This is a genomic window from Curtobacterium sp. PhB172, assembly GCF_003752545.1.
GTDB lineage: Bacteria > Actinomycetota > Actinomycetes > Actinomycetales > Microbacteriaceae > Curtobacterium.
The window spans coordinates 223999-278511 of sequence record NZ_RKIF01000005.1; the positions used below are offsets into that span (position 1 = coordinate 223999).

At 71.4% G+C, this 54513-nt stretch carries 63 protein-coding genes (1 of these 63 only partly in view); 33 read left to right on the forward strand and 30 right to left on the reverse strand.

Annotation, left to right across the window (positions count from 1 at the left end; genetic code table 11):
- Positions 1-578 precede the first annotated feature (578 nt).
- Genes EDF42_RS02040 through EDF42_RS02055 form a run of 4 tightly spaced genes read left to right on the forward strand, consistent with a single transcriptional unit; the run spans position 579 to position 2484 of the window.
- The gene (locus tag EDF42_RS02040) at positions 579-1193 is read left to right on the forward strand and encodes a TetR/AcrR family transcriptional regulator (protein WP_123671311.1); all 615 of its coding nucleotides are present in this window, start codon (positions 579-581) and stop codon (positions 1191-1193) included.
- Complete coding sequence (locus EDF42_RS02045; protein ID WP_123671312.1) at positions 1190-1567, forward strand: multidrug efflux SMR transporter; 378 nt, start codon at positions 1190-1192, stop codon at positions 1565-1567. The genes EDF42_RS02040 and EDF42_RS02045 overlap by 4 nt, the downstream gene beginning before the upstream one ends.
- A complete protein-coding gene (locus EDF42_RS02050) occupies positions 1567-1881 on the forward strand; it encodes a multidrug efflux SMR transporter (RefSeq protein WP_123339337.1) in 315 nt (104 codons plus the stop codon). Before EDF42_RS02045 ends, EDF42_RS02050 begins: the two co-directional genes overlap by 1 nt.
- Positions 1882-1923: 42 nt before the next feature.
- Positions 1924-2484: an MOSC domain-containing protein gene (locus tag EDF42_RS02055; protein ID WP_123671313.1), complete on the forward strand. Its 561-nt coding sequence runs from the start codon at positions 1924-1926 to the stop codon at positions 2482-2484.
- A 7-nt stretch (positions 2485-2491) separates the two neighbouring features.
- Here EDF42_RS02055 and EDF42_RS02060 read toward each other — a convergent pair whose 3' ends face one another.
- Complete coding sequence (locus EDF42_RS02060; RefSeq protein WP_185040719.1) at positions 2492-2941, reverse strand: MarR family winged helix-turn-helix transcriptional regulator; 450 nt, start codon at positions 2939-2941, stop codon at positions 2492-2494.
- A 174-nt stretch (positions 2942-3115) separates the two neighbouring features.
- Here EDF42_RS02060 and EDF42_RS02065 point away from each other — a divergent pair, with 174 nt between their 5' ends.
- From EDF42_RS02065 to EDF42_RS02095, 7 genes are all read left to right on the forward strand, one after another.
- The gene (locus tag EDF42_RS02065) at positions 3116-3769 is read left to right on the forward strand and encodes a hypothetical protein (RefSeq protein ID WP_123293393.1); all 654 of its coding nucleotides are present in this window, start codon (positions 3116-3118) and stop codon (positions 3767-3769) included.
- A gap of 149 nt (positions 3770-3918) precedes the next feature.
- Positions 3919-4803, forward strand: a complete 885-nt coding sequence (locus EDF42_RS02070; RefSeq protein ID WP_123671314.1) for a S26 family signal peptidase — start codon at positions 3919-3921, stop codon at positions 4801-4803.
- On the forward strand, positions 4800-5654 hold the full coding sequence (locus EDF42_RS02075; RefSeq protein ID WP_123671315.1) for a LamG domain-containing protein: 855 nt from the start codon (positions 4800-4802) through the stop codon (positions 5652-5654). Before EDF42_RS02070 ends, EDF42_RS02075 begins: the two co-directional genes overlap by 4 nt.
- Positions 5655-5948: 294 nt before the next feature.
- Positions 5949-6518 carry a manganese efflux pump MntP family protein gene (locus tag EDF42_RS02080; protein WP_123671316.1) on the forward strand — a complete coding sequence of 190 codons (570 nt, stop codon included), beginning with the start codon at positions 5949-5951 and terminating at the stop codon, positions 6516-6518.
- Between the two features lie 53 nt (positions 6519-6571).
- On the forward strand, positions 6572-7294 hold the full coding sequence (locus tag EDF42_RS02085) for an SDR family NAD(P)-dependent oxidoreductase (RefSeq protein WP_123671317.1): 723 nt from the start codon (positions 6572-6574) through the stop codon (positions 7292-7294).
- A 17-nt stretch (positions 7295-7311) separates the two neighbouring features.
- Positions 7312-7962, forward strand: coding sequence for a dihydrofolate reductase family protein (locus EDF42_RS02090; protein WP_123671318.1), 651 nt, complete (start codon positions 7312-7314; stop codon positions 7960-7962).
- Between the two features lie 165 nt (positions 7963-8127).
- Positions 8128-8727 (forward strand): TetR/AcrR family transcriptional regulator, encoded by a 600-nt coding sequence (locus tag EDF42_RS02095; protein WP_260235068.1) that lies wholly within the window; start codon positions 8128-8130, stop codon positions 8725-8727.
- A gap of 12 nt (positions 8728-8739) precedes the next feature.
- Here EDF42_RS02095 and EDF42_RS02100 read toward each other — a convergent pair whose 3' ends face one another.
- Entirely contained in the window at positions 8740-9735 is a 996-nt protein-coding gene (locus EDF42_RS02100) for an NADP-dependent oxidoreductase (protein ID WP_123671320.1), read from the reverse strand.
- 177 nt (positions 9736-9912) lie between these two features.
- On the opposite strand from EDF42_RS02100, the gene EDF42_RS18790 reads away from it, so the two are divergent.
- A complete protein-coding gene (locus tag EDF42_RS18790; RefSeq protein ID WP_185002942.1) occupies positions 9913-10188 on the forward strand; it encodes a hypothetical protein in 276 nt (91 codons plus the stop codon).
- Here the strand turns inward: EDF42_RS18790 and EDF42_RS02110 are convergent, their stop codons facing one another.
- Positions 10189-10728 (reverse strand): MarR family winged helix-turn-helix transcriptional regulator, encoded by a 540-nt coding sequence (locus tag EDF42_RS02110; protein WP_260234988.1) that lies wholly within the window; start codon positions 10726-10728, stop codon positions 10189-10191. It lies immediately after the preceding gene.
- A 59-nt stretch (positions 10729-10787) separates the two neighbouring features.
- On the opposite strand from EDF42_RS02110, the gene EDF42_RS02115 reads away from it, so the two are divergent.
- Complete coding sequence (locus EDF42_RS02115; RefSeq protein WP_123671322.1) at positions 10788-12014, forward strand: FAD-dependent monooxygenase; 1227 nt, start codon at positions 10788-10790, stop codon at positions 12012-12014.
- Between the two features lie 8 nt (positions 12015-12022).
- Here the strand turns inward: EDF42_RS02115 and EDF42_RS02120 are convergent, their stop codons facing one another.
- Positions 12023-12814, reverse strand: a complete 792-nt coding sequence (locus EDF42_RS02120) for an SDR family NAD(P)-dependent oxidoreductase (protein WP_123671323.1) — start codon at positions 12812-12814, stop codon at positions 12023-12025.
- Positions 12815-12921: 107 nt separating this feature from the next.
- Here EDF42_RS02120 and EDF42_RS02125 point away from each other — a divergent pair, with 107 nt between their 5' ends.
- Positions 12922-13416, forward strand: coding sequence for a MarR family winged helix-turn-helix transcriptional regulator (locus EDF42_RS02125; protein WP_123671324.1), 495 nt, complete (start codon positions 12922-12924; stop codon positions 13414-13416).
- A gap of 126 nt (positions 13417-13542) precedes the next feature.
- Here the strand turns inward: EDF42_RS02125 and EDF42_RS02130 are convergent, their stop codons facing one another.
- Positions 13543-13938 (reverse strand): MerR family transcriptional regulator, encoded by a 396-nt coding sequence (locus EDF42_RS02130; RefSeq protein ID WP_123671325.1) that lies wholly within the window; start codon positions 13936-13938, stop codon positions 13543-13545.
- Between the two features lie 96 nt (positions 13939-14034).
- Here EDF42_RS02130 and EDF42_RS02135 point away from each other — a divergent pair, with 96 nt between their 5' ends.
- The 5 genes from EDF42_RS02135 (at position 14035) to EDF42_RS02155 (ending at position 18079) form a co-directional block, all read left to right on the forward strand.
- On the forward strand, positions 14035-14736 hold the full coding sequence (locus EDF42_RS02135; RefSeq protein ID WP_123671326.1) for an SDR family oxidoreductase: 702 nt from the start codon (positions 14035-14037) through the stop codon (positions 14734-14736).
- A 150-nt stretch (positions 14737-14886) separates the two neighbouring features.
- Positions 14887-15345 carry a hypothetical protein gene (locus EDF42_RS02140; protein WP_123339352.1) on the forward strand — a complete coding sequence of 153 codons (459 nt, stop codon included), beginning with the start codon at positions 14887-14889 and terminating at the stop codon, positions 15343-15345.
- Positions 15346-15463: 118 nt separating this feature from the next.
- Complete coding sequence (locus EDF42_RS02145) at positions 15464-16162, forward strand: GAF and ANTAR domain-containing protein (protein ID WP_123671327.1); 699 nt, start codon at positions 15464-15466, stop codon at positions 16160-16162.
- Positions 16163-16174: 12 nt separating this feature from the next.
- A complete protein-coding gene (locus EDF42_RS02150; protein WP_123339354.1) occupies positions 16175-16891 on the forward strand; it encodes a GAF and ANTAR domain-containing protein in 717 nt (238 codons plus the stop codon).
- A 96-nt stretch (positions 16892-16987) separates the two neighbouring features.
- Positions 16988-18079, forward strand: a complete 1092-nt coding sequence (locus EDF42_RS02155) for an acyl-CoA desaturase (RefSeq protein ID WP_123671328.1) — start codon at positions 16988-16990, stop codon at positions 18077-18079.
- Positions 18080-18090: 11 nt separating this feature from the next.
- Here EDF42_RS02155 and EDF42_RS02160 read toward each other — a convergent pair whose 3' ends face one another.
- Entirely contained in the window at positions 18091-18741 is a 651-nt protein-coding gene (locus EDF42_RS02160) for an SDR family oxidoreductase (RefSeq protein ID WP_123671329.1), read from the reverse strand.
- Positions 18742-18848: 107 nt separating this feature from the next.
- Between EDF42_RS02160 and EDF42_RS02165 the strand changes: the two genes are divergently transcribed.
- Together EDF42_RS02165 and EDF42_RS02170 are read left to right on the forward strand one after the other, a co-directional pair.
- Positions 18849-19337, forward strand: coding sequence for a DUF4126 family protein (locus tag EDF42_RS02165; protein ID WP_123671330.1), 489 nt, complete (start codon positions 18849-18851; stop codon positions 19335-19337).
- Positions 19337-20383, forward strand: coding sequence for an NAD(P)-dependent oxidoreductase (locus tag EDF42_RS02170; protein WP_123671331.1), 1047 nt, complete (start codon positions 19337-19339; stop codon positions 20381-20383). Before EDF42_RS02165 ends, EDF42_RS02170 begins: the two co-directional genes overlap by 1 nt.
- Here EDF42_RS02170 and EDF42_RS02175 read toward each other — a convergent pair.
- Positions 20326-21024, reverse strand: coding sequence for a carboxymuconolactone decarboxylase family protein (locus EDF42_RS02175; protein WP_123671332.1), 699 nt, complete (start codon positions 21022-21024; stop codon positions 20326-20328). The genes EDF42_RS02170 and EDF42_RS02175 overlap by 58 nt on opposite strands.
- Before the next feature lie 123 nt (positions 21025-21147).
- On the opposite strand from EDF42_RS02175, the gene EDF42_RS02180 reads away from it, so the two are divergent.
- Positions 21148-22164, forward strand: coding sequence for an aldo/keto reductase (locus EDF42_RS02180; protein ID WP_123292981.1), 1017 nt, complete (start codon positions 21148-21150; stop codon positions 22162-22164).
- 80 nt (positions 22165-22244) lie between these two features.
- Here EDF42_RS02180 and EDF42_RS02185 read toward each other — a convergent pair whose 3' ends face one another.
- From EDF42_RS02185 to EDF42_RS02200, 4 genes are all read right to left on the reverse strand, one after another.
- Positions 22245-22448 carry a hypothetical protein gene (locus EDF42_RS02185; protein WP_123671333.1) on the reverse strand — a complete coding sequence of 68 codons (204 nt, stop codon included), beginning with the start codon at positions 22446-22448 and terminating at the stop codon, positions 22245-22247.
- Positions 22445-23317 (reverse strand): helix-turn-helix transcriptional regulator, encoded by an 873-nt coding sequence (locus tag EDF42_RS02190; RefSeq protein WP_185040720.1) that lies wholly within the window; start codon positions 23315-23317, stop codon positions 22445-22447. Before EDF42_RS02190 ends, EDF42_RS02185 begins: the two co-directional genes overlap by 4 nt.
- A 52-nt stretch (positions 23318-23369) precedes the next feature.
- Positions 23370-24248 (reverse strand): helix-turn-helix transcriptional regulator, encoded by an 879-nt coding sequence (locus EDF42_RS02195; RefSeq protein ID WP_123339361.1) that lies wholly within the window; start codon positions 24246-24248, stop codon positions 23370-23372.
- Between the two features lie 63 nt (positions 24249-24311).
- Positions 24312-25475 carry a sorbosone dehydrogenase family protein gene (locus tag EDF42_RS02200; RefSeq protein WP_260234992.1) on the reverse strand — a complete coding sequence of 388 codons (1164 nt, stop codon included), beginning with the start codon at positions 25473-25475 and terminating at the stop codon, positions 24312-24314.
- 109 nt (positions 25476-25584) lie between these two features.
- Between EDF42_RS02200 and EDF42_RS02205 the strand changes: the two genes are divergently transcribed.
- Positions 25585-25983 (forward strand): cupin domain-containing protein, encoded by a 399-nt coding sequence (locus EDF42_RS02205; RefSeq protein ID WP_123339363.1) that lies wholly within the window; start codon positions 25585-25587, stop codon positions 25981-25983.
- Positions 25980-26651, forward strand: coding sequence for an SDR family oxidoreductase (locus EDF42_RS02210; RefSeq protein ID WP_123671335.1), 672 nt, complete (start codon positions 25980-25982; stop codon positions 26649-26651). Before EDF42_RS02205 ends, EDF42_RS02210 begins: the two co-directional genes overlap by 4 nt.
- Before the next feature lie 141 nt (positions 26652-26792).
- Here the strand turns inward: EDF42_RS02210 and EDF42_RS02215 are convergent, their stop codons facing one another.
- On the reverse strand, positions 26793-27335 hold the full coding sequence (locus tag EDF42_RS02215) for a TetR/AcrR family transcriptional regulator (RefSeq protein WP_123671336.1): 543 nt from the start codon (positions 27333-27335) through the stop codon (positions 26793-26795).
- Positions 27336-27388: 53 nt separating this feature from the next.
- On the opposite strand from EDF42_RS02215, the gene EDF42_RS02220 reads away from it, so the two are divergent.
- Together EDF42_RS02220 and EDF42_RS02225 are read left to right on the forward strand one after the other, a co-directional pair.
- The gene (locus EDF42_RS02220) at positions 27389-27712 is read left to right on the forward strand and encodes a DUF952 domain-containing protein (protein WP_148053815.1); all 324 of its coding nucleotides are present in this window, start codon (positions 27389-27391) and stop codon (positions 27710-27712) included.
- Between the two features lie 106 nt (positions 27713-27818).
- Positions 27819-28256, forward strand: coding sequence for a hypothetical protein (locus EDF42_RS02225; protein ID WP_123671337.1), 438 nt, complete (start codon positions 27819-27821; stop codon positions 28254-28256).
- A gap of 45 nt (positions 28257-28301) precedes the next feature.
- Here the strand turns inward: EDF42_RS02225 and EDF42_RS02230 are convergent, their stop codons facing one another.
- The 7 genes from EDF42_RS02230 to EDF42_RS02260 form a co-directional block, all read right to left on the reverse strand.
- Complete coding sequence (locus EDF42_RS02230; RefSeq protein WP_123671338.1) at positions 28302-31121, reverse strand: FtsX-like permease family protein; 2820 nt, start codon at positions 31119-31121, stop codon at positions 28302-28304.
- A complete protein-coding gene (locus EDF42_RS02235; RefSeq protein WP_123339369.1) occupies positions 31118-31846 on the reverse strand; it encodes an ABC transporter ATP-binding protein in 729 nt (242 codons plus the stop codon). The genes EDF42_RS02230 and EDF42_RS02235 overlap by 4 nt, the downstream gene beginning before the upstream one ends.
- Positions 31843-32427 (reverse strand): PadR family transcriptional regulator, encoded by a 585-nt coding sequence (locus EDF42_RS02240; RefSeq protein ID WP_260234994.1) that lies wholly within the window; start codon positions 32425-32427, stop codon positions 31843-31845. The genes EDF42_RS02235 and EDF42_RS02240 overlap by 4 nt, the downstream gene beginning before the upstream one ends.
- A 165-nt stretch (positions 32428-32592) precedes the next feature.
- Positions 32593-33474 carry an aldo/keto reductase gene (locus EDF42_RS02245; protein ID WP_123671340.1) on the reverse strand — a complete coding sequence of 294 codons (882 nt, stop codon included), beginning with the start codon at positions 33472-33474 and terminating at the stop codon, positions 32593-32595.
- A gap of 9 nt (positions 33475-33483) precedes the next feature.
- Positions 33484-34116: a YdeI family protein gene (locus EDF42_RS02250; protein WP_123671341.1), complete on the reverse strand. Its 633-nt coding sequence runs from the start codon at positions 34114-34116 to the stop codon at positions 33484-33486.
- A gap of 146 nt (positions 34117-34262) precedes the next feature.
- Positions 34263-35555 carry an FAD-binding oxidoreductase gene (locus EDF42_RS02255; RefSeq protein ID WP_185040721.1) on the reverse strand — a complete coding sequence of 431 codons (1293 nt, stop codon included), beginning with the start codon at positions 35553-35555 and terminating at the stop codon, positions 34263-34265.
- Between the two features lie 254 nt (positions 35556-35809).
- Positions 35810-36046 carry a hypothetical protein gene (locus tag EDF42_RS02260; RefSeq protein ID WP_148067594.1) on the reverse strand — a complete coding sequence of 79 codons (237 nt, stop codon included), beginning with the start codon at positions 36044-36046 and terminating at the stop codon, positions 35810-35812.
- Between the two features lie 172 nt (positions 36047-36218).
- Here EDF42_RS02260 and EDF42_RS02265 point away from each other — a divergent pair, with 172 nt between their 5' ends.
- Both EDF42_RS02265 and EDF42_RS02270 read left to right on the forward strand, forming a co-directional pair.
- Positions 36219-37205, forward strand: a complete 987-nt coding sequence (locus EDF42_RS02265; RefSeq protein WP_123671344.1) for an aldo/keto reductase — start codon at positions 36219-36221, stop codon at positions 37203-37205.
- A 177-nt stretch (positions 37206-37382) separates the two neighbouring features.
- Positions 37383-38789, forward strand: a complete 1407-nt coding sequence (locus EDF42_RS02270) for a nucleobase:cation symporter-2 family protein (protein ID WP_260154483.1) — start codon at positions 37383-37385, stop codon at positions 38787-38789.
- On the opposite strand, the gene pucL is transcribed toward EDF42_RS02270, so the two are convergent.
- The 7 genes from pucL to EDF42_RS02310 form a co-directional block, all read right to left on the reverse strand.
- Entirely contained in the window at positions 38786-39703 is a 918-nt protein-coding gene (gene pucL / locus EDF42_RS02275) for a factor-independent urate hydroxylase (protein WP_123671345.1), read from the reverse strand. The genes EDF42_RS02270 and pucL overlap by 4 nt on opposite strands.
- A gap of 5 nt (positions 39704-39708) precedes the next feature.
- Positions 39709-40506, reverse strand: a complete 798-nt coding sequence (gene uraH / locus EDF42_RS19325; protein ID WP_311316776.1) for a hydroxyisourate hydrolase — start codon at positions 40504-40506, stop codon at positions 39709-39711.
- A 239-nt stretch (positions 40507-40745) separates the two neighbouring features.
- Positions 40746-41228: an FBP domain-containing protein gene (locus EDF42_RS02290; RefSeq protein WP_123339376.1), complete on the reverse strand. Its 483-nt coding sequence runs from the start codon at positions 41226-41228 to the stop codon at positions 40746-40748.
- Between the two features lie 182 nt (positions 41229-41410).
- Positions 41411-42193, reverse strand: coding sequence for a class I SAM-dependent methyltransferase (locus EDF42_RS02295; RefSeq protein WP_123671346.1), 783 nt, complete (start codon positions 42191-42193; stop codon positions 41411-41413).
- Between the two features lie 40 nt (positions 42194-42233).
- Positions 42234-43145, reverse strand: a complete 912-nt coding sequence (locus tag EDF42_RS02300; RefSeq protein ID WP_123339378.1) for a helix-turn-helix transcriptional regulator — start codon at positions 43143-43145, stop codon at positions 42234-42236.
- Between the two features lie 114 nt (positions 43146-43259).
- Positions 43260-44519, reverse strand: a complete 1260-nt coding sequence (locus EDF42_RS02305) for a hemolysin family protein (protein ID WP_123339379.1) — start codon at positions 44517-44519, stop codon at positions 43260-43262.
- Positions 44520-44659: 140 nt separating this feature from the next.
- Positions 44660-45748, reverse strand: coding sequence for a M23 family metallopeptidase (locus EDF42_RS02310; protein WP_123671347.1), 1089 nt, complete (start codon positions 45746-45748; stop codon positions 44660-44662).
- 161 nt (positions 45749-45909) lie between these two features.
- Here EDF42_RS02310 and EDF42_RS02315 point away from each other — a divergent pair, with 161 nt between their 5' ends.
- Positions 45910-46404 carry a hypothetical protein gene (locus tag EDF42_RS02315; RefSeq protein ID WP_123671348.1) on the forward strand — a complete coding sequence of 165 codons (495 nt, stop codon included), beginning with the start codon at positions 45910-45912 and terminating at the stop codon, positions 46402-46404.
- A 15-nt stretch (positions 46405-46419) separates the two neighbouring features.
- Here EDF42_RS02315 and EDF42_RS02320 read toward each other — a convergent pair whose 3' ends face one another.
- Both EDF42_RS02320 and EDF42_RS02325 read right to left on the reverse strand, forming a co-directional pair.
- A complete protein-coding gene (locus EDF42_RS02320) occupies positions 46420-48111 on the reverse strand; it encodes a sodium:proton antiporter (RefSeq protein ID WP_123671349.1) in 1692 nt (563 codons plus the stop codon).
- A gap of 129 nt (positions 48112-48240) precedes the next feature.
- On the reverse strand, positions 48241-48606 hold the full coding sequence (locus EDF42_RS02325; RefSeq protein WP_123671350.1) for a hypothetical protein: 366 nt from the start codon (positions 48604-48606) through the stop codon (positions 48241-48243).
- A gap of 193 nt (positions 48607-48799) precedes the next feature.
- Here EDF42_RS02325 and EDF42_RS02330 point away from each other — a divergent pair, with 193 nt between their 5' ends.
- The gene (locus tag EDF42_RS02330) at positions 48800-51010 is read left to right on the forward strand and encodes an NADP-dependent isocitrate dehydrogenase (RefSeq protein ID WP_123671351.1); all 2211 of its coding nucleotides are present in this window, start codon (positions 48800-48802) and stop codon (positions 51008-51010) included.
- A 248-nt stretch (positions 51011-51258) separates the two neighbouring features.
- On the opposite strand, the gene EDF42_RS02335 is transcribed toward EDF42_RS02330, so the two are convergent.
- Positions 51259-51711 (reverse strand): DUF3817 domain-containing protein, encoded by a 453-nt coding sequence (locus tag EDF42_RS02335; protein ID WP_123671352.1) that lies wholly within the window; start codon positions 51709-51711, stop codon positions 51259-51261.
- A gap of 89 nt (positions 51712-51800) precedes the next feature.
- On the opposite strand from EDF42_RS02335, the gene EDF42_RS02340 reads away from it, so the two are divergent.
- Positions 51801-52577: a ThuA domain-containing protein gene (locus EDF42_RS02340; RefSeq protein WP_235035887.1), complete on the forward strand. Its 777-nt coding sequence runs from the start codon at positions 51801-51803 to the stop codon at positions 52575-52577.
- Positions 52574-53728 (forward strand): PP2C family protein-serine/threonine phosphatase, encoded by a 1155-nt coding sequence (locus EDF42_RS02345; RefSeq protein WP_123671353.1) that lies wholly within the window; start codon positions 52574-52576, stop codon positions 53726-53728. Before EDF42_RS02340 ends, EDF42_RS02345 begins: the two co-directional genes overlap by 4 nt.
- A gap of 44 nt (positions 53729-53772) precedes the next feature.
- On the opposite strand, the gene EDF42_RS18795 is transcribed toward EDF42_RS02345, so the two are convergent.
- The gene (locus EDF42_RS18795; protein WP_185040722.1) at positions 53773-54216 is read right to left on the reverse strand and encodes a hypothetical protein; all 444 of its coding nucleotides are present in this window, start codon (positions 54214-54216) and stop codon (positions 53773-53775) included.
- A gap of 74 nt (positions 54217-54290) precedes the next feature.
- Between EDF42_RS18795 and EDF42_RS02355 the strand changes: the two genes are divergently transcribed.
- Positions 54291-54513, forward strand: partial view of a ScbR family autoregulator-binding transcription factor gene (locus EDF42_RS02355; RefSeq protein ID WP_185040723.1) — the start only. 428 nt of this gene lie beyond the right edge of the window; only the first 223 of its 651 coding nucleotides appear in the window; its start codon is at positions 54291-54293; its stop codon lies off the right edge, out of view.

The window sequence follows — 54513 nt, forward strand, 5'->3', positions numbered from 1 at the left end:
ACCGGTACTGTTCCGCCCCGGTTTTCCGCGGAATCTAGGGGCTAGACGCCCAACTCAGGACGTGAGAAAAACTGCTCGAAGCTTGACGTACGGACCCCTCTCGGAGACCCCCGTCCCCGTCCGGGCGGCTTCCCGATCACCCTGAGCTCCGGGAGCAAGGCCACATCGGTCCCGATCGCTGCGAGGAGTTCGCTCGGCTCGTGACGCACTACTGGAGCAACGACGCCTTCATGCAGGGAAACCTTCGACTCAGTTGTGGCCGCCGCCGAAGCCGCTGCTGTCCGACGCGGATCCCGGGTCGTTCACGGGCGCCCATTCGCTGCCCTGCATCGTCGACGCCGGGCCGTCTGGTTCGTACTGGCCGTGCTTGCTCGTGAACCAGCCCGCGAAACGGCCGACCTACGCGATGATCGCGACTGCGAGACCCCCGATCGCGAGCCACACTTCGGTCGTCATGGTCGCACTGTACCGCGGGTGCGGAACTCAGCCACGAGACCGTCCTGTGTACGCTGGCGCCTTCATGCGGATTCCACCAGGAGACTTGGCCAACTGGCCAAGTCGGGCGGTATGGTCGACTTGTGACCCTCCAGCAAGAGCATCGCAGCGTCGAGGAACGACGCGAGCAGCTCGTCGACGCCGCGATCGCCGTCCTGCGAGACGGCGGCATCAGTGCCGTGACCACCCGCGCGGTCACCGCCCGCGCTGGCCTGCCGCACGGCGCCTTCCACTACTGCTTCGCATCGAAGGCACCGCTCTTCCGCGCCGTGCTCGAACGCCAGCTCCGCACGGCCATGGCGGTCGCGTTCGCACCGCCGGTCACGCGGCTCGACCTGGAGGCCCGGATCACCTCCGGCCTGTCGGCCCACCTCGCGCAGACGCGCGACGATCCAGCGACCGCACTCGCCGTCGTCGAGCTGGTCACCCACTCACGGCGCGACCCCGACCTGCAGGACCTGGCCGCCTGGGAGCAGCACGCGTACCTCGACGCCGTCCGCGAGCAGGTCGACGAGTGGACCGCCGAGGACGGCATCCGCTGGGCAGTGCCGGTCGAGCACGTCGTCCGGCTGCTCATCGCGACCGCCGACGGCATCAGCTCGACGTGGCTCGCCGACCGCGACGATGCTTCGGCGGATGCCACCGTCCGGGTCGCGGCACGGGCGATCGCGGCCCTGGCGGACGGGAGCGACGCATGAAGTGGCTGTTCCTCGGGACCGCGATCGTCGCCGAGGTCACCGGAGCGCTCTCGATGCAGGCTGCTGTGGACCAGCCCGGGTGGTACGCGCTCGTCGTCGCGGGCTACGTCGCCGCGTTCGCGATGCTGATCCTGGTGCTCCGCGCGGGGATGGCGGTCGGGGTCGCCTACGGCATCTGGGGAGCCTCCGGTGTCGCCCTCACCGCGGTGCTCGCGGCCGTGCTGTTCGGGCAGGCACTCACGCTCACCATGGTCGCCGGCATTGTGCTCATCGCTGCCGGGGTGCTGCTGGTCGAGATCGGCTCGCAGCGAGCCCTCGCCGCACGGAAGCGCGAGGCGCCACAGGGTGGTACGACGCAGCGCGAGGCGTTCTGATGGCCTGGGTCCTGCTCGCCGTCGCGATCGTCTCCGAGGTCGGTGCCACGATCAGCCTCAAGCTCGCCACCGACGGCAAGAAGGTGTTCTTCGTGCCCGTCGTCCTGGGGTACCTCGTCGCGTTCAGCCTGCTCGCCGTGGCGCTGACGCTCGGCCTGCCGATCGGTGTCGCCTACGGGATCTGGGCCGCGACCGGTGTCGCACTGACGGCGATCCTGGGCCGGGTGCTCTTCCGCGAACCCTTGACGGCGCTCATGCTCGGCGGGATCGCACTGATCATCGCCGGGGTCTTCCTCGTCGAGCTCGGACACTGACCGGGGGCTGCGTCGAAACCGAACCTGCGCCAGAATCGCACCATGACCGACAACCGTGACGACCAGCCGCGCGTGATCGCCGTGAGCCGGGACGACGTCCATCGGTTCAGCAAGCCCGTGGTCGACGAGGTGACCCTGGTCGAGGGCTGGGGCATCGAGGGCGACGCCCATGCCGGGACGACCGTCCAGCACCGGTCTCGAGTCGCGCGTGACCCGTCCCAGCCGAACCTGCGGCAGGTCCACCTGCTCCACGCCGAGGTGTTCGACGAGGTCGCCGACGCCGGGTACCACCTCGAGCCGGGCCAGATGGGCGAGAACGTCACGACCCGCGGTGTCGACCTGCTCGGCTTGCCGACCGGCACCGTGCTGCACCTCGGCGACGAGGCGTGCGTCCTTGTGACGGGCCTGCGGAACCCGTGCCAGCAGATCAACGGATTCGAGCCGGGTCTGTTGCGCGAGGTGCTCGGGCGGGACGAGGACGGTGCGGTGGTGCGGAAGGGCGGCGTGATGAGCGTCGTCGTGACCGGCGGTGTCGTCCGGACGGGTGACCGCATCCGGGTCGAGCTCCCCGCCGGCGAGCAGCAGGCGCTCCAGCCGGTCTGACGAGCCCCTACTCCCCCGCTGCCGCGGCCTGCTGGTACAGACTCGTCGCCAGGTCGTTGAGCACCTCGTGCAGCTCGCCGCCGTGCGCGCCGTCGACCGCCCGGAGCATGGCGGCGTAGCGCTGCCGGTAGTCCGCGACGACGTCGTCGCCACTCGGCAGCAGCCGCAGCAACGACCCACGACGGTCGTTCGGGTTCGGCGCGCGCTCGAGGAGTCCGGCGGTGCTCATCCGGTCGATCATGTTCGTCACCGCGCCCGAGGTCAGGCCGAGGTAGCCGGCGACCTCCGTCGGCGTGGAGTACCCGGTGTCGCTGATGAGCACGAGTGCTCGCAGGGCGTTCTCGTGCACCCCGGCTCGGGCGCTGAGCTGGTTCACCAGGCTCGCGTTCGCGCGCACGACAGCGGTGAACGCGGCCATCAGGTCGGCGGCGTCGTCATCGGGTGCGGCGGGGGTCACGGGGGGAATCCTTCCATGTCGGGAACCCGGGGGACGGGAGCGTCCCCCGCACTGGGGTAGGTGTGCGAGTGGCTAACTTGGTCAAGCGGTGACTATCTTAATGATTGAAGCAAATCCGCCCGAGTGACTTGCTTCCCCCAACCACTGCGAACCACCGAACCGATGAGGTACACCGTGTCCACCAAGCTCCGCACCTCCGCGCTGAAGCGGATCCGTTTCGCCCCCGTGGCGCTCCTCGCCGGCATCTTCGCCGCCGTGCTCCTCTCCCTCTCGCTCACCGGCACCCTGTCCGGGTTCGCGGCGAGCATCACGAACAGCAGCAACACCGCCGCCAGCGGCACGCTGATCATGCAGGAGCAGAACGCCGGCGCGACCGTCACCTGCCTCAGCACCGACGGCGGCTCGGTCTCGACGAACTCCGCGACCTGCTCGACGATCAACAAGTTCGGCGGCAGCACGACGATGACGCCGGGCAACACGGTCAACACGGCGATCTCGATCAAGAACACCGGCACCGCTGCCGCGAGCACCTTCACCCTGACGCCGGGCAGCACGTGCACCCAGTCGAACAACGGCTCCTCGAACGGAACCGCGACCGACCTCTGCGCCAAGATGAACCTCGTCATCACCTCGGGCTCGACCACGGTCTTCAGCGGCACACTCGCCAGCTTCAAGGGCGCCGCAGCGTCGGCCTTCACGATGCCCGCAGCTCCGGCCGCCGGCGCCTCGACGCCGTTCAACTTCGCGGTGACCCTCGACTCCTCGGCGGGCAACACCTACCAGGGCCTCGCAGCCTCGGTCCCCATGACCTGGACGTTCACGGCCTGATCCCGCTCCGGGCCGGCTCCCCCCAGCCGTCCCGGGACGTCCCGTGACCCCAGACCGGCGACGCTCGACCGACCCCCCTCCGGCCGAGCGTCGCCACCCCCGTTCCACCAGCGCAGTAGCCGCACCCCACCGAGCCGCAGGAGCACGACATGAGCCAGACCGCAGCGATCCCGCTCAGCGGCACGCTCGACCGTCCGGTCCTCCGCGGTCGCGCGGTCACCCGGTCCGAGACCGTCCTCGCCTGGTTGCTCGCCCTGGTCGCCGCCCTGCTGCTCACCGCCGCGGTGCTGTTCCTGTCCGCCGGTGGCCGCTGGTTCGTCGTCGAGACGCCCTCGATGGGTGAAGCAGCCCCGGTGGGGACCCTCGTGCTCGACCTGCCGGTCGACGTCACGACCCTGCGCGTCGGCGACGTCGTCTCGTTCGAGACCTCCGCCAACCCCGACGTCGTCTACACGCACCGCATCATCGCGATCGACGCCGACGGCGGCCTGCACACCCGCGGCGACGTGAACGGCGCGGTCGACCCGTGGACGCTGTCGCAGGCCGACGTGATCGGCACCCCGGCGCTCCTGGTCCCCCACCTCGGCTGGCTGTTCCGCGCCGCCCCGATCCTGCTCATCGGCACGCTCCTGATCCTGACCCTGACCAGTGCATTCACCGACCGGGTCACCCGCACGTGCCTCCGGATCGCCGGCTCCGCCCTGACGGTCTCGTACGCCGCGTTCGTGCTCAAGCCGTTCGTCAACGTGACGACCATCACGAACACCTCGAGCCCGACGGGCGTCGAGGCCACCGTCATCTCGTCCGGCATCTTCCCGGTGCGCATCGACGCCCACGGCGGCAACACCGTGCACCTGGTCGACGGTGAGGTCGGCCGCGTGGTCATCCACGAACTCACGAAGAACGGGCACTACCAGCTGACCTCGAACATCGACCTCGACCCGCTCGGGTGGGTGGCGCTGATCGCCGTGTGCCTGGTGCCGCTCGTGGCCTGCCTGGCCGTCGGCCGCGTCGAGGCGGTGCGTCCCTCGTGATCCTCCGTCACCTGCGTGACGGCCGTGTCGTCGCCCTCCTGCTCGTGGTCGCCCTGGCCGTCGTCGTCCTGCTGAACCAGTTCGCCCCGACGCGCTCGGCGTACAGCGCCACCGTCCGGAACGACACGAACACCGCCGCGACCGCGCCGTACTTCACCTGCACGGGAGCCGTCGGAGCGGACACCGCGAACGCCCTGTTCGCGTACCGGCTCACCGAGTCGACGAACGCGAAGACCGCGACTGACTGGTCGGGCCGCGGGGCGAACGGCACGTACCAGGGCGCGATGACCGCGGCCACGGCGACCCCGATCGCCTGCCCGCGGGACAGCGGCAGCGCCTACGTGCTGAACGGGTCGACGAGCTACGTCTCGACCCCGACCTCGTACGCCAACCCGACGACCTTCAGTGAAGAGGTCTGGTTCAAGACGACGGTCGCCGGCGGACAGCTCATCGGCTTCGGCAGCAGCCAGACCGGTGGCTCCGGGCAGCACGACCGCAAGCTCTACCTCAACACGAGCGGACAGCTCGTGTTCGGTACCTACAACGGCACGACCCAGGTCGTCTCGTCGCCGAAGGCCTACACCGACGGCGCATGGCACCACGCCGTGACGACGATGTCACCGGCCAACGGCATGCGCCTGTACGTCGACGGCACGCTGGTCGCGTCGAACGCGACCTACAAGACGCCGGAGAACTACACCGGCTGGTTCCGGATCGGCTACGACACCATCGGCGGGTGGCCGGGTTCGCCCGCCAACGCCTACTTCACCGGGTCCATGCGGTACGCGGCCGTCTACGGGACGGAACTGTCCGCGAGCCAGGTCGCCGCCCACGCAGCAGCCGGTCGCTGACGCGCCCGCGGTCGCGCCCACCCCGCCGCGCGAGGTTCCGAGATCTCGGAACCTCGCGCGCGCGCAGCGCCCCGATCGGAACCTCGGCGGCACGCGGGCGGGGTGTCGTGGAACCTCGCGTAGCCCGACACCGCCGCGAGCCTTCCGTCAGGAACCGGGGCGGGCGCACCAACCCCCGGATTCGGCCTGCCGAATCCCTCTGATCAGGCCTTTTCGTACTCGGAACCGTGCCAGGATCGACAGGTCCTGAGACGTCGGCGTCTCCGTCCGACCGTCTCGAAAGGCGCCGCCCCCATGTCGTTCTGGGCCCTCTTCCTCATCGCGCTCGGCGTCTCCGCAGACGCCTTCGCCGTCGCCCTCGGCAAGGGCCTGCACATGAAGCGCTTCGACGTGCGGCACGCCCTCGTCATCGCGCTGACGTTCGGTGCGTTCCAGGCGCTCATGCCCTTGCTCGGGTGGCTGCTCGGTTCGGCGTTCGCGCAGTACATCGCCGCCTTCGACCACTGGATCGCGTTCGGGCTGCTCGCGCTGATCGGCGGCAAGATGCTGTGGGAGGCGTTCTCGAAGCACGAGGACAACGAGCAGGACACCGACCGCCTGCCGATCCGTGAGCTCCTGGTCCTGGCGATCGCGACGAGCATCGACGCCCTCGCGGTCGGGGTCACGCTGGCGTTCCTGCCGGTGTCGATCGGCGGCGCGGTGCTGCTCATCGGTGTGACGACGGCGGTGTTGTCCTTCGCCGGCGTGGTCGTCGGGCGCCGTGTCGGAGCCCGGTTCGGCAAGCCGGCCGAGATCGCCGGCGGTGTCGTGCTCATCCTGATCGGCGTGAACATCGTGCTCGAGCACACGGGCGTCATCGGCTGAGGTCGGCGGTGTCGCGCCGCACACGCCTCCGCCACCCGGCGCATGATGAACGCATGTCCCGCATCCTCGTCACCGGATCGACCGACGGCCTCGGGCGGGCGACCGCCGACACCCTGCTCCGCGACGGGCACGACGTCGTCGTGCACGCCCGGAGCACGGCACGTGCGGACGCGGTCGCCGACCTGCTCGACCGCGGTGCCACACTCGTCGTCGCCGACCTGTCCGACCGCGACGCCGTGATCGCCGCCGCGCGCGACCTCGACGCCGACGACCCGATCGACGCGGTCGTGCACAACGCCGGCGTGATCTCCGGCCGTGCGCTGATCCCGGTCAACGTCGTCGCGCCGTACCTGTTCACCGCGCTGCTCCACGCGCCGACCCGGCACGTGTACCTGAGCAGTGGGATGCACCGCGGCGGCCGCCCCCGACTGGACGCCGTCGACTGGGACGGCACCGCGGAGACGAACACCTACTCGGACACCAAGCTCTTCGTGACCGCGCTCGCCGCCGAGGTCGCCGAGCGCCGGCCCGGTGTCCTGAGCAACGCCGTCGACCCGGGCTGGGTCCCGACCAAGATGGGCGGCGCGGGGGCGTCGGACGACCTCGAGCTCGGGCACCGTACCCAGGAGGCCCTCGTGACCGACCCCGACGCAACCCTCAGCGGTGGTTACTGGTTCCACGGACAGCGGCAGGAGCCGCACCAGGCGGTCGCTGACCCGCAGTTCCGCCGCCAACTCGTCGACGCCCTGGCGACGGCGACGGGCATCACCCTCTGAAGCAGGACAGGAGCACCATGTCGACGGTCAGGGTCCACAACTTCGCGATCTCACTCGACGGGTACGGCGCCGGAGCCGACCAGTCGGTCGACCGGCCGTTCGGGCACGCCGACAGTCGACTCATGGGGTGGTTCGCCGCCACTGCCACCTTCCGTGCGATGCAGGGAGCGTCCGGCGGGACCACCGATGTCGACGACGAGTTCGCTCGCGCCTGGGGACCGGAGATCGGTGTCGAGATCATGGGGCGGAACAAGTTCGGACCCCAGCGCGGACCGTGGCCGGACGACGGCTGGACCGGGTGGTGGGGCGACGAACCGCCGTTCCACACGCCCGTGTTCGTGCTCACCCACCACCCGCGCGAGCCGATCGAGATGGCGGGCGGGACGACCTTCCATTTCGTCGACGCCACCCCGGCGGAAGCGCTCGAGCTCGCCCGCCAGGCCGCACCGGGCCGGGACGTCCGGATCGGCGGCGGGGTCGAGACCGTCCGCGAGTTCCTGCAGGCCGACCTGGTCGACCACCTGCACCTGGTCGAGGTGCCGATCGTGCTCGGCCGCGGCGAGCGGCTCTGGGACGGACTCGAGGGGATCGAGGAGCGCTTCGCCGTCGAGACGGTCGCGTCGCCGTCGGGCGTCGTGCACCGCACGTTCACGCGGGCGGCGCGCTGACCGCCGGGGGCACTGATCGCACCGACGTGCGAAAGGGAGGCGCGGTGCCAGGCCGCCACGGGCCTCCCGTCCGCACTGCGCGCCACGTCGACGACCGACGGCGGTCCCGGGGTTCTCCTGCGGATGGCAGGATGGGTCGACCCCATCGCCGACCAGATCCGGAGTGTGCACGTGACACAGGTCCCAGGTCGGCGTGAGCGGAACCGGCAGGACAAGCTCGACCGGATCACGGCTGCTGCCGGCGAGTTGTTCGCCGAGCACGGCGTCGACGACGTGACGACCCAGCAGATCGCGGAGCGCGCGGACATCGGAGCCGGCACGCTCTTCCTGTACGCGACGACCAAGGGCGAGTTGCTGCTGCTGGTGCAGAACGCGAAGTACGACGAGGCCCTCGCGCAGGGCTGTCGAGCTGCTGAGGCGACCGACGACGTGCTCGATGCGGTGCTCGCGCTCGTGACGCCGATCGTCGCCTGCAACCGGGTGCAGGTGTCCAACGGGCGGACCTACCTGCGGGAGATGGCCTTCGGGGACCCGGGCGAGCCGCACCATGCGCGAGCGCTCGCGATCGCTGGGATGACCGAGCAGGCGATCGCGGAGATCCTGATCGACCGCGGACGTCTCGACGACGCACGGGCCGCGACGCTCGCGCACGTGGTCTCGGCGGTGGTGTTCGTCACCATGGTGTCGCACGTCGACCCCGAGACCAGCGTGGCGAGCGTCGTCGAGTCGATCCGGGCGCAGCTCGAGGCGGTCCTGCCGCACTGAGGCGGACTCCCGTCAGACGACGGTGACGACGGTCTTGCCGCGCACGCGGCTCGTCCCGATCGACACGAGCGCTTCGGGGGTCTGGTCGAAGGCGAACGTGGCGCCGACCACCGGGCGGATCGCGCCGGCCTGCACGAGGTCGGCGATCTGCTGCAGCTGCCCGCCGTCGGCACGCATGAACAGGAACTCGTAGGTGACCCCGAGGCGTTTCGCCTGCGCGCGGACCTTGCGGCTGATGCCGGCGATGACCAGGCGGATCACCGGGCCCAGCCCGGCTTCCTTCGCGAAGGCGGGGTCGGGGGTGCCGTTGATGCTCACGACCTTGCCGCCGGGGCGCAGCACGCGCATGGACTTCTCGAGGTTCTCGCCGCCCAGGCTGTCGAGGACGAAGTCGTAGTCGGACAGTTCCTGCTCGAAGTCCTGGGTGCGGTAGTCGATCACCACGTCGGCACCGAGCTCGCGGACGAAGTCGGCGTTGGCGGCCGACACCGTGGTGGCGACGTGGGCACCGAGGTGCTTGGCGAGCTGGATCGCGATCGTCCCCACGCCACCGGAGCCCGCGTGGACGAGCACCTTCGTGCCCGGTCCGACCCTGCCCTTCTCGACGAGCGCCTGCCACGCGGTCAGGGCGACGAGCGGCATCGAGGCAGCCTCGGCTGCGCTCACGTTCGACGGCGCGCGGGCGACGTCGGCTTCGTCGACGGCGATGCGCTCGGCGAACGTGCCGATGCGGTGGTCACGGGGGCGGGCGAAGACCTCGTCGCCGGGCTTGATGCGTCGGACGCCTGCGCCGACCGCGATCACGGTGCCGGCGACGTCGTGGCCGAGGACGAGCGGGGTCTTGTACGGCAGGATCAGCTTGAACTCGCCCTGGCGGATCTTCTCGTCGAGCTGGTTCAGGCCGGCGGCGGCGACGGCGACGAGGACGTCGTGGTCACCGACGACCGGTTCGGGGACCTCGGTCTCGCGGAGGGGCTGCTTGTACTGGTCGAACGCGAAAGCGCGCATGGTGGTGCTCCTGGAGTCGATTAAATGAGAAGACTCAAGTCTGAGTGCACTCAGTAAATGGTGTCAACCCGTCGACCCTGAGCCACCCGCACGAGGAAGGACTACCGTCGACCGCAGGTGACCCAGGCCCCCGGCTGCCGGCACGATCTCTTCGTCCGATGCCGACCGGAACAGGCCATGTCCTCCTCGCAGTTGAACGTCCCACCAGCCCCCACTGGTGCGTCCCTGCACGAGTCGACGAGCTGGACGGCCCTCGACGGCGAACTCTGGGAAGCCCACGCCGGCCCGTTCCACATCGGCACCGTCGAGTTCACCGCCCGCTACGAGGTGCGCCTGCGTTCCGGCGAGGTCATCGGCGAGCACACCAGCTTGGAGAGCGCGAAGGCGCAGCTCGAGTCGTGGACGCGGTGGAACCTCGGCGGGCGGCCGTGGTCGCCCGTGCTGGCTGACTGATCAGTCCATCGCGTCGTCGTAGATCCCGATCAGACGGTCCAGGAACGCCTGCACCGTGGCGCGTTCGTTGTCGTCCATGTCGGCGACGACGTCCTCGATGCCCTCGATCAACGGGAGCACCAGGTCGTACGCACGATCGGACGACCGCTCGGCTGCGGTCACAACGAGCTTCCGGCCGTCGCTGGGGTGCCGCTCGCGCGTGACGTGGCCAGCGGACTCGAGTCGGTTGAGCACGAGGGTCATGGCGGCGGTGGAGATCTCCAGTCGCCGCGCGAGCTCGGTCGGGGTGGACCGTCCGTGGGTGATGAGGTGGTCCATCGCCTCGAGCCCGGCCGCGTCGACGTCGAGTACCCGGGCGAGGTGTCGCTCGAACCGCTGCTGCCGCACCCCGACCTGCTGCACCCGTGCGCGGATGTCGTCGTCGGGCAGCGGTCGTCCGTCCCGACGGGCGGCTTCGCGGTCGCGTCGGTCGTCGCGGTCGCTCCGGGCGTCGCGGTCTCGTCGTCCGTCGGTGGGCGCTGTCGGTTCGTCGTGCGGCACGAGGTCGATGGTAGTCGTGTAGATTGCCAATCTCATTGGTAATCAAGATTCGAGGCAACATGTCGACCGACCGCAAGCGCGTCCTCATCTCCGGTGCGAGCATCGCCGGACCCGCCCTGGCCTACTGGCTGCACCGGTACGGGTACGACACGACGATCGTCGAGCGCGCGCCGGAACTCCGGACCGGCGGCCAGAACGTCGACGTGCGGGGCGCCGGGCGCGAGGTCTCGCGGCGGATGGGGATCGAAGACGACCTCCGTGCCGCCACGACCGGTGAGGTCGGCACGCGGTTCATCGGCCGCTCCGGTTCGGTCATCGCGGAGTTCCCGGCCGGGACCACGGACTCGGGCGGCGCCACGGCGGAGCTCGAGATCCTGCGCGGTGACCTCGCGCAGCTGCTCGTCAGCCGGACCGCCGACACCACCGAGTACCGGTTCGGCGACCGCATCACCGGCATCGCGGACAACGACGGCGGCGCCGGCGACGGCGTGACCGTGCAGTTCGAGCACGCCGCCGACGAGCGGTTCGACCTGGTGGTGGCGGCGGACGGCATCGGGTCGAGCACCCGGCGACTGGTCTTCGGCGACGAGCCCGAGATCCGGTCCCTCGGCCTCGAGACGTCCTACGCGACGATCCCCCGCACCGACGCCGACGACGACTGGTGGCGCTGGTACAACGCACCGGGTGGCCGATCGGTCACGCTGCGCCCGGACCCGCACGGCACGATCCGGGCGACACTGTCGTTCGTGACCGACCGGACACGGGAGCGCGCCGGATCCGAGCGACGATCGATCGAGGAGCAGCGCCGACGACTGCACGAGGTGTTCGCGGGCGCCGGCTGGGAAGCACCTCGTGTGCTCGCGGGCATCGACGCCGCCGACGACCTGTACTCCGAGTCGATCGGGCAGGTCCGCGCGCCGCGGTGGTCCGAGGGCCGGGTCGCGCTCGTGGGCGACGCCGCCTACTGCGCCTCACCGGTCAGTGGCATGGGCACGAGCCTGTCGCTCACCGGGGCGTACGTGTTGGCCGGCGAGCTCGCGGCCCACGTCGACCACCGCGACGCCTTCCGTGGCTACGAGCGCATCATGCGGCCGTACGTCGACCAGGCGCAGCAGCTGCCGCCGGGGGTGCCGCGGGTCGCGAACCCGAAGAGCCGACTCGGGATCGCTGCGTTCGGTGCTGCGGTCCGGGTCGCCTCCACCCCGTTCATCGGTCGGCTCGGGGACCGGTTCTTCACGCCACCGGCGGACGCGATCGACCTGCCGGACTACGCACACCTGGGCTGACGTGCCACCTACAGGAGCCCGGTCAGGACGCCGCCGTCCGCCCGGATCGCGGCGCCGTTCGTCGCGGAGGACAGCGGGCTCGCGAGGTAGGCGACGAGCGCCGCGATCTCGGCCGGGTCGATGAAGCGCTCGAGCAGGCTGGTCCGGTTCTGACCGATGATCGCGGCCCGCATCGCCTCGACCGGAAGAGCCTGCGCCTCGGCGATCGCCTCGACCGTCGTCGCGACACCGTCGGAGTACGTCGGACCACCGAGGACGGTGTTGATCGTGACCGAGGTCCCACGTGTCTGTTTCGCGAGTCCGTTCGCGAGCGCGATCACCGCGGCCTTGGTCACGCCGTAGTGCACCATGTCCGCGGGGACGTTCACACCGGACTCGCTCCCGATGAACACGATGCGACCCCACCCGCGTTCGAGCATCCCGCCGAGCAGGTGCCGCGACAGGCGGACCCCGCTCATCACGTTGACCTCGAAGTACCGGGACCAGTCCTCGTCGGCGATCGACTCGAAGGCGGCGAGGCCGAAGAGTCCGACGTTGTTGACGAGGACGTCGACGTCGTCGAGGGACCCGAGCAGTCGGGTGACTTCGCCCGGGTCTCCGAAGTCGGCCGCGATCCCGGACACCGTGGCTCCCGGCTGGTCGCGCCGCAGGCGATCGACGGCTGCCTCGACCCGGGCGTCCTCCCGGCCGTTGACGATCACGCGCATGCCCTCCGCTGCGAGTGCGGAGGCGATCGCGTACCCGATTCCCTGCGTCGATCCGCTGATGAACGCCGTTCTGCCCTGGAGCTGCAGGTCCATGGATCCTCCTTCGTCGTCCCGCGTCGCTCGACCCGGTGACTTGCCTGAGCAAGTAACCGTACGGTGGTTTACTTGCTCAGGCAAGTCACGCGCCGTAGGATGCCTCAATGGCACTGCCCGACGAACCACACGGCCTGCACGGCGAACGACTCGAGATCTGGGCAGCGGTGGCGACGATTCTCGAACGGCTCCCGGTCGCCCTGGACGCCCAACTCCAACGAGACAGCGGCCTCACGCACTTCGAACTCGGGGTCCTCACCGCCCTCGACGCCGCGCCGGACAGGAACCTGCGGATGAGCACGCTCGCCGGGTACGCGAGCTCGACGCTCTCGCGGCTGTCCCGCGCGGTGACGCGGCTCGAGGCGAAGGGGTGGACGCGCCGTGTGGTCGACCCGACGGACGGCCGCTTCACCCTCGCGGTCTTGACGAACGACGGGCACGGCAAGGTCCTCGAGTCGACGCCCGCGCACCATGCCCTGGTCGAGCGCCTGGTCTTCGACACGCTCACCGAGACCCAGACACGGCAGCTCGGGGTCATCGCGCGGAGCATCGGCGACGCAGTGGACGCAGCTCCGGCGTGGACGCCGCCTGCGACGCGCTGATCTGACCGCGCGGCGGTCGAGGAGCCGATTCCGCGACGCTGGCGGCGCTCTGGTCGTGACCAGGTGGCGGACGGGAGGCACGGTGCGGGCGCGCACCGTGCCTCCCGTCCGTTCTGGCGTTCCGTCTCAGGCCGCGACCGCTCCGTCTGCCGGCTCGCGCAGCGCCGGGCAGTGCTCGGCAGTCGGGTGCTCGCTGATGGCGATGACCTCGTCGAGCCGGCCACGCGCGGCCTCGAGCTCCGCCATCTGCGCCGTGATCCGGTCGCGCTCGGCGACGAGCAGCGCGAACGACTCCGGCGTCGCGTGCCCGCTGTCCACGCAGGGCAACAGCTGCACGATGGTGCGGCTCGGCAGACCGGCGGCGAACAGCTGCTGCACGAGCTGGACGCGTTCGACCGCCGGGGCGTCGTAGACGCGCTGCCCGCTGCTGGTCCGCGACGCGGTGAGCAGTCCCTGCTCTTCGTAGTACCGCAGCGAGCGCACGCTGGCGCCCGTCTCCGCGGCGAGGTCGCCGATCCGCACGTCGTCTCCGATCCGGGGCTTGCCCCTGACATGGATGTGAGGTCTTAGCGTAACCGAGCCGCTGCGGGAGACACCCGCGCGGCAGGAGGAGACACCATGGACATCGCTGGATCGGTCGCACTCGTCACCGGCTCGAACCGGGGCATCGGACGCCGCTTCGCCCTGCAGTTGCTGGAGCGCGGCGCCACCAAGGTCTACGCGACCGCCCGCCGACCCGAGCTCGTGGACATCGAGGGCGTCGTGGCGCTGCCGCTCGACATCACCGACCAGGCGTCGGTCGAGGCGGCGGCCGCAGCCGCCGGCGACGTCACCCTGCTCGTGAACAACGCGGGCATCTCGACCACGGGCTCGCTGCTCACCGACGACCTGACGGACGCACGCCGCGAGATGGACACGCACTACTGGGGGAACCTCGCGATGATCCGGGCGTTCGCACCGGTGATCGAGCGGAACGGCGGCGGCGGCATCGTGAACGTCCTGTCCGCACTGTCCTGGTTCGTCTACCCGGGATCCGGCGCGTACGCGGCGGCGAAGGCCGCCGAGTGGAACCTGACGAACGCGGTGCGGCTGGAGCTCGCCGGCAAGGGGATCAGCGTGCAGGGGCTGCACCTCGGGGCGGCGGACACGGACATGATGGACGGCTACGAGGGGCCGAAGGTCGACCCGGCCGACGTGGCGCGGGCCGCGCTGGACGGTGTCGAGCAGGGTGCGGCCGAGGTCGTCGTCGACGAGTGGAGCAGCGCGGTGAAGGCGTCGCTGTCGCAGGACCCGTCGGCGTTCTACGCGCAGTTCGCCTGAGCGGGGTGACGCCGGGGCGTGGTGGAGCCCCGGCGTCGGGCCGCGGCTGGGAGTGCTCACATCCGCGGGTCCCACACTGACGCCACGGTGTCGCCGTACCGAGTCCGAGATCCTCTCGAGCTCCCGCGGGGAGCCGCCAAGGGAGTCATCATGACGGACCAGTCCGAGGCGGCCTCGACGCCGCTCGCGCTCACGAGTGTGGTGGCCTCCGGCCTGCCCACCGAGCTCGGCAAGCCCACGGCGGCGAAGTACTACGACGTCCCGGCGGTGTTCAACCGCCGACCCGACGCTGCCGAGATGGCCGGCCTGCGCGGTGCCGACGGACACGCGCAGCTCGTGACGGCCGGCTACCCCGACGTCACGCTCGACGTGCAGGACCGTCGTCTCGTCATCGGCAACACGAACCTCGGACAGCTCGAACGCGGTCTCGCCACGGTGGTCGCGACGATCGTCGACGTCGTGAGCCGGGCGTCGCTGTTCGACAAGGAGCAGGTCCGTGACGCAGCCCGCATCGAGTTCGACGACCGTACGGCCCGGGCGCGCGAGGTCACGCGGGCGGCGGAGCGGATCCACTTCGTGCCGGAGCCGTCGCGCGTCAGCGCGGGCTGACCGTGTCCGCGCGGGTCGACGTGCCCGGCGGGCGACGCCCGCGGGGCACTGCGCTAGCGTTGCACAACGCGGGGACCGGATCAGCCCCGCGTTCACGGACCCGGACGGTTTCCTCGCGATGAACGACTTCACGACGGCAGTCTCCGCACTGCAGGCCGCACCCGACGGCACCGACATGTGCCCGCCGTTCCTGACGACGCTGCCCGTGACCGGGGTCGGCATCTCCACCCTCGGCAACCCACTCGGGTCGGCGACGGTGTGCGCGAGCGACGCGCGCGCCGCGCGGATCGACGAGATCCAGTTCGACCTCGGCGAGGGCCCGTGCTGGCAGGCGCTGACGACCCGCCGCCCGGTCCTGGAGTCCGACCTGTCCGGCACGACGAACACCGACTGGCCGCTCGCGCTCGAGGAGCTCCTGCGCGCCGGGGTCGGGGCGGTGTTCTCGTTCCCGATGCGCATCGGGACGATCCCCGTCGGTGCCGTCGACCTGTCCGTGGACAGCGAGCGCACCCTGACCGTAGGGCAGATCCGCGGCGCCGTGGAGCTCACCGAGGTCGCAGCCCGTCGGGTGCTCCGTGGTGCCCTGCTCGCCGCGGCCGCCGACGGCCGCGCCGACATGGGCACCAGCCGCTACTCCCGACGAGAGGTGCACCAGGCGACCGGCATGGTCGCAGCACAGCTCGGGGTGGACGTCACCGACGCCCTCCTCGTGCTGCAGGCGCACGCCTTCGCCACCGAACGCACCGTCCGCGACGTCTCGAACGACGTCATCGCTCGCCGCATCGACCTCGCCCGGCCGTACGGTTCCGAGAACTGAGGAGCACGCACCATGGCACCGACCCGCGAGCGCCGGCTCATCGACACCTTCGTCACGCTGACCGACACCCTCGTCGACGAGTACGACGTCGTCGACCTGCTGCAGAACCTGGTCGACAGCGTCGTCGACATCTTCGACGCCTCGGCGGCCGGCATCCTGCTGGCCAACCAGCACCAGGAACTCGAGGTCGTGGCGTCGACCAGTGAGCGGTCCAGCTTCGTCGGACTCCTGCAGCTCGACGCCGGCGAAGGACCGTGCGTGGAGTGCTTCGCGACCGGGCGGCCGGTGTCCGTCAGTGACCAGGCGGAGATGCAACGCCGGTGGCCGACGTTCGCCGCCGCGTCCGCCGAATCGGGGTACGCGTCGGTGCACGCGATCCCGATGCGGTTGCGGGACACCACGCTCGGGTCGCTCAACCTGTTCCGCGAGACCGAGGGGGCGCTGAACCGCGACGACGCCCTGGCAGCACAGGCCCTGACCGACGTCGCGACCATCAGCATCCTGCAGCAGCGGACCCTGCAACACGCGGCGCTGACGCAGGCGCAGTTGCAGCGAGCCCTCGACAGCCGGGTCGTGATCGAGCAGGCCAAGGGATTCGTGGCGTACACGCACTCGGTCGACACCGAGGCGGCGTTCGAACTGCTGCGGCAGTACGCGCGGTCGAACCAGGAGCGCCTCGCCGACGTCGCCCGAGCCATCGTCGAACGCCGCCTGGTCCTCCCCGCCTGATCCCGTGTGTCCCCGGTCCGGGCCGGCGTACGATCACGAGCAAGTCGTAGCCCCGGACCCCGGTTGCAGGCGCAGCACTGGATCCAGGAGGAAACCATGGGCGACGAACTGGTCGTACCGACGGGCTACCGGAAGACCGAACGACGGTCGGCTCGTACCGACACCACCTCGACGTACACCGCGCTGCTCGCGCAGGTCCGCACCGCTGGGCTGCTCGGCCGCCGCACGGGCTGGTACTGGGGCCTCATCGCGGTGCTCGCGGCGTTGCTCGGCATCACCGGCGGGGCGTTCGCCGTGCTCGGCGGCTCCTGGTACCAGTTGATCGTCGCGGGGGTGCTGGGCGCACTGTTCACGCAGTTCGCGTTCCTGTCGCACGAGGCCGCCCACCGACAGGTGTTCGCGTCGCACCACTGGAACGACCGGGCGGCCCGGTACGCCGGCACGTTCCTGACCGGTATCAGCTACGCGTGGTGGATGAACAAGCACACCCGGCACCACGCCAACCCGAACACCGTCGGCAAGGACCCCGACATCTCGTTCGACGCGATCTCGTTCCGGCCCGAGGACGCTGCCGGCCGGACCGGGTTCCTGCGCGTGCTCGTCCGCGTGCAGGGGTACGCGTTCTTCCCGATGCTCCTGGTCGAGGGCGTGAACCTGCACTGGCAGTCGATCCGCACGTACACGAGCCGTGGCCCGGTGAAGCGGCGGTGGGCCGAGGGATCGGTCTTCGTCGGCCGGTTCGTGCTCTACCTGGGTGTCGTGTTCTGGTTCCTGCCGGTCGGCTTGGCCTTCGCGTTCCTCGGTGTGCAGCTCGCCGTGTTCGGGTTCCTCATGGGGATCGCGTTCGCGCCGAACCACAAGGGCATGCCCGTCATCGAACCCGGCCGCCGCGTGGACTTCTTCTCGCGCCAGGTCCTGACCTCGCGCGACATCGGTGGTGGCGCCTGGGTCGAGTACTTCATGGGCGGCCTGAACCACCAGGTCGAGCACCACCTGTTCCCGAGCATGGCCCGACCGAACCTGCGGGCCGCCCGGGACATGGTCCGGAAGTACTGCGCGGACCAGGGCGTGCCGTACACCGAGACGACGCTGGTGCACTCCTACGTCATCGTGGTCCGCTACCTCAACGAGGTCGGTCTGGCGGCTCGCGATCCGTTCGCGTGCCCGATGGTCGAACGACTGCGCTGACGACCGCGGACTCAGACCGCGTCGGCGCGCAGGAAGTCCGCGATCGGGGTCGATCCCGAGTTGAACCGGATGGTGTTGCCCGCCGTGCCGGGGGTCTCGAGCACGTCGGCGATCACGTGTGCGACGTCGCCGCGCGGCACGTCGCTCGACGAGCCCGCCCAGTCGACCGAACCGGTGGCGTCGTCGTCCGTCAGGGTGCTCGGCGCCACGATGGTCCACTGCAGACCGGAGTCGCGCACCACGGCGTCGGCGATCGCCTTCGACTGCGCGTAGGCGAAGAAGTCGTTGTCCTGCGGTACCCCGTGGTCGAGCTGCGACCCGGACCACGACACCATGACGTAGCGGTCGACGCCGGCCTGCTTCGCACCCTGCACCGACAGGATCGCTGCGTCGCGGTCGATCGCCCAGGTGCGGTCGACGGACCCGCCGCCGGCACCGGCCGACCACACGACGGCGTCATGCCCGTGCACGAGCTCCGCGAAGTCGGTCAGGGACTGCTGCTGGATGTCCGCGACCCGGGGTTCGCCGCCGTGGGCACGGATCTCGTCGGACTGGTCCGCGTCGCGGATGACCGAGGTGACGGTGTGGCCGCGGTCGCTGAGGATGCGGGTGGTGAGGAGTGCGACCTTGCCGTGGCCGCCGAAGACGATGACGTTGCTCATGCGGCGGACGCTACTCGGGCCAGCTCAGTACCCGCAGTCCGTGAGGACCCTCGGAGCGCTCGCGGCCTGCGTGCGTACGGTCGGACCTGACCACGTCTGGAGACACGATGAGCACGCAGCACGAGCAGCACACCCTGGTCCGCACCCTGGTGCTCGGCATCCTGAGCGGGGGCCGCAGTGCCACCCCACTCGCGGTGCTGGCGCTGAACCACGACCGGTCCTCGTTGAAGGGGTCGTGGCAGGACTGGAAGGTCTTCAGTACCCCGCTCGGCCGCGGACTCCTCGTCGCCTCGGCCGTCGGCGAGCTCATCGGCGACAAGCTGCCGATGACCCCGAACCGCATCTCCCCCGCCGGCCTGATCGGCCGCATCGGGTCCGGCGCGCTCGTCGGCGCGGCACTCGGCACGACCGGCAAGCGCGACCTGCGCATCGAGGGCGCGATCCTCGGCGGCGTCGGTGCGATCGTCGGGTCGTTCGTCGGGTGGGGTGCCCGCAAGCTCGTCGGTGCCACCACCCGCCTGCCCGACCCGGTCGTGGCGCTCGCCGAGGACGCCGCGACCATCGCCGGCTCCGTGAAGGTCATCACCGCCGACTGATGCGCATCGTCGTCATCGGAGCCACCGGCCACATCGGCACGTTCCTCGTCCCCCGCCTCGTCCGCGCCGGACACGAGGTCGTCGCCATCAGCCGTGGCACCAGCACCCCCTACGCCGACTCCCCCGAGTGGCAGCAGGTCGAACGCGTCACCGCGGACCGTGAGCAGGAGGACCGCGACGGCACGTTCGGAGCGCGGATCGCTGCGCTCGGCGCTGGCGCCGTGGTCGACCTGGTCTGCTTCACCGAGCCGTCCGCCGCCGCCCTCGTCGAAGCGCTCCGCGGCACGGGCACGCACCTCGTGCACTGCGGATCGATCTGGCGCGCGGGTGCATCCCGTGTGCTGCCGATCACCGAGGACGACTTCACGCCGCCCTTCGGCGACTACGGCGTGCAGAAGGACGCGATCGCCCGGATGCTCAAGGAAGAAACCGCGTCAGGGGGTTTGGCGACGACGACGCTGCACCCGGGTCACATCAGCGGTCCGGGCTGGATGCCGATCGGTCCGCTCGGCAACCTCGACCCGTCGGTGCTGACGAGGCTGTCCGCCGGCGACGCGATCGAGGCCCCCGGCCTCGGTGCCGAGACCATGGCCCACGTGCACGCGGACGACGTCGCGCAGGCCTTCCAGCTCGCCGTCGAACACCGCGAGGCGGCGGTCGGCGAGGACTTCTTCATCACGGCGCCGACGGCGCTCACCGCGCGTGGGTACGCCCACCTGGCAGCGTCGTGGTTCGGCCAGGAGGCCCGGCTCGAGCCCGTCAGCTGGGACCGGTTCCGCGAGACCACGACTCCAGAGCACGCTGGCGCCAGCTGGGAGCACCTGTCACGCAGCCAGGTGTTCAGCGTCGAGAAGGCCCGCCGTCTGCTCGGTTACGTGCCCGGGTTCACCGCCGAACAGACGGTGCTCGACGCCGTCCGCTGGCAGGTCGACCACGACCAGCTCGAGGTCGCCGGCCCCCCTCGTCGCCTGACAGACCGGCCGCGACCTCAGTCGGCAGGCGCGCCCTCGTTCACGGCGGCGAGCCCGTTGAGCGTCCGCGGGTAGCCGATCACGGGCACCAGGACGGTGAGCACGTCGAGCAGCTGTTGCCGGGTGTTCCCGACGTGCAGGTTGCCCGCGACGTGTCCCGTGACCTGCGCGTCCGCGCCGCCGAGCGCGACGAGGACCGCGAACGTCAGCAGCTCACGCGTCGGCAGGTCGAGCCCGTCCCGTCCGAGGGTGTCGCCGAAGCAGTTGCCGGACAGGAACCGCTGGAAGTGCACGGTGTCGTCGGCCGCGTTCTCGTACATCGCGTCGACACGTCCGGCGCCGACGACGGCGCTCTGGACCGCACGGCCCCGTTCGAGTCGGTCGTCGGGGGTGGTCGTCGACTGGCCCGGGAGCGGCAGCTCGACACCGCGCGCGGTCAGGACGTCGTTCGTGATCGTGAGGAAGTCCGAGGCGCGCGCGGACCCGACGTAGGCGACGGCCTGATACCCGATCTCCTTCGCCTCGACCGGGGTCAGTGACTCGTCGAGTGCGGTGTCGAGCAGCTGTCGGAAGGCGGACTGCGCGCCGGCGGCGATCATCGCACCGAGCTGCACGACCGCGCGGTCGTGGCTGCTGAGCGACGCGTGCTGCAGCGTCTCGTCCACGAAGTCGGCGTGGTACTGGGCGAACTCGGGGTCGGTCTCGGCGAACGTCATGTCCCCGACGCTACGACCGCCCCGCCGACCGAGGGAGGTAAGGGCCTCCCCCCTTTCGCCGTGGGTGACCGGCCTAGCGTGGCAGCCGTGCCCGGCGAGACCCGCGGGCACGGAGAGGAAACCATGGAGTACCGCCAGCTCGGACGCACCGGCGTCGAGGTGAGCCCGCTCGCTCTGGGCACCATGATGTTCGGCCCGTGGGCGAACGCCGACGTCGACGACTCGATCCGGATCATCCACCGCGCCCTCGACGCGGGCATCAACTTCGTCGACACCGCCGACGCCTACTCGGACGGCGTCTCCGAGGAGATCGTCGGCAAGGCCATCAAGGACCGCCGTGACGACGTCGTGCTCGCCACCAAGTTCTTCATGCCGATGGGCGAGGGTCCGAACCGCTCCGGGGGCTCGCGCCGCTGGATCATGCAGGAGGTCGAGAACTCCCTGCGCCGCCTCGGCACCGACCACATCGACCTGTACCAGGTGCACCGTCCGTCCCCGACGACGGACGTCGAGGAGACCCTGGGCGCCCTGACCGACCTCGTCCGCCAGGGCAAGGTCCGGAACATCGGATCGTCGTCGTACTCGGGCGCCGAGATCGTCGAGGCCCAGTGGACCTCGGAGCGCCGTGGCCTGGAGCGCTTCCGCACCGAGCAGCCGCCGTACTCGATCCTGGTGCGTGGCATCGAGGAGGACGTCCTGCCGACCACGCAGCGTTACGGCATGGGCACCCTCGTCTACAGCCCGCTCGGCGGCGGCTGGCTCAGTGGCCGCTGGCGCAAGGACGCTCCTGGCACCCCGACGGCGAAGCACCGCCCCGCGGCCCGGTTCGACATGTCGACGCCCGCGAACCAGCGGAAGCTCGACATCGTCGAGGAACTCGCACTCCTGGCCGAGTCGCAGGACATGTCCCTCATCGAGATGTCGCTGGCGTGGGTGATCCGGCACCCCGGCGTCACGAGCGCGATCATCGGCCCGCGCACCATGGAGCAGCTCGAGTCGCAGCTCCCCGCCGCCGACCGCGTGCTCAGCGACGAGGTCCTGGACCGCATCGACGAGCTCGTCGCACCGGGCGTCACGATCAACCCCGACGACAACAGCTACGGGCAGCACACCCTGGTGCCCGCCGCACGTCGCCGGTGAACGCGACCGACTGACGGACGGGAGGCCCGTGGCCAGCTGGCCACGGGCCTCCCGTCCGCCATCTGGGCACGCGCACGACGTCAGCGACGTCGGAACAGCTCGCCGAGGTGCCACGGGCCGGGCGCGAGCCGCACGGCGGCCTCGGCACGCACGCGCTCCTCGAGCGCACGGTCGCGGGTCAGGTCGTGGATCTCCTGCTCAGCGCGCCAGCGGAACCGCAAGCGGCCCAGGAAGCCGAGCGGTGCGGCGGCTGCGGTCGTCGGGACGGACTCGGTCTCGCTCATGCGTCCTCCGGTTCCGGGACGGCTGCGGCCGTCGTGGCGACGAGGTTCGCGAGCAGCTGCAGGCGCTCCTCGGACGGTGAGCCCGGCTCGGTGCCGTAGGCGATGAGCGTCAGACCGGTGTCGGTCGCGAGCTCCATCGTCTCGTACGTCAGGTCGAGGTCGCCGACCTCGGGGTGGTGCACCCGCTTCGATCCGTTCAGGTGCCGCATGACGCCGTGCGCGGCCCAGCGCTGCCGGAACTCCTCGCTGCGGGTCGAGAGCTCGCCGATCAGGTCGGTCAGTCCCTTGTCGTACGGCGACCGGGCTGCCTCGGCACGGAGCACGGCCACCATGTCGCTCGCGACGACGTCCCAGTCGCGCCAGAACTCCTGACCGCGTGGGTCGAGGAACGCGAAGCGGGCGGTGTTCGGGGTGCCGGCGGGGTCGAGGAAGAGCGGCGAGTACAGCGCACGGGCCAGGGCGTTGCCGGCCAGGAAGTCCGAGCGGCCGTTGCGCACCCACGCGGGCATGGTCATGCCGTCGAGCATGCGCTGCACGTTCGGTCGGACCTTCGACGTCGGGTGCTTCCGCCGCGTGGTCGCCGAGGCGTTCTGCACGCGGGCCAGGTCGAACAGGTGCGCGTGCTCGGCGTCGTCGAGGCGCAACGCGCGCGACAGCGACTCGAGCACGCTCTCCGAGACGCCGGTGAGGTTCCCGCGCTCGAGGCGGATGTAGTAGTCGACGCTCATGCCGGCGACGAGCGCGAGCTCCTCGCGGCGGAGACCCTTGACCCGTCGGGCGCCACCGAAGTCGGGCAGGCCGACCTGCTGCGGCGTGACGCGCTCGCGGCGGGTGCGGAGGAAGTCGCGCACTTCGCTCTTGGTGTCCATGCGTCCACGGTAGGACCGTGCCGCGCGGGGAAGAAGGGGTTGCTGGTACCCGTCAGGCGGATGCGCGAGCGCGTTCCGCGATCTGCTCCGTCGCCGCCCACGATGCGAGCAGGCGGAGCGCGTCAGCGGTCGGGCTGCCCGGGGTCGCCGGGTAGATCGTGAGCGCGAGCCCGGGGTCCTCGGCGAGTTCGAGCGTCTGGAAGTGCAGTTCGAGCGGACCGACCACGGCGTGCCGGAAGGACTTCACGCCGGCGTAGTGGCGGCGGACGTCGTGCGCCGCCCAGAGCGCGCGGAAGTCGTCGCTCCGCATCGACAGTTCGCCGATGAGGGCTGCGAGGTCACGGTCGTTCGGTGTACGCCCGGCCTCGCGCCGCAGGATCGCGACGTTCGTGTGCGCCGCCCGCTGCCAGTCCTGGTAGAAGTTCCGGGCCTGCGGGTCGAGGAAGATGAAGCGCGAGAAGTTCATCGGCCGGGCCGGTGCCGCCACCAGGTCCGAGTGCATCGCGTAGCCGAGCGCGTTGGCGGCGACGATGTCCTGCCGGTTGTTGATGATCATCGCCGGCGCATCGGTGATGACGTCGAGCAGGTACTGCAGCTCCGGGCGGACGGCCGCCACCGGCACGACCTTGCCCGCGCGCCGTGGTGTCGCGTTCTGGTGCCGGGACAGGTCGCGCAGGTGCTCGAGCTCGGCGGCGTCGAGCTGCAGTGCGCCGGCGACGGCCTCGAGCACGCTGTCCGAGACGCCCTGCAGGTTCCCCCGCTCCAGCCGCGTGTAGTAGTCGATGCTGACGCCTGCCAGCCGTGCGACCTCTTCGCGCCGGAGCCCGGTGACCCGACGGCGGGTTCCGAACGTCTCGACCCCGGCCTGCTCAGGAGTGATGCGGGCGCGACGGCTGGACAGGAAGTCGCGGGCTTCGTCGCGGTGGTTCATGCCGTCACGGTAACCGGCTGGACAGCGTGCGAGCGAGGGGCTGCCGGAACCCCTGTGGGGTCGTCACGACCGCGTGAGCGGGACCGAGACGATGCGATCGTCCCCCGCTTCCGGGTCACCACGGCCGTCGGTGTTGTTCGTGACGAACCAGAGGGTGTCCGCCGGCCCCTCGAGCACGGTCCGGATCCGGCCGAAGTCGCCCGGGAAGTACTCGGTCGACGTCCCCGGGTCGTCCGCCGGGATCGCCCGGAGCACCTCGCCGCGCAGGTTGGCCACGAACACGGTGTCGTCGACGACCGTCAGGCCGCTCGGGGACGCCTCGTCCGTCGACCACTGCTGCACCGGGTCGACGAAGCCCTGGCCCTCGCCGCCCTCGCCCTCGACCTCGGGCCAGCCGTAGTCCTCGCCCGCCTCGATCACGTTCAGCTCGTCGAGGGTGTTCTCGCCGAACTCCGACGCGAACATCGTGCCGTCGGAGGACCATCCCAGGCCCTGCACGTTGCGGTGCCCGAGGCTCCAGACGGGTGACCCGTCGAACGGGTTGTCGTCCGGCACGTCGCCGTCCGGGGTGAGCCGCAGGATCTTGCCCGCGAGCGAGTCCTCGTCCTGCGCGTCACTGCTCGTGCCGGCGTCCCCGACGCTGGCGTAGAGCATGTCGTCGGGGCCGAACGCGATGCGGCCGCCGTCGTGGAACGTGTTCGACGGCAGCCCGTCGATGATCGTCGTGGCGGCGCCGAGCGCCCACGACCCGGCGCTGCCCGTCAGTTCGAACCGCTGGATCCGGTTGCCGTCGTCGGCCGTCGAGTACACGAACAGGTCGTCGTCGTGCAGGGCCAGCCCGAGCAGCCCGCCCTCGCCGCCGTGGCTGACGCCGTCGACGGTGCCCACCTCGCGCGTGGAGCCGTCGTCCTGCAGCTCGAGGACCTTCGCGGAGTCGCGTTCGCTGACCAGGGCGTCGCCGTCGTCGCCGGTGCGGACGACCGACCACGGTGCCTCGAGCCCGGTGACCACGTCACTGGTGTCGCCGTCGAGCGCGACCTGCCCGGTGGGCAGGTCGGCGGGGGCGGTGGCACGGGCGCTCGCCGACGAGCCGCGGTCGTCGTCCGGCGCGGCATCGGCGCAGCCGCTCAGGGCGAGGGCGGCCACGGCGGCGATGCCCGCTGCGGACCAGGCGCGTCGGGTGCGGGTCGGGCTCGGCTGCTGGGTCGGGTGTTCGCTGCTGTCCACGGTGGTCCTCCCGGATCGTCCGTCGATCACACACGCCGTGTTCGGGAAACGGCTGAGGGGTACGACCGGCACCTCCCTCCGGTGCGCACATCGGCCTACCGTCGGGGCCATGGAGATCCAACCGAAGCAGCCGACCGTCAAGAACCCGGCCGCGCAGTTCACCGGCGACGTGTACCTCGACGCCATCGCCAGCCCGAGGGAAGCCGGCCAGTCGATGACCGTCGCGAAGGTCCGGTTCCTGCCCGGCGCCCGCACCGCCTGGCACTCGCACGCCAACGGCCAGACCCTGCACGTCACCGAGGGTGTTGCGCGCATGGGTACCCGTGACGGCGGCGTGATCGAGGTCCAGCCGGGCCAGACCGTCTACACGCCTGCGGGTGAGGAGCACTGGCACGGTGCGACCCCGACGGATTACATGGAGCACCTCGCGATGCTCGACCTCGCCGACGACCCGGCGACCACCACCACCTGGCTCGAGCACGTCACCGACGAGGAGTACTCCGCATGACCACCATCGCCATCATCGGGGCCGGCAAGGGCCTCGGTCTCGCCGTCGCCGAACGCTTCGGCCGTGAGGGCTTCTCGATCGCCCTCGTCTCCCGCAACCAGGACCGCCTGGACGGCCTCGCCGCGTCGCTGCGCGAGCAGGGCATCACGGCCGCCGGGTTCGCCGCGAACGTCCGTGACGGCGATTCGCTCCGCAGCGCCCTCGAGCGTGCGACCGAGCAGCTCGGCCCCATCGAGGTGCTGCAGTACAGCCCGCTCCCCGCCAAGGAGTACATGCGCCCGGTGCTCGAGACCACCGCGGAGGACCTGGTCGGCCCGATCGAGTTCTCGGTCTACGGCTCGGTCAACGCGGTCCGCCAGGTGTTGCCCGGCATGCGCGCGATCGGCCACGGCACGATCCTGTACGTGAACGGCGGCAGTGCGGTGCGTCCCGGCGCCCGGGTCACCGGCACCTCGGTCGCCTTCGCGGCCGAGAGCGCCTACGCGCAGCTCCTGCACGACGCCGTGCGCGACGAGCAGGTCCACGTCGGTCAGCTCATCATCCCGTTCGGCATCGACGACGGGCGGCCGGAGCACTCCGGCGAGTCCATCGCGGATCGTCTGTGGGCGATCCACGCGGAGCGCGGCGAGTTCCGCACGTACGCGGAGGCGCTGCCCGACCCCGCTTGAGCGCGGTGCGCGCCGCGCCGCTCGCCGCTTCGTGAGCAGGAATGGTCGGGTCTGCGGCGGCCACCCGACCATTTCTGCTCACCATGTGGCGGACGGGAGGCCCGGTACCAGCTGGCACCGGGCCTCCCGTCCGCCCTGGGGTCACGTCGAGAGCAGCGCGACGGCACGCGCGGCGCGTGCGGCGACCGCCGCCGCCGTCGGGGCCGCAGCCAGGCCGAGCAGGCGCTGGCGGTGGAGTTCCCCGAGCAGCAGGCTGAAGAGCTCGGAGGCGGTGTCCGGAGTCGCTCCGGCGCGGACCAGAGCCTGCTGGGCGGCGAGCGGGCCGGCCTCGTGGAACTCGCGGGCGAGCTCGGGCGACCGCGTCGACTCCGCGATGACGAGTCGGTGCAGGGCGACCGCACGGTCCGAGAGCAACGCGCTGCCGATCGCCGTGGCCGTGGACACGAGGTCCGCGGCGGGCTGGTCGGCGTACGGGTGCTGCCGCCGGACGACTGCTCGGAGGATCGCGGGCTTGTCGCCGAACGCCGTGTAGAGCGTGCGCTTCGTGACCCCGGCCTCCGCGGCGACGCGGTCGAGTGCGACGCCCGCGAACCCGTGCTCCAGGAACAGGTCGGTCGCGACGTCGAGGATCCGCTCGTCCCGGGCGATCCGCTCGTCAGTGGTCGGACGTCCACGCTTGTTCACGGACCCATCCTAGCGGTAATGATACGCTCCCGTTTCATTACCGAGGAGGGTCCATGACCGATGTGGTCTGTCACGTGGCGATCGCCGACGACTGGGAGATGAGCCGCGGGTTCGGCGAGTACGAGGTGTCCACCCGCGGGGTGCCGCTCGAGCCGGGCGGGTACGTCCGCGCCACCACGCCCGACCGGGTGTCCGAGGTCGTCGCCGAGCGGTACGGCGACCTCGCGTTGCCCCTGCTCCGGATCGACCTGAGCGTCGAGGGGCTCGCAGCTGCGGGGGTGACGGTCGAGTGGGTCGACGGACTCCCGCGGGTGCGGGGTCCGATCCCGATGGACGACGAGGTCGTGCTGGCCGAGGTGCCGATCGCCCGGCGGTGAGCGGCACGGACGAACGACGACCATTTCGTGAGCAGAAATGGTCGAGTCCGCCGACGGCGACCCGACCATTTCTGCTCACGAAGTACCGCGTCCTAGGCTGGAAGGGATGTCCAGCGTCCTCCTCACCGTGCACGTCGTGGCGGCGCTGCTCACCCTCGGTCCCGTCGCGGTCGCCGGGAGCATGTTCCCGAAGCCGGCCCGCGCGCTCGTCGCCGATCCGGACGACCAGGGCGCCCGAGCGGTCGCCAGGGTCCTGCACCGGATCTGCCACGTGTACTCGATCATCTCGCTCGCGGTTCCGACCTTCGGCACGGCCCTGGCGTTCGAGGTCGGGGCGCTCGACGAGGCGTGGCTGCTCGTCTCGATCGGTCTGACCGCGGTGGCTGCGGGGATCCTCGCGCTCGGGGTCCTGCCGGAGCAGCGCGAGGTCCTGCGCGGCAACGGGACCGAGCGCTCGCCGCGGAAGCTCGCTGCCCTGGTCGGCCTGTTCAACGTGGTGTGGGTCGTCGTGGCCGTGCTCATGGTGGTGCAGCCCGGCACCTGACCGGGACTGCACCGGGGCGGCGCCGCGTGCAGCGCCGCCCACACCTCAGTGCGCCCGGCGCACCGCCACCCGGCGTCGGCCGTGCGCGGTGAGCCATGCCCCGGCTGTCACCAGCAGCGGCAGACCGATCGCGAGCAGGGCCAGCATCGACCAGTCCGGCACGAACGGCATGTGGTTCGACCCGACAGCTGGTTCCGTGAACCGCAGGGTGAGTGCCCGCATCGGCAGCAGCCCCAGCAGAGTGCCGATCACCGCGCCCACCGAGGCCAGGATCGCCGCCTGCCAGGTCGACACCCGCCGTCGCAGTCGTGGTGCGGCACCGATCGCGTCGAGCACCTCGTCGTCCCGGCGCCCGTCGGACCGCGCGAGCCCGATGGCCACCGCCGTCGCACCGAACGTCACCGCCGCGGCCAGCGCGAGCACGATCGCCCGGATCAGTGCGCCGTTGTCGACCGGCCCGGCCTCGTACGCGAACTGCGGGCCGTCCCACCGAGCGCGGTCCGCGCCGCCGAAGCTCTGCCAGGCGGAGCTCAGCTCGTCCCACTGCTCGGGCGCGATGTCCCCGGGCAGCGTCGTGACGAGCATGCCGTCGACGGCGTGCACCCCGTAGTGCGCAGCGGTCGCCTTCGTCATGAAGACGCCGACCTGGATCCGCGGCGACTGCACGTCGAGCACGGCCGGGATCGACACGCTGGCGTCCGGCTTCGTCGTCGTCGTGATCGTCGGGCTCTCCCACGTGCGGTCGTGGAACGTGTCGATGCGGACCGCGCCGTCGTGGGCGTACTCCGGCCAGAGCGACACGGCCTCGCCGCCCTCGAGCGCGTCCCGGACCGCGGCCGAGGGGCGGTGGCCGGTGAGCACGGCGTAGTCGTCGACGGTGCCGGTCCAGATGTGCGGGACGGTCGCGTCAGCGGTGTCGAGGTAGTACGAGCACGACGTGGAGTCGTAGCCGTCGCAGTCGAAGTCCGTCCACCGGTGCGGCATCGTCACGGACGACGGGGTGTCGCCCGCCCAGCCCTCGGCCACGCCGAGCACCCGGATCCGGTCGTGGTCGAGCACCCGCGCCACGACCTTCGCCGCGTGCGCCGTCAACGCCGCGTCGTGCCCGCTGGCGGCACCGTCCTTGCTGGACAGCTGCACCTCGGACGTCGCGACCCCGACCGCCGTCGTGTACTCGTACCCGCGGACGTACTGCGCGTGGCTCGATGCACTCCACGTGATCACGACCGACGCGACGAACACGACGCTCATCACACTGGCGAGCACCGGCACCGTCCGGACCGGGTTGCGCCGGGCATCGCGGGCGGCCAACCGAGCCGACAGGCCCAGGCGTGCGGACATCCGGGAGACCAGGGCCAGGAGCCACGGCGAGCAGATCGCGATGCCGAGCTGCATCAGGCACGGCCCGAGCGCGACCCCGGCACCGGCCACCCAGGCCCAGTGGTCGTCCTGCACCCGGCGGTCGTTGAGCATGAGCACGCCGGCGCCGCACGCCAGCGTCATCACGGCACCGGCGATGATGAGCACCGGCCCCCAGATGCGTCGCCGACGACGAGCGGGACGGTCGACGGGCGCGGGTCGGAGCGAACCCCGCAGCGCCGCGAGCACGTTGATGCGGGTGGCGGCCCGAGCAGCGACGAGTGCGGAGACCAGCCCGGCCAGGACGCCGGCGGCCGCGACCACGAGCAGCAGGAGCGGGGGCACGTGCAAGCCGGGGAACGACACGACGTCGCCGTTGTCGATCAGGCGGAACACCGCGACGCCGATCCCGGTGCCCACCGCGACGCCGAGGACGGCGCCGATGGACCCGAGCACGAGGCCGGACCCGGCGACGATCGTCCGGACGAACCGCTTGTCCCCGCCGACGCTCGTGACGATCGCGTACGAACGGGTGTCCGCCCTCGTGCCGACCAGGAACGCGGCCCCGGCGAGCAGCGCGACCTCGAACATCGCGAAGACCCCGAGCAGCGCCATCGCACCGAGGTACCAGCCGAGCGACGAGTTCACCTGGCCGCCGGGCAGGCGGGCGTCCGGCGGGTCGAGCACGACCGGGCGGGACTGCACGACGATGCCGTGCGCGTTGAGCTGCCGGATCTCCGACCAGGTCGGGGCGTCCGACGGCAAGTAGACGGTGACGTCGGTCAGGCCGACGTCGTCGGTGGTGTCCGTCGTCGACAGGGTCGTCCCCCACGGCAGGAACACCCCCTGCTCGCTGGGCGCCGAACCGAGGTCGCGCATCGTCCCGGTGATCGTGAACCGCTTCGTGACGGGATCGGTGAGGTCGACGGTGTCACCGATGTGTGCGCCGAGCCGGTCGAGGGTCGCGGGCGTGACCATGAGTTGGTTGCGCGCGGTCGGCGCCGAACCGTCGAGGACGCGCCAGTGGCCCTCGAGCGACGGGTCCCAGACGCTGCCCTCCACCGCGGCCAGACCCACCGGGCCCCGCGGACCCTGCACCACGACGGGTGTGCCGCCGACCGGGATCGACAGTGCACCGTCCGGCACGTGGGCGAGCACGTTCGCGAACGGCGCGTCCTCGTCGGCCTTCGTGACCGGGCTGTTCCGCTTCGCGTCGGTGAACTGCCACTGCACCGGGTCCTGCCGCATGCCGGGCAGGTCCGGACCGGACACCCGCATCTGCGCGGCTGCCTTGCCGAGGTCGTAGTCCAGCGACTCCGCGGTCGTGGGCTGCGTCGACTGCACGACGACCGCCACTGCCGCGAACCCGGCGGTGGGGATCCCGATGAGCGCGATGATCAGCGCTGCTCGTCCGGCCTTCGCGAAGGCCAGCCGACGCCCCAGACGGAGCGCCGGTCGGAGGGCGAACGGCGTCCGGCCGGTACCGGGACGCCGACGCCGGCTCACGACGCGGTCCGGTCCGACAGGGTGAGCTCCACGCCCGAGTACACGGTCTCGTCGACCACGCGACCGTCGCGCAGGAAGACGATCCGGTCTGCCCAGGCAGCGTGCCGGGCGTCGTGGGTGACGAGCAGCGCGCCGGCTCCGGCATCGACGTGCCGTCGGAGCATGCGGAGCACGACCTCGCCGGTCTGCGAGTCGAGGGCGCCGGTCGGTTCGTCCGCCAGCACGAGCCGACGTTCGCCGACCACGCCCCGGGCGATCGCAACGCGCTGCTGCTGCCCGCCGGACAGGTCGTCGGGGTAGGCGTCGCCGCGGTGCGCGAGTTCGACGTTGTCGAGTGCCAGTTCCGCGGCGCGGCGGGCCTGCGAGGCCTTCCAGCCGTCGAGCTCGAGCGGCAGCGCCACGTTCTCGACCGCGGTGAGCGACGGGATCAGGTTGAAGTCCTGGAACACGAACCCGATGAGGCGACGGCGGAGGGCCGCGAGTTCCTTGGCGGGCCGGTCGGACACGAACTCGCCGTCGATCAGCACTTCGCCGCTCGTCGGCGGCAGCAGGGTGCCGGCGCAGGCGAGCAGCGTCGACTTGCCGGAACCCGAGGTCCCCATGACCGCGACCATCTCGCCGCGCTGGACGGCCAGGTCGATGCCGGCCAGCGCCGTGACGGCCTTCGCGCCGGAGCCGTAGTGCACGCTGACGGCGTCGAGCTGCAGGAGCGGTGCGGCGCTCACCGTGCACTCCGCGCGGTGTCGGCAGCGGTCGGGGACGAGGCGCCAGCGTCGGCCGCCGGGTGCTCCTCCGGCCGGTACCGCGCCACGGTCGACTCCACGTGGTCGAGCCACCGCACCTCGGCCTCGGCCTGGAACACCATCGACTCGAGCACGAGCGACCACGCCAGGTCCGTCGCGGGATCGGTCGTGCGCTTGAGCCGGGTCAGGTCCTGCAGGTTCCGGATCGCGGCACCGCGCTGCACCTGCACCAGGCGCGCGACGTCGACGCCGGGCACCGTCACGGCCAGAGCGAACTTGATCGCGAGCTCGTCACGCCCGCGCTTGGCGGGCACCGGCTCGCTGAACCAGCGCGCCACTTCCCCGCGACCCGCGTCGGTCACCGTGTAGACGACGTGGCCGTCGTCGTCGGTGTCGCCGCGGGCCACGAGGCCGTCGCGTTCCAGGCGGTCGAGCGTCGTGTAGACCTGGCCGATGTTCAGCGGCCAGCTCCCGCCGGTGCGGTGCTCGAACTCCCCCCGGAGCTGGTACCCGTACCCGGGTCCCCCCACCAGCAGCGCGAGTACGCCCATCCGTACGCTCATGACACTTCCCCCGTCTCTCGTCCACCATGGACATACCGAGTATGCCCATACCGCGTATGCATGCGCAAGCGCGGTGGTGGAGAGCGCGGGAGACGGACGGGAGGCACGGTGCCAGCTGGCACCGTGCCTCCCGTCCGCCGTTCGGTCGCGTCCGCGACCGAAGGGTCAGGAACCCAGCTTCGACAGCTCCTCGAACTCGTCGTCGGTCAGCTCGATGGTCGCGCCCTGCAGGTTGTCCTCCAGGTGCGAGACGCTCGAGGTGCCGGGGATCGGGAGCACGACGGGCGAGCGCTTGAGCAGCCAGGCGAGGGCCAGTTGCGCCGGGGAAGCACCCTTCCGCGACGCGATCTCGGTGAGCGGAGAGTCCTCACCGGTCAGCCCGCCGGTCGCGAGCGGGAACCACGGGATGAACGCGATGCCCTGCTCGGTCGACCAGTCGAGGAGCTCCTCGGCGTCGCGCTTCTGCAGGTTGTACAGGTTCTGCACGGAGACGATCGTCGCGATCTCCTGGGCAGCCTTGACGTCGTCGACCGACACCTCGGACAGGCCGATGTGCCGGATCTTGCCCTCGTCCTGCAGCTTCTTCAGCTCGCCGACCTGGTCCTCGAGCGGGACCTTCGGGTCGATGCGGTGCAGCTGGAACAGGTCGATGCGCTCGAGGCCCAGACGGCGGAGGCTCATCTCGGCCTCCTGCCGCAGGTACTCCGGACGGCCGACCGGCGGCCACTCGTTCGGGCCGGTCCGGGTGAGTCCGGCCTTCGTCGCGATGACGACGTCGTCGCCGTAGGGGTGGAGCGCCTCGTGCAGCAGCTCCTCGGCGACGTAGGGGCCGTAGGAGTCGGCGGTGTCGAAGAAGTCGACGCCGAGCTCGACGGCGCGCTTGAGGACGCGGACGGCCTCGTCGTGGTCCTTCGGCGGCCCCCAGACTCCGGGGCCGGTGAGCTGCATGGTGCCGTAGCCGAGGCGGTGGACCTCGAGGTCGCCCCCGATGCGGAAGGTGCCGGAGGCGGCGGCCGGACGGTTCGTGGTGTCGGTGCCAGTGGTCATGTCCCCGGTCTACGCCCGAGGCGTTGCCGGTCCCTGAGTCGGTGTCCCCCGGCGCTCCGACCGGTCCGGACGCGGGTACGGGGTCTCGCCGCGCGCCAAGCCGGTGACGAGCTTGGTCAGCCGGTTCGTCCGGGCCGTCGCACTCGGCGCGGTCGTGATCCGGTGCAGCACCGCGTACCGGTTCGTGGCGTCCAGTTCGGCGAACAACGCGGCGGCGGCCGGGGACGCGTCGAGCGCTGCCTGCAGGTCCTCCGGCACGGTTGCCGCCGCGGCCCCGGAGTAGGCGCGGTCCCACCGGCCGTCGTCCTTCGCGCGGTCGATCTCCGCCTGGCCTCGGTCCCGCATCCGTCCCTCGGCGACGAGCGTCGCCACCAGGCCGATGTTCCGCTGCGACCAGAGCGAGGCCTTCCGACGCGGGGTGAACCGCTGCCGGAACGTGGCGTCGTCGCGACCGCGCTTCTGGCCGTCGATCCACCCCGAGCACAGTGCCTCGTCGAGCGCCTGGTCATAGGTCAGGGTCGTCGGATCGGTGACGCCCTTCTTCGCGAGCACGAGCCACACCCCGTCGGCGTCGCCCTCGTGCGCGTCGAGCCAGGCACGCCAGGCAGCGACGTCCGGCAGCACCAGGTCGACGATGTCCATGCGGTCATCGTAGGACGCGGTCGGTCGGCTGGCCGGCCCCGGCTCCTGCTCGAGTCTCGGCGTGGGCGACAGTTCTCGCGGTGCGAGCCACGAGAACTGTCGCTCACACCGAGACTCGCGTGCGTCGGGCCGAGACTCGTGCGGCGTCAGACCCAGTTCGGCTGGTCGAGCACGCCCGTCGGATCGGCCTGCTCGGCGATGCGGTGCAGGCGCGAGGTGTTGTCCCCGAAGTACGCCGACGGGTCCGTGATCGCCGCGTCGCAGTAGTTCGCGTACGCCGCGTCGCCCCACGCCGGCCGCATCGCCCGTCGGAACCCCCGCACGTACGCGTCGAACGGTGCAGGGTCCGCGCCGTCGGCGAAGACCGCGGTGTACTGCACGGTCATGAGCGCGGACCGCCACGGGAACGCCGAGTCGGTCCGGCCGACGTCCGCCACGACGCCGCCGAGGGCGTCGAGCGCGACCCCGCCCTCGAGGTTGCCGTCGACGTCGCCCGCCGCGGCCGCCTGGGCGACGAGCGCGTCGATCTGCGCGTCGGTGAGCTTCGCCGATCCGATCGACGACGTCGCTGCCTCGGACACCCGCTGCGGCTTCCCCGCCAGCGCGGACATCGCGGCGCCGTAGGTGAGCACCCGCCCGGTGTGGACGAGGGGCTTCGCACCGGTGGCGGCGATGAAACCGTCGACGGAGGTGTCGGCGCCGGTCTTCGATCCGGTCCACACGCCGGTCACGGTGACCGTCGGGGCGGAGTGCCGACTGCCGTTCAGCAGCTTGAGCGTCGACCACAGCTTCGGGTCGGCGGTGGGCGCCCAGTCCTGCCAGGCGCGCACCACGGCCGAGGCGGCCGACCACGCGAACGTGATGCTGAAGAGCAGGACGGGAGGCGCGGCCTGCGTCCGGTACGTCAGTGCGGTCACGACGCCGACGGTTCCACCGCCCCCACCGCGGCAGGCCCAGAACAGGTCCGGTTCGCTGGACGTCGAGACCTCGTGCACGGCGCCGTCCGGAGTGACGAGCGTGACGCCGGTGAGCTGGTCGCAGGTCAGCCCGAACGAGCGGACGAGCACGCCCACCCCGCCGCCGAGGGTGAGCCCACCGATGCCGACGGTCGGACAGGAGCCGGCGCCGATCGCCCGTCCGGCCTTCGCGAGCGCGGCGTAGACGTCCCCGAGCTGCGCACCCGGGCCGATCGTGACGGTGTCGTCGTCGTGCAGTTCGATGTCGTCGAGGTCCTGCGTGCTGATCACGAGCGACCGCGGGACGTCGGTCCCGGGTGCGCCGCCGGCCGACCAGCCCGTGTACGAGTGCCCGCCCGCGCGCAGTGCGACGGGGGTGCGGGTGTTCCGCGCGAAGGCGAGGCCGGCCTGCACGTCCGGAGCCCCGGCGACGCGCAGGATGCCCTGCGGGTCGGCGTCGTCGTACCGCGGGTTCTCGAGCACGCGGGCGCTGTCCCACCCGTTCGACCCGGATCGAAGAACCGTGCCGGAGACCGCGGCGACGAGAGCGTCCCACGAGTCGGGGCCGCCGGGCGTGGGCGTGCTCGAAGGCGTCCTCGTCGGCTGTGCGGGGCCGCTGGAGGTCGGTCGCGGCGAACTCGACGGAGCGGGACTCGGCCGGCTGCACGCTGCCAGGACCCCGGCGAGCCCGAGTCCGACGCCCCCGGCGAGCAGGATCCGCCTGGTCGGGCGGTGCGTCACGACCCGGCGAGTCCGCCGCCGGCACCGGTGATGCCGGGGTGTGCGGACTTCGCGAGGCCCTCGGTCATCGAGTGCGCCGCTTCCGCGTCAGCGAGGGATCGGGCTCCGAGGGTCGGGTCGACGGGTTCGAGGTGGGCGAGGAGCTTCGCACGACGGCGGTTCTGCACCTCGAGCACGGTGAGCAGCGCGGCGATGGCCACGACCACTCCGATGACGATCCACACGACGACCACGACGTTCCCCTTCCGTCCCGGGGCGTCCACCCCGTCCCCTGAGCGTACCGCCGCCGTGACTACGCCGTGCTGGCCCGCGTGGACCTTGGAGGATCCACACGAACGGTGCCCGTGTCTGACCGGCACAGGCAGTGCCTTCCTCCGAGCGGCGCACCCGGAGTAGACCTGCACCATGCAGACACGCAAGCTCGCAGACCTCGAGGTCGGACCCGTCGGCCTCGGCACCATGGGCATGAGCGCCTTCTACACGGGCGCCGGCACCGACGACGCGGAGTCGATCCGCACGATCCACCGCGCGATCGACCTCGGCGTCACCCTGTTCGACACGGCCGAGGCGTACGGCCCCTACACGAACGAGGACCTGCTCCGCCGGGCCCTCGCCGACCGCCGCGACGACGTCGTGATCGCGACGAAGTTCGGCCTCATCACCCACACCGCCGGTGAGGAGACGCCCGCCACCGGACGCGGCATCAGCTCCGCACCGGAGTCCGTGCGCGAGGCCCTCGAGGGGTCCCTGCGGCGCCTCGGCACCGACCACATCGACCTGTACTACCAGCACCGCGTCGACCCGGCCGTCCCGATCGAGGACGTCATCGGGCAGCTCGCCGGCTTCGTGCAGGAGGGCAAGATCCGGCACATCGGCCTGTCCGAGGCCGGACCCGAGACGATCCGGAAGGCCCACGCCGTGCACCCGATCACGGCCCTGCAGAGCGAGTACTCGCTGTGGACGCGCGACCCCGAGGGGGCGGTGCTCGACACCCTGCGCGAGCTCGGCATCGGACTGGTGCCGTACTCGCCGCTCGGCCGCGGGTTCCTGACCGGTGCGATCACGAAGCCGTCCGACCTGGACTCCGACGACTTCCGCCTGGCGAACCCGCGCTTCCAGGAAGAGGCGTTCGCGCAGAACATGCGCATCGTCGACGCCGTCAAGGCGATCGCGACCGAGGCCGAAGCCACCCCGGCACAGGTCTCCCTCGCCTGGCTGCTCGCCCAGGGCGACGACGTCGTGCCGATCCCGGGCACGAAGCGCGTGTCGCGCCTCGAGGAGAACGTCGGTGCCGCCGACCTGACCCTCACCGCGGACCAGGTCACGCGCCTGTCGGCGCTCCCGGTCCCGACCGGCGACCGCTACCCCGACATGTCGACCATCGGTCGCTGACGCAACCGGATGACGGCCGGGAGGCCCGTGGCGGCTCCGCCACGGACCTCCCGGCCGTCTCGGCGTGCGTTTCGGGCGCTGGTCCGGTGACCGACGCGACCCACGCCCGTCATCGCGGGGAAACACGGGGTGCATAGCGTCCGGAGCACAGGGAAACCACCGCTCGAAGGGGACGCCATGACGACCACGAAGACACCGCGCGCGACACCGACCGAGGACGGCGTCGACTCCGTCCCACCGCTCGCCAGGCTCCTGCCGCTCGGCCTGCAGCACGTGCTCGCGATGTACGCGGGCGCGATCGCCGTGCCGCTCATCGTCGGTGGGGCCCTCGGCTTCGACAGCGCCGACCTCGCCTTCCTCATCAGCGCCGACCTGTTCGTCGCGGGCCTCGCCACGATCGTGCAGTCCGTCGGCTTCTGGCGGTTCGGAGTCCGGCTGCCGCTCGTGCAGGGTGTCACGTTCGCCGCGGTCGGCCCGATGATCGCGATCGGCACCGAGCACGGCATCACCGCCGTGTACGGGGCGACGATCGCGTGCGGCGTCTTCATGGTGGTCGTCGCACCGTGGTTCGCGCAGCTCGTCCGGCTGTTCCCCCCGATCGTCACCGGCACGGTCATCCTCATCATCGGTCTGTCGCTCATGAGCGTCGCCGCCGGCTGGGTCACCGACGGCGGCAAGGACGGTGCTGCCGACCCGCTCGACGTCGCGTTCGCCGCCGGGGTCCTGCTCGCGATCGTCCTGGTCGAACGGTTCGCGCCGCGCGGTCTCGCCCGGGTCTCGGTGCTGTTCGGACTGCTGCTCGGCACGGTCGTGGCGCTGTTCGTCCCCGGCATGGTCGACGGGTCGGGCATCGGGGACGCGGGCTGGTTCGCCTTCGTCACGCCGTTCCACTTCGGGCTGCCGACGTTCGACCTCGCCTCGATCGTGTCGATGCTCGTCGTCGGGCTCGTGATCATGACCGAGACCACCGGCGACATGATCGCGGTCGGTGAGGTCACCGGGCGTCCCGTGTCGAAGCGCACGCTCGCCGACGGTCTGCGCGCGGACGGACTCGGCACCGTCGTCGGCGGGGTGTTCAACACGTTCCCGTACACGGCGTTCGCGCAGAACGTCGGGCTCGTCGCACTGACCGGCGTGCGCTCCCGGTACGTGGCGACGGCGGCCGGCGGCATCCTCGTGGTGCTCGGTCTGGTGCCGAAGGTGGCCGCGGTGGTCGAGGCGATCCCGCACGCGGTGCTCGGCGGTGCCGGTGTCGCGCTGTTCGGCATGGTCGCGGCGTCGGGCATCAGGACGCTGTCGAAGGTGCGGTTCGACAACCGGAACGTGCTCGTGGTGGCGCTGCCGCTCGGCATCGCGCTGCTGCCGACCGTCGCCCCGGAGATCTACGGGCAGTTCCCGACGTGGTTCACGCTGGTCTTCGACTCGGGGATCTCGGCCGGCGCCGTCGCGGCGATCCTGCTCAACCTGCTGCTCGGCTCGCGCTCCGTGGCCGAGCGGTACGGCGAGGACCCGGCGGTCGGTTCGTACGACGGGGTGCGGTCGACGGCGCCGATCGCGCTGCCGCGCGAGGAGCCCTCGGCCTAGACGAAGGCGGGCAGGTGCTCCCACGCACGGGGCGCCTCGGCCACGCCGTCGCGGACGACCGTCCCCTCGATCAGCCCGTAGGGACGGTCGGCCGCGATGAACACCTCGTTCTCGTTCGTCAGGTCGAACGGCGACAGGTCCACGACGAAGTGGTGCTTGTTCGGCATCGCGAACCGCACCTCGGCGAGCTCGGGCCGCAGTTCGATCGCCGCCCGCCCCATCTCCCACAGCGTCTGCTGCAGAGCGAGCGAGTGCACGGTGGCGAACTGCTCGAGCATCACGGCGACGACCTCCTCGTACAGATGGTCGTAGTCGATCCCCGCTGCGACGGCGGACGGCAGGTACCGCCACCGCGCCGTGACCTCGGTCGCCATGATGCGGTCCGTCGTCTCCGGCAGGGTCGTGAACCGCGACCGCGGGAACCCGTGGAACTCGGACCCGGTCGACTTCAGGACGACCAGGTCCTTCACGCCGCCGGTGACGTGGCGCTCGCCGCCCTCGACGTGCACCGTCGCCAGACGGGTCCCGGTGCCGGTGCGGCGGAACGAGTGGTCGTGCGGCTGCCCGTCGACCGTGATGCGTTCCCACGGGTGCACCTCGGCCTGCCAGAGCCCGCCCTCGACCCAGTCGAACTCGCCCGTGAACTGGTCGGCGAGCAGCGCGAGGAAGTCCTCCGGGGCGCCGACGCCGTGCTCCTTCGCCAGGGCGAACACGGTGTTCTTCTGGGTGTCCGTCGCGACGATCCGGGAGTTGTCGCCGCTGGTGAACGACCCGGCGAACGCCTCGCCGATGAGCTGCGACGTCACGGTCAGGTCGGCGATCTCGTGCCGGTCGCCGTGCCGGGTCACGCGGACCAGGCGGTTCTCAGCCTTGCCGTACTTGTTCGGTCCCAGGTGGACGGTGGTCTCCGACATGGCGGTCAACTCCCTCGGTAGGTGCTGTAGGCGAAGGGGCTCAGCAGCAGCGGGACGTGCAGGTGCTCGGTGCCCGTGACGCGGAACGCCACGGTCACGAACGGGTAGAAGGTCGGCACCCCGGCAGCGGCGAAGTGCGGGCCGGTGTCGAACCGCAGCACGTGGTCGGTGCGCGCGAGCACGTCGGGGCCGAGTGCCGCACGGCCGTCGGCATCGGTCGAGCCGGTCGCGACGACGTCACCGTCGACGGTGCTGAGCGTCAGGCCGACGCCGACCGCCGGGGTGCCGGTGGTGGCGTCGAGCACGTGCGTGGTCAGGTGCGGCACGGCGAACGTCGCGCGGATGCGGTGCAGGGCGATGTCGGCCAGGGCAGCGGCGGCCTCACCCGTCTCGACCTCCGGGTCGCCCGCGAGGCGCCGGTCGAGCTCGGCCAGCAGCTCCTCGGGCGTCCGTCCGGCGGCCCGCACCAGGAACACCCGCCCGAACCGCTGCTCGTACGCGGCGTTGCCGTCGGCGATCCGGCCGGCCACCGCGTCGCCGGCGCTGCGCATCGACGACTGTTCGCGGGCCGATGAGGCATCGGTCGTCCGCTCCCCGATCCGCGGGTGCTGCGCCAGGGCGTGGTCGAGCTCCGGCGCACCCCACGACGCCGACTCGACTCGCGCTCGATCGAGCAGCGCCGACACCGTGCCGAACGGGCGCGCGGCCACCAGGGCGTCGACCCACGCGGGCACGTCGGCCCATCCCCGGATCACCACGGCAGCGTCGGGGGCGGTCGCGTCGTCGAGGTCGCCGAGGTCCATGTGCCGAGGCTACGGAACGACCGTTTCACCCGCGTTACCGGGCGGTTTCCCCCGCAACGCGACCCGCGGCCCTGAAACGGTCGCGTCTGCCGGACGGGAGGCCCGTGGCGGCCCCGCCCCGCGCCTCCCGTCCGGCGTCCGTCGCGTTGCGGACGCGAGACGCCGGCGTCAGCGCGACGCGCCCCCGAATCCGGCGGCGTCTCGCTGACTCGGCGGCGTCTTCCGAGGACGCCGGCGGCTCAGACCTCCGTGGCGAAGGACGCGGCCCGCAGCTGCAGGTCCTCGATGCGCCGCAGGCGCGCGGCCTCGACGTCGTAGCCCTCGTAGGCGGGCGGCGGCAGCTTCCGGACGTTCCGCGAGCACTGGAAGTCCTGGCAGACGAGCGTGCCGACGGTGTCGCCGTTCCGCCCCGCCTTGCCGGACCGCTTCGCGCTGTAGAACACGACGTCGTTCGGCAGCTTCACGTCCTGGCACCACGAGCACTGGGCGCGCGAGCGCGACGAGGCCTCGGCCTGCCGGAACACGATGCCGACGAGCGTTCCCTCGAGCGTCGGCACGACGGCGTACGCACGCCGACCGATCTTCGGGTCGCGCCAGCCCAGGAAGTCGAGCGCGTCCCAGTCGATCGCCTCGAAGTCGGCGGGCAGCGTGATGTCGGTCGTCTCCTTGCGGGAGGCGTTGACGAAGGACGTGCGGAGGGTCTTCTCCGTGATGGGGAGCATGGTGCATCGCTTTCGAGCGGGCCCGGGGCGTGCGGACGCACACCGCACCGGGCGGGAGGAGGTCAGGGTTCGACGAGGGCGGCCGTGCCTGCGGGCACGACCGGGGGCCTCACGCCCTGATGCCGGCGCTCCGGGCGCCGACCACCTCCTGGAAGCTCACCCCAACAGCCTACGTCGACGTGTCAAGCGGCGGGGACGGCCGTCACCAGGACGAGGGCGCCCTCGTAGGTCGGCCGGATCCGCAGCGCCCCGTGCCGCCGGTCCCACTCGCCGGAGTCGAGCGCGGCCCGGAGTGCGGCCACCGATCGCCGTGCGGTGAGCTCGTCGACGAAGCTCCACGCCGAGTTCGCCTTCCGGGCGCCGGGGTCGAGCAGGCGCTCCGGCCGGGCGTAGTACGCCTCGGAGAAGCCGTCGACGCACGTGAACGGGATCGGCAGCGGGGTGTTCGTGACGGTGTCGTCGCCCAGTGCGGCGGCGATGCGGTCGAGCGCGGGGTAGCGCCGGGCCTCGGTCGCCATCACCTCTGGTGCGTACTCGGCGAGCCAGAAGTCCTCGACGCGGGCCGGGTCGCACGTCAGGATCACGATCGGACCCCGGGTCACCCGGCGCAGCTCGGCCAGCCCACGCTCGAGGTCGCCCCACTGGTGCACCGAGAACGTCGTCATCGCGGCGTCGAACGTGTCGTCGTCGAAGGGCAGGTCCTCGGCGGTGGCGTCGATCGCCGTCGACAGGGTGTCCGGTCGTTGGGCGCGCATCGACGCCGAGGGTTCGACGGCCGTGACGTCGCGATCGGTCGGCTCGTAGGATCCGGCACCGGCACCCACGTTGAGGACGGTGCGGGCGTCGCCGAGGGCCTTCGCGATCGCCCGGGCGAACGTCGGTTCGGGGCGGCGGTACTGCCGGTAGTCCTGGCCGATGCGGGCGTAGTCGGCGTCCCCCGCTGATCCGTCCGTCGTCCTCGTCACGGCCCCAGCCTACGAACAGTGCACCGGCCCGACCAGCGGTTCAGTCGACCGACTCGGACTCGGACTCCGTCGCGCGCAGGGCCGCGTACTGCTCGGCCCGTTCCGTCGCGGCCCAGGTGCCGAGCAGGGCCAGTGACCGCTCGGACTCGCTGCCCGGCTCGGCCGAGTACGTGAACAACGTCAGGCCGGGGTCGGCGACCAGGTCGAGCGCCTCGTACGCCAGGCGCAGCTCGCCGACGATCGGGTGGTCGATGCGCTTCCCGCCGGCGCGCTGCAGTCGGACGTCGTGCGCGGCCCACCAGCCGCGGAACTCCTCGCTGCGCGTGGAGAGCTCCCCGACGAGGGTGATGAGTCCGGGCTCGCACGGGTTCGACACCGCGGCTGCCCGGAGCACGGCGACGGCGTCCTTCGCGGTCTGCGCCCAGTCCGGGAAGAAGTCTCGGGCCGCGGGGTCGAGGAACGTGAAGCGTGCGGTGTTCACGGGGCGCCCCGGGCCGGCGAACATCGGCGAGTACAGCGCGCGACCGAGCTCGTTCGTCGCGACGACGTCACCGCGTTCGTTCCGCACCCAGGCAGGCGCTCCGGTGATGGCGTCGAGCAGGCGCTGGACGCCGGGACGGACCCGCGTGGGGACGGTGCGGTGCATCGTCTTGACGCCGGAGTTCGCCAGTCGGGTGAGGTCCCACAGGTGGACGCGCTCGTCCTCGTCGAGCTGCAGGGCGCTCGCGAGGCCCTCGAGCACGCTGTCCGAGACCCCCTTGAGCGATCCGCGCTCGAGCCGCGTGTAGTAGTCGACGCTCACGCCGGCGAGCATCGCGACCTCGTGCCGCCGTAGCCCGGGGACGCGTCGGACCCCGCCGCCGAACGACGGCATGCCGACCTGCTCGGGGGTGAGCCGCGCTCGCCGGGAGGACAGGAAGTCGCGGATCTCGTTGCGCACGTCGATACCCATGGGGAGAGCGTACGTGGCGGCGCTGTCCGTCCGGCAGGCACTGGCGGTACCCGCCGGGCGGACGGGAGGCCCGTGGCGGCGCCGCCACGGGCCTCCAGGTCAGCTGCGCGGAGTTCAGAGCGTGACGTCGGCCGTGATCCGCACGCGCGCCACGCGGTGACCGTCCATGGCGGTCACCTCGAGGCGGTGCCCGCCGGCGGCGACGACGTCGCCGACCTCCGGCACGCGGTCCAGGTGGACCTGCACGAGGCCGCCGACGGTCTCGTAGTCACCGTCGGGCAGCGCCGGACCGCCGTCGGCGACGAGGTCCTCGAGCACCGTGGACCCGTCCACGCCGTCGTGCTCGGCCGTGGGTTCGTCGTACTCGTCGCGGATTCTGCCGACGAGGTCCTCGAGCAGCGCCTCGAGCGTGACCATGCCCGCGCTGCCGCCGTACTCGTCCACGACCAGGGCGATCTGGTGCCCGTCGGTCCGCATGTCCGCGATCGCGCTCGACAGCGACTTCGTCTCCGGCAGTGCGAGCACCGGGCGCACCAGAGTCGACACCGGTGCGGACGGGTCGCTCGGACGGAGCAGGTCGCGGAGGTGCACGAAGCCGTCGACCTCGTCGCGTCCGCCGGAGGTCACGAGGTACCGGGTGTGCCCGACCTCGATCGCGTGGTCGGTGGCCTCGGCGATGGTCAGCGCGGCGTCGATCGTGGACACGTCGTACCAGGGGCGCATCGACTCGCGCAGGATCCGGTCACCGGCGTCCAGCGCACTCCGGGCGATCCGGCGGCCCTGCTCGTCGACGCCGGTGTGCTCGTCGACGAGGCCGCGGAGCTCCTCGGTGCTCATCGACTCGCTGCGGGCGTTCGGGTCGCCACCGAGTGCACGGACGACCAGGTTCGTCGAAGCCGAAAGCACCCAGATCACCGGGCGCATCAGGGTGGCGAAGCGGTCGAGGGTCGGTGCGACGAGCATCGAGAAGCCCTCGGCGCGCTGCAGGGCGAGTCGCTTCGGCACGAGCTCGCCGAACACGAGCGACAGGTAGGCGATGACGAGGGTCATCAGCACGAGAGCGACCGTCTCGGCGGCTCCCTGGCCGAGTCCGAGCCCGGTGAACACGGGTGCGACGTCCGGCGCGATCGACGAGGCGCCGTACGCGGCGGAGAAGAACCCGGCGACGGTCACACCGATCTGCACGGCCGCGAGGAACCGGTTCGGGTCACGCCCGAGTTCGGCGACCCGCAGGCCACGAGAGCCCCGGCGTTCGAGCTGCTGCAGCTGCGACTCACGGAGCGAGACCAGTGCGATCTCGGCGGCGGCGAAGACCCCGCCGACGAGCACGAAGAGGATGACGAGCCCGAAGGCGATCCAGGTGTCGGCGCCCATCAGCGGGCAGCTTCCTCGGATCGACGACGGGCGGGCGGTCTGTGGTGATCGTCCATGCCTGTGAGTCTGCACAGGGCAGCTGGGACGTCACCCCACCAGCGCTCGACGTCTGCTGTGCGTCCGGGGTGCGTGCTGCGGCGCTAGGTCGTGAGCGAGCGGCCGATGCGTGCTTCGAGCCACGCCTCGGGGTCGATCGGGGTCACGCCGTCCATCAGGACCTCGAGGTGCAGGTGCGCGCCGGTCGAGACGCCGGAGGACCCGACGAGCCCGATGAACTCGCCGGCCTCGACCTGGTCGCCGACCTTGAGCGGCGACGACCCGGGGATCATGTGCCCGTACAGCGTCGACACCTGGCGGCCGTCGATCTCGTGGTCGATGATCACGGCGTTGCCGTACGAGAAGTACGTGCCCGAGATCCGGACGGTGCCCGCGGCGACGGCACCGATGGCCGTGCCCATGCCGGGCGTGAAGTCGAGTCCCTGGTGCAGCGAGGAGCACGCGCCGCACGGTGCCGAGCGGTAGCCGAAGCCCGAGCTCATCTGCACCGGGCCGGGGAACGGCGAGCGGACCGCGCCGCCGTACGAGACGGCTTCGCCGGCGATGCCGCTCGTGTCGGCCGTGCCGCCGGTGGTGACGACCTTGCGCGTCGTGCCGCCGCCGACGGTGAACCCGTCGCGGTCGAGCCCGGTCGCGGTGACCGCCTGGGTGACCGCGTAGTCCTGGGTGCGCACGATCGGCGCGATGGTCGAGGTCGCCATCGAGGTGCCGGCGCTGGCGTGCGCGGGCATCGCCGAGGCGGCGAACATCGCGATCGCAGCGGCTGCGCTGGTCAGGGTGATCCGTCCGGCACGACCGGACCGGGAGGCCCGTGGGGCCTTCACGACGCTCGTCACGGTGGCAGCGGGGCGGCGGACCACGCGCGTGATGCGGGTGTCGACGTGCTCGGTCGTTGCGCGGGCTGCGGTGGCGCGGCGGCCGACGGGCTTCGCGACCGTTGCTGCCGTGGCGGACTTCGCCGACCGGGCGGGCTTCGCGACCTTCACTGCCTTGGCCGGCTTCGCGACCTTCACTGCCTTGGCCGGCTTCGCGACCTTGGCGGGCTTCTCCGGCTTGTCCGCTCGGCGCTGGGGCTTCCGGGCTGCGGCGCGCTCGGCCTCGAGGGCAGCGCGACGGGACAGGTGCACCACCGGGGTCTCCGGGTGCTGGTCGAGTTCGGGTGCAGTCGTCATGGCCGCCCACCATTCTGCACGACTCTGTCGCTTTGTACAGGCCCCACCGTGATCTTTTCGTTACCGCGGGGCTGGGAGGCACCTGATCACCGCGGGCCCCGACGTCCCCCGACCGTCCGACATCGGTAGCGTCGTGGGAAAGCGACGGAAGGACCCGCACCATGGCCCGATCGCCGCGAGAGCGGCCCGCGCAGGTCGACCTCGGCACCGCCGACGTCGTGCTCGCCGGCACCCAGGAACTCCTGCCCGTGCTCCGCGCCGCCGCGGTGCGCGCGGGCATCGACGCCGCACGCATGCGGGTCATCGGGGTCGACGACCTGCCGGGCCCCGAGGAGACCTGGGACGCCGAACTCGCGGTCATCGCGATCCGGCGCCCCGGTGACGACCCCGCGTTCCACCGTGCGCAGGCAGCAGCGGAGCTCATCGATCCGCTGCTCGTGCCGCACGCTGTCCGGATCGTGGTGACGGTCTCGGGACTGACACGGCTTGCGCCCAAGGTCGAGCGCACCCTCACGTCCGAGGTGCTCCACCAGATCGATGCCGCGTCCGCGCCGTCGGGGTTCGAGCGGCCGTTCCGCAGCATGCGGATGCGGCTCGGGCTCGCAGCACTCCGGGCGGCCGGCGTCCGGGTGTTCCGCGTCTCGATCGGCACCTGACCGGCGGGACTGCCGTCAGCGGGCAGGTGCCCCACGGAGCTCGAGGGCGATCTGCTCGGCGTCGAGGTTCTGCAGCATCGACTCGAGCACCTCGGCGTCGAAGGAACCGTCGTCGCGGGCGTCGAGGATCGCCGCACGCTGCGCCTCGAGCACCGCGAGTCGTCGGGCCTTCTCGCGTCCCATCCACGCCCGGAGCTCGGCCGGGTCGGCTGCCTCGAGTTCTTCGCGCGCTCGAGGGCCGGCCTCGCGCGTGCCGGGGACGTCTTCGGCCGCCGTCCGCATGAGCTCGAGCAGCCGCTTGCGCTCCTCGGTGTCCCGCGCCGACGTGTCGGGCGCGGGGGCGGCGACCCGTCGGAGCAGCGGGCCGATCGTGCCGCCCTGGACCACGAGTGAGAGCAGGGCCACCGCGAACGCGATGAACACCAGGAGCGATCGTTGCGGCGTCCCCTCGGGCAGGGTCTGCGCGGCGGCGACGGTCACCGCCCCACGCATGCCGGCCCAGACCACGGCGGTGCCCTCGCGCCAGCCCAGTGGCGCCTTCGTGTAGTACGCGATGTCCGCCAGGGTGCGGCGGACGCGCGTCGTGAACCGGTCGAGTTCCCGCTCCGAGGGCGCCCGGTTGCCCGGCCGGTGCTCGCGGATCACGTCGCTCATCGCGTCGCGGTCGCCGGCGTGCATCTCGGCGAAGCGTTCCTGCATCCGCTCGCCGCGCTTGGCGGCTGCCGACAGCGCGAACAGCAGTGGGACGACGTACGCGGCCCGCACCAGCACGGTGAGCACGAGGGCGCCGACCGCGATGAGCAGCGCGGGACCGATGCCCGCGTGCTCCCGCTGCACGTCGCCGAGGATCTTCGCGAGTTCGAGCCCCATCGTCAGGAACACCGCGCCCTCGAGCACGAGCTCGATGGTCTGCCAGTTCTGCGCGTCCGACAGTCGGTGCCCCGGCGGGAGCTTGCGCGGCCCGACGATGCCGGTGAACAGCCCCGCGACGACCGCGGCCACGAGCCCGGACCCGCCGAAGTGCTCGGTCGGCAGGGCGGCGACGAACGGCACCGCGAAGGACAGTGCCGTGTTCACCGCGGCGTTCGGCACCCGGGCGCGGACGAACACGTTCAACCAGCCGACGAACCAGCCGATGACCACGGCGATGGCGACGGCCTGGGCGAAGTCGCCGAGCGCACCCCAGAACGAGAACGAGGCGCCCGCGGTGAAGATGGCCGTGCGCAGGAGCACCAGCGCGGTGGCGTCGTTGAGCAGCGATTCGCCGTCGAGGATCGAGATCGCCCGGCGTGACACCGAGGTCTGCTTGACGATCGAGGTGGCGACGGCGTCGGTGGGACTGACGATCGCACCGAGGGCGATCCCCCACCAGAACCCGAGGTCCGGCACCACCCACGCGAAGAACAGGCCGAGCACCAGGCTCGACGCGATGACGAGCAGCACCGACAGGCCACTGATGGCGCCGAACTCGCGCCGGAAGTTCATCGACGGCATCGACACCGCCGACGAGTACAACAGCGGCGGCAGCACCCCGGCGAGGATCCACTCCGGCTCGATCTCCGCGTCCGGGATGAACGGCAGCAGGCTCGCGATGATCCCGACGACGACGAGCACGAGCGGTGCCGCGACCCCGATGCGGGGCCCGAGCACGGCGGCACCGGCGATGGCGATCAGGGCGATGACGCCCACGACGAGGAGTTCGGTCACCGGTCCAGCGTGGCATCACCGTGCGTGCGTCGTCACTCCGTGCGCGGTTGACGGCTCCGTGCGGCGCAGCAGGCGCGCACCCGGCGGTCAACCTCGCACCACGTGATGGAACCGGCACCGTGCGCGCGATCAGGTCCCGTCGGGTCCGGCGCTGTGGACTGCTCCCGCCTGGACCGAGGGGTGTGGCGGGGCGGTGTGGGCGACGACCGCGACGCTGCCGACGGCGAGCACGAGCGCCAGGGCCCCGGCGCTCACCGCTGTGCCGATGCGGCGGAGTCGGGAGCGTCCACCGCGGTCGCGCGGGGCGAACCGGGCCAGCCCGCGGCGGGGTTCCGGCCCGACGAGCCACGGACCGGATCCGTCGACGTCGTACGAGAACGGTCCGCTGCCATCCGGCGCGTACCGGTACGGGCCACTGCCGTCCGAGGCGTAGGCCGAGCGGAGGTCTTCCGCGGTCCACCCGAAGTCCTCCGGTGTCGCACGTGTCGTCGCCATGATCGCCCTCCTGCGGCTCTGGAACTGCGGAAGACCAGTCCACCGAGCGTTCCTATGAGCCGACAGTGCGCCTCCAGGACGTCTGCCGATTACCTGCCGGACGCAGGCCGGACCATGTATCTTGATGTCGAGACATCCCGCACCACGAGTAGCGTGGACGTACCGACGGTCGAACAAGGGAGTACCCGCCAGCATGGCCAAGATCATCTACACCCTCACGGACGAGGCGCCGTTCCTCGCCACCCACTCCTTCCTCCCGGTCATCCAGGCCTTCGCCGGCACCGCTGGTGTCGACGTCGAGACCCGCGACATCTCGCTCGCCGGCCGGATCATCGCCCAGTTCCCGGAGCGGCTCACCGACGAGCAGCGCGTGGACGATGCCCTGGCCGAGCTCGGCGAGCTCGCGAAGACCCCCGAGGCGAACATCATCAAGCTGCCGAACATCTCGGCGTCGATCCCGCAGCTCAAGGTCGCGATCAAGGAACTGCAGTCCCAGGGCTACGACCTGCCCGACTACCCCGACGAGCCGAAGACGGACGAGGAGCGCGACGCCCGCGCCCGCTACGGCCGCGTCCAGGGCAGCGCCGTCAACCCCGTGCTGCGCGAGGGCAACTCCGACCGCCGCGCTCCCCTGTCCGTCAAGAACTACGCGCGGAAGCACCCGCACCGCATGGGTGCGTGGAGCGGCGACTCGAAGACGAACGTCGTCACGATGGGCGTCGACGACTTCCGCTCGAACGAGAAGTCCTGGATCGCCCCCGCCGACGACGTCCTGACGATCACGTTCGTCGCCGAGGGTGGCGAGACCCAGGTCCTCAAGCAGTCGATCCCGGTCGTGCAGGGCGAGGTCGTCGACGGCACCGTGCTGCACGTCGCAGCGCTCGAGGCCTTCCTGCAGGACCAGATCCAGCGCGCCGCGGCCGAGGACATCCTGTTCTCCGTGCACCTCAAGGCGACGATGATGAAGGTCTCCGACCCGATCATCTTCGGCCACGTCATCAAGGCGTTCTTCCCGTCGGTGTTCGAGCGCTTCGGTGCCGACCTCGCAGCCGCCGGGCTCACCCCGAACGACGGTCTCGGCTCGATCCTCGCGGGGCTCGACGCCCTGCCGAACGGCGCGGAGATCAAGCAGGCCTTCACCGACGGCATCGCCGCGGGCCCCGAGCTGGCGATGGTCGACTCGGACAAGGGGATCACGAACCTGCACGTCCCGAGCGACGTCATCGTGGACGCCTCGATGCCCGCGATGATCCGCACCTCCGGCCACATGTGGGGCCCGGACGGCGACGAGCACGACACCCTCGCCGTGATCCCGGACTCGAGCTACGCCGGCATCTACCAGACCGTGATCGACGACTGCCGCGTCAACGGTGCCTTCGACCCGTCGACGATGGGTTCGGTCCCGAACGTCGGCCTCATGGCGCTGAAGGCCGAGGAGTACGGCTCGCACGACAAGACCTTCGAGGTCCCCGGCGCCGGTGCCGTCCGCGTGACGAACGCCGCCGGCGACGTCGTCATCGAGCACGACGTCGAGTCCGGTGACATCTGGCGCGCCTGCCAGACCAAGGACATCGCCATCCGCGACTGGGTCAAGCTCGCCGTCACCCGTGCCCGCGCCTCGGAGACCCCGGCCGTGTTCTGGCTCGACGAGACCCGTGCGCACGACGCGAACCTGATCGGTCTGGTCCGCCAGTACCTGGGCGAGCTCGACACCGAGGGCCTGCAGATCGAGGTCCTCTCGCCCGAGGACGCCATGCGCTTCTCGCTCGAGCGCATCCGCCGCGGCGAGGACACCATCTCCGTCACGGGCAACGTCCTGCGTGACTACCTGACCGACCTGTTCCCGATCATGGAGCTCGGCACCTCGGCGAAGATGCTCTCCGTCGTCCCGCTGCTCGGTGGCGGGGGACTGTTCGAGACCGGTGCCGGCGGCTCCGCCCCGAAGCACGTCCAGCAGCTCGTGCAGCAGAACTACCTGCGCTGGGACAGCCTCGGCGAGTTCCTGGCCCTGGCGGTCAGCCTCGAGCACCTCGCCGGCGTGACGGGCAACGAGCGGGCGAAGATCCTCGGTGAGACGCTCGACCGTGCCACCGGGACCTTCCTCGAGCAGGACAAGTCCCCGGGCCGCAAGCTCGGCTCGATCGACAACCGCGGCAGCCACTTCTACCTGGCGAAGTACTGGGCGGAAGAGCTCGCGGCGCAGACGACGGACACCGAGCTCGCCGCGTCGTTCGCCGAGATCGCGGGCAAGCTCGACGCGCAGGAGCAGCAGATCGTCGAGGAGCTGAACGGCGTGCAGGGGCACCCGGCCGACATCGGCGGCTACTACCGCCCGGACGACGCCAAGACGAGCGCGGTCATGCGCCCGTCCGCCACGCTGAACGCGACGCTCGCCGCGCTCTAGACGAACGCACCTGACGGACGGGAGGCCCGGTGCCAGCTGGCACCGGGCCTCCCGTCCGTCGTCGCGCGCGTCCACCCCGCCTGCCCCGCCCTGCCCCCGCCCTGTCGCGTCCCGTGAGGTTCCGAAATCTCGGCATCTCGCGCCGCGATCGGGCCGTCTCTGGAACCTCGGCGAACCTGAGCGGCATGTCGTGGAACCTCGCGGCGGCGCGAACTCGCGGCGACGCGACCTCGCGACCAGAACGAGACTCAGGAGCGCGGGACGGGCGGGCCCGCCGCCAGCAGCACCACGAAGACCAGAGCGACCGCCACGACCCCGATGACGACCGCGACCGCGGGGCGACGCACCACGAAGAACAGCAGACGGTCCCAGAAGCCCGAGCGCGCGTCGGGTGAGCGGCGCCACGGGCCCTCGAGCATGCCTCGTCGGGCGACCGCGACCTCGAACGGCACCGTGGCGTACGGCACGACGGCACTCGCCCAGCCGAGCACGAGTGCCCCGAGGGTCCAGCGCTGGTTGACCGCGACGACGGTCGTCACGACGAGGTAGGCCAGGAACACGAAGCCGTGCACCCCGCCGCCGATCCGGACGCCCCAGTCGCCGGCGCCCAGGCCGTACTTGAGCACCATCCCGGCGATGAGCATGGTCCAGGTCACGAGTTCGGCGACCGCGGCGGCGCGGAACAGGGAGCGGGGAGTCATGCCCACATCGTCGCGGACGCGTCCCGGGAAACCCCCGACACTCCGGTGGTCGTATCGATTCGACGCCCGGGGAGGCTAGCGTTGGAGCCATGTCAGTGCCGACCGAGAACCGTCCCCTGAACATCGTCGTCTGGAACGAGAACGTGCACGAGACCCGCGGTGACGCGACGGTCATCGGGCACTACCCCGACGGCATGCACACCGTGATCGCGGCAGCGCTCCGCGAGCACCACCCCGACGCCACCGTGAGCACCGCCACGCTGCAGGAGCCCGACCACGGCATCACCGCCGAGCGCCTGGCCACGACCGACGTCCTGTTCTGGTGGGGCCACGCCGCCCACGACGAGGTCAGCGACGCCGTGGTCGACCTGGTCGTCGACGCCGTGCACGCCGGGATGGGCTTGGTGGTGCTGCACTCCGGGCACTACTCGAAGCCGTTCAAGCGCCTGATGGGCACCACCTGCTCGCTGAAGTGGCGCAACGACGGCGAGCGCGAACTCGTCTGGACGATCGCGCCGGAGCACCCGATCGCCGCCGGGGTGCCGCACCCGATCGTGATCGACCGGCAGGAGATGTACGGCGAGTTCTTCGACATCCCGCGCCCCGACGAAGAGGTCTTCCTGTCGACCTTCGCCGGCGGCGAGGTCTTCCGGTCCGGTGTCGCCTACCGTCGCGGTCTGGGGAAGGTCTTCTACTTCTCCCCCGGCGACCAGGAGTACCCCGTCTACCACCACCCGGACATCCAGCGCGTGCTGTCGAACGCGGCGGCGTGGGCCGCTCCGGTGTCCGAGCGACGCGAGTTGACGGCCGACCAGCACCCGCGGGACTGGTTCCTGACGGAGGGTGCGGGTAGACAGGGCGCATGACCCAGCTGGACCCCGCCGCGCACCGGACCGCCGTCGTCGAGGCACTCGGTGTCCTCGGCAGTGGCCCGGAGGAGCGGTTCGACCGCATCACCCGCATGACCCAAGAGGCGTTCGGGGTCCCGCTGACGTTCCTGAACCTGGTGCACGGCAACGTCGTGACGGCGCAGTCGACGCAGGGCTGGCGGCAGGGCGGGAGTGCGCCGGCGGAGCAGGTCTTCTGCTCGACGACGGTGCTGACGAACGAGCCGATGGTCGTGCCGGACGCGCTGCTGGACCCCCGGTTCCGCGACCTGGCAGCGGTCACCGAGCAGGGCATCCGGTTCTACGCCGGAGCACCGTTGTCGATGCTCGACGGCACCCGTGTCGGCACGCTCTGCATCATGGACGCGACCCCGCGCGAGCTGTCGGCGGCCGACCTCGACCTGCTGCGTGACCTCGCACGGTGGGCGGAGCGCGAACTCGGCCACGCGATCGACCGCGATCGGGTGACCCGCGTGCTCGATGGCCTGGTCCCCGGACCCGTCGAGGTCCCCGGACACGACCTCGACACCCTGGTGCTCCGGACCGAGGACGGCGGCGGGGACGTCGCCGACTGGCGACTCGCCAGCGACGGTGCGCTGCACGTCACCATGGGCAGCGTCGCGGCGGCCGGACGCGCGTCCGGCCTACTGGCCTCCGCGGTCCGCGGTGCCGTCGTCGCACGCACCGAGACCGCCATGCAGGACGCGATCGGCGGCCTGGAGGCCCAGATCACCGCCGACCTGTCCGCTGCGGACGCCGTCGGCTCGCTCTTCCACCTGCGGCTCGACCCGACGTCAGGGCACGTCGTCTTCGGGGACGCCGGCCACGGCCTCGCGGTGCTCGTCCGCGCCGACGGCACCAGCCGGGCGCTGCACTCGCTCGACCTGCCGCTCGGCCTGCAGCCGGAGTCCGTGCCGCGGTCCCCCGCCACGCTCGACCTGGCGGCGGGCGACCGGCTCGTGGTGTGCACCGAGGGCGTCCTGGCGCTCGAGGGGATCGGCCACCTCGACGGCCTGGCCGCCCTGGTCGCTGCCGAGCCGACCGGTGCCGCGGTCGTCGAACGGGTCCGCGCCCTCGTGCCGGCCGGCGCAGCCCACGACGTGACGCTGGTCGTGCTCGGGCGGCGTTGAACACCGTCCGCTGACGACGCCGCTGCCGCAGTCGTGCGCCGCGGTCAGGAGCGGAAGCGGTCCTGCCGTGATCGCGGTGCGCCGGTGAGCGCGACGACGAGCAGCGTGGCCAGCAGTCCGAAGCCCGCGAGCTCGATGCCGAGGCCGGCGAGCTGCCAGTAGGCACTGCCGACCACCTGCGGCTGCGTGATCGACTCGGGCCACCACGCGTCGATCAGCGGGAACGATGCGGGGAACGGGTCGAGGCCGAACACCACGAGCCCGCCGAGCAGCAGGACGACACCGAGCAGCGCCATCGCCCCGCGGGAGCGCCGGAGCATGTGCACGACGAGCGCGGCTGCCATCCCGGCGAGGCCGACGACGGCGATCAGGAACGCGAGGACGACGATGGTCTGCGGCGCGAGGGCCACCCAGTCGAGCACCGCGATCGGCAGCAGCAGCCACCGTCCGGTCCGTGCCCACCGCGCGGGGTTCCGCCATCCGTCCATGGCGGCCAACCGTAGGGCACCCGCCCGAACGCGGGCCGTGCGCAGGCCCGGAGCGGGACTACGATCGGGAGGTGATGGCGCAGGACGGACGCACTCGGCAGCAGCGGGCGCTCGAGACCCGCGCGGCGATCATCGGGGCCGCGGCCGCCGAGTTCGACGAGCGCGGGTACCTCGGCGCGTCGATGGACGGCGTCGCGGAGCGGATCGGGCTGACCAAGGGCGCGCTGTACTTCCACTTCGCGTCGAAGGCCGACCTCGCCGGTGCCGTGATCGCGCAGCAGCACGAGGTCTCGCGGC

Coding starts and splice junctions, on each gene's coding strand:
- EDF42_RS02045 (WP_123671312.1), top strand. CDS start 1,190: ATGAAGTGGCTGTTCCTCGGGACCGCGATCGTCGCCGAGGTCACCGGA.
- EDF42_RS02050 (WP_123339337.1), top strand. CDS start 1,567: ATGGCCTGGGTCCTGCTCGCCGTCGCGATCGTCTCCGAGGTCGGTGCC.
- EDF42_RS02055 (WP_123671313.1), top strand. CDS start 1,924: ATGACCGACAACCGTGACGACCAGCCGCGCGTGATCGCCGTGAGCCGG.
- EDF42_RS02070 (WP_123671314.1), top strand. CDS start 3,919: ATGAGCCAGACCGCAGCGATCCCGCTCAGCGGCACGCTCGACCGTCCG.
- EDF42_RS02080 (WP_123671316.1), top strand. CDS start 5,949: ATGTCGTTCTGGGCCCTCTTCCTCATCGCGCTCGGCGTCTCCGCAGAC.
- EDF42_RS02085 (WP_123671317.1), top strand. CDS start 6,572: ATGTCCCGCATCCTCGTCACCGGATCGACCGACGGCCTCGGGCGGGCG.
- EDF42_RS02090 (WP_123671318.1), top strand. CDS start 7,312: ATGTCGACGGTCAGGGTCCACAACTTCGCGATCTCACTCGACGGGTAC.
- EDF42_RS02100 (WP_123671320.1), bottom strand. CDS start 9,735: ATGCGCGCTTTCGCGTTCGACCAGTACAAGCAGCCCCTCCGCGAGACC.
- EDF42_RS18790 (WP_185002942.1), top strand. CDS start 9,913: ATGTCCTCCTCGCAGTTGAACGTCCCACCAGCCCCCACTGGTGCGTCC.
- EDF42_RS02115 (WP_123671322.1), top strand. CDS start 10,788: ATGTCGACCGACCGCAAGCGCGTCCTCATCTCCGGTGCGAGCATCGCC.
- EDF42_RS02120 (WP_123671323.1), bottom strand. CDS start 12,814: ATGGACCTGCAGCTCCAGGGCAGAACGGCGTTCATCAGCGGATCGACG.
- EDF42_RS02125 (WP_123671324.1), top strand. CDS start 12,922: ATGGCACTGCCCGACGAACCACACGGCCTGCACGGCGAACGACTCGAG.
- EDF42_RS02135 (WP_123671326.1), top strand. CDS start 14,035: ATGGACATCGCTGGATCGGTCGCACTCGTCACCGGCTCGAACCGGGGC.
- EDF42_RS02140 (WP_123339352.1), top strand. CDS start 14,887: ATGACGGACCAGTCCGAGGCGGCCTCGACGCCGCTCGCGCTCACGAGT.
- EDF42_RS02145 (WP_123671327.1), top strand. CDS start 15,464: ATGAACGACTTCACGACGGCAGTCTCCGCACTGCAGGCCGCACCCGAC.
- EDF42_RS02150 (WP_123339354.1), top strand. CDS start 16,175: ATGGCACCGACCCGCGAGCGCCGGCTCATCGACACCTTCGTCACGCTG.
- EDF42_RS02155 (WP_123671328.1), top strand. CDS start 16,988: ATGGGCGACGAACTGGTCGTACCGACGGGCTACCGGAAGACCGAACGA.
- EDF42_RS02160 (WP_123671329.1), bottom strand. CDS start 18,741: ATGAGCAACGTCATCGTCTTCGGCGGCCACGGCAAGGTCGCACTCCTC.
- EDF42_RS02165 (WP_123671330.1), top strand. CDS start 18,849: ATGAGCACGCAGCACGAGCAGCACACCCTGGTCCGCACCCTGGTGCTC.
- EDF42_RS02170 (WP_123671331.1), top strand. CDS start 19,337: ATGCGCATCGTCGTCATCGGAGCCACCGGCCACATCGGCACGTTCCTC.
- EDF42_RS02175 (WP_123671332.1), bottom strand. CDS start 21,024: ATGACGTTCGCCGAGACCGACCCCGAGTTCGCCCAGTACCACGCCGAC.
- EDF42_RS02180 (WP_123292981.1), top strand. CDS start 21,148: ATGGAGTACCGCCAGCTCGGACGCACCGGCGTCGAGGTGAGCCCGCTC.
- EDF42_RS02185 (WP_123671333.1), bottom strand. CDS start 22,448: ATGAGCGAGACCGAGTCCGTCCCGACGACCGCAGCCGCCGCACCGCTC.
- EDF42_RS02190 (WP_185040720.1), bottom strand. CDS start 23,317: ATGGACACCAAGAGCGAAGTGCGCGACTTCCTCCGCACCCGCCGCGAG.
- EDF42_RS02195 (WP_123339361.1), bottom strand. CDS start 24,248: ATGAACCACCGCGACGAAGCCCGCGACTTCCTGTCCAGCCGTCGCGCC.
- EDF42_RS02205 (WP_123339363.1), top strand. CDS start 25,585: ATGGAGATCCAACCGAAGCAGCCGACCGTCAAGAACCCGGCCGCGCAG.
- EDF42_RS02210 (WP_123671335.1), top strand. CDS start 25,980: ATGACCACCATCGCCATCATCGGGGCCGGCAAGGGCCTCGGTCTCGCC.
- EDF42_RS02220 (WP_148053815.1), top strand. CDS start 27,389: ATGACCGATGTGGTCTGTCACGTGGCGATCGCCGACGACTGGGAGATG.
- EDF42_RS02225 (WP_123671337.1), top strand. CDS start 27,819: ATGTCCAGCGTCCTCCTCACCGTGCACGTCGTGGCGGCGCTGCTCACC.
- EDF42_RS02240 (WP_260234994.1), bottom strand. CDS start 32,427: ATGAGCGTACGGATGGGCGTACTCGCGCTGCTGGTGGGGGGACCCGGG.
- EDF42_RS02245 (WP_123671340.1), bottom strand. CDS start 33,474: ATGACCACTGGCACCGACACCACGAACCGTCCGGCCGCCGCCTCCGGC.
- EDF42_RS02250 (WP_123671341.1), bottom strand. CDS start 34,116: ATGGACATCGTCGACCTGGTGCTGCCGGACGTCGCTGCCTGGCGTGCC.
- EDF42_RS02265 (WP_123671344.1), top strand. CDS start 36,219: ATGCAGACACGCAAGCTCGCAGACCTCGAGGTCGGACCCGTCGGCCTC.
- EDF42_RS02270 (WP_260154483.1), top strand. CDS start 37,383: ATGACGACCACGAAGACACCGCGCGCGACACCGACCGAGGACGGCGTC.
- pucL (WP_123671345.1), bottom strand. CDS start 39,703: ATGTCGGAGACCACCGTCCACCTGGGACCGAACAAGTACGGCAAGGCT.
- uraH (WP_311316776.1), bottom strand. CDS start 40,506: ATGGACCTCGGCGACCTCGACGACGCGACCGCCCCCGACGCTGCCGTG.
- EDF42_RS02290 (WP_123339376.1), bottom strand. CDS start 41,228: ATGCTCCCCATCACGGAGAAGACCCTCCGCACGTCCTTCGTCAACGCC.
- EDF42_RS02300 (WP_123339378.1), bottom strand. CDS start 43,145: ATGGGTATCGACGTGCGCAACGAGATCCGCGACTTCCTGTCCTCCCGG.
- EDF42_RS02305 (WP_123339379.1), bottom strand. CDS start 44,519: ATGGGCGCCGACACCTGGATCGCCTTCGGGCTCGTCATCCTCTTCGTG.
- EDF42_RS02310 (WP_123671347.1), bottom strand. CDS start 45,748: ATGACGACTGCACCCGAACTCGACCAGCACCCGGAGACCCCGGTGGTG.
- EDF42_RS02315 (WP_123671348.1), top strand. CDS start 45,910: ATGGCCCGATCGCCGCGAGAGCGGCCCGCGCAGGTCGACCTCGGCACC.
- EDF42_RS02325 (WP_123671350.1), bottom strand. CDS start 48,606: ATGGCGACGACACGTGCGACACCGGAGGACTTCGGGTGGACCGCGGAA.
- EDF42_RS02330 (WP_123671351.1), top strand. CDS start 48,800: ATGGCCAAGATCATCTACACCCTCACGGACGAGGCGCCGTTCCTCGCC.
- EDF42_RS02335 (WP_123671352.1), bottom strand. CDS start 51,711: ATGACTCCCCGCTCCCTGTTCCGCGCCGCCGCGGTCGCCGAACTCGTG.
- EDF42_RS02340 (WP_235035887.1), top strand. CDS start 51,801: ATGTCAGTGCCGACCGAGAACCGTCCCCTGAACATCGTCGTCTGGAAC.
- EDF42_RS02345 (WP_123671353.1), top strand. CDS start 52,574: ATGACCCAGCTGGACCCCGCCGCGCACCGGACCGCCGTCGTCGAGGCA.
- EDF42_RS18795 (WP_185040722.1), bottom strand. CDS start 54,216: ATGGACGGATGGCGGAACCCCGCGCGGTGGGCACGGACCGGACGGTGG.